This window comes from Clostridium sp. MCC353, assembly GCF_018785315.1.
Classification (GTDB): Bacteria; Bacillota; Clostridia; order Lachnospirales; family Lachnospiraceae; genus CHH4-2.
This window is the reverse complement of sequence record NZ_WQPN01000158.1, coordinates 1-57,671: the sequence shown is the minus strand read 5'-3', so window position 1 is coordinate 57,671 and position 57,671 is coordinate 1. Positions and strand designations below refer to the sequence as shown.

Genomic DNA, 57,671 nt, shown 5'->3' with positions numbered 1-57,671 from the left:
AGAATAATGCCTACGACATTGAACAGGAACTGAGAGCGGAATATCCAAAATTACATTTAAGCGTGCTGATTGGTTCCGTTCGGGACAGCAGAAGGATCAATCGTATTTTTGAGATTTATAAGCCGGATATTGTTTACCACGCGGCTGCGCATAAGCATGTGCCGTTGATGGAGACCAGCCCCTGTGAGGCGATTAAAAATAACGTGGCCGGTACTTATAAGACCGCATATGCCGCACTGAAGAATGGCTGCAGGAAATTCGTGCTGATCAGTACGGACAAGGCCGTAAATCCCACGAATATCATGGGAGCGAGCAAGAGGCTCTGTGAGATGGTGGTGCAGTCCATGGACCGGATCAGCAGGGAAGGAAGGGAGGATCTGCTTCCGCTGCTCAATGCACACGGTGAGGGAGAAGAAATTAAGTTTTGGAAAAAACGAAATGGTTTGAAACCTCTGACAGGCAGAACAGATTCTGCATGTAAACGGACGGAATTTGTGGCAGTCCGCTTTGGAAATGTGCTGGGCAGCAACGGTTCTGTTATTCCATTGTTTAAGAAGCAGATTGAAAAGGGCGGTCCGGTAACCGTAACCCATCCCGATATCATCCGGTATTTCATGACGATCCCGGAGGCAGTCAGCCTGGTGCTCCAGGCCGGGACCTATGCCAAAGGCGGTGAAATCTTCGTCCTTGACATGGGAGCCCCGGTAAAGATTGACACCCTGGCAAGAAATCTGATTAAACTTTCCGGCTACAAGCCGGATGAGGATATTAAAATCGTCTATACAGGTCTCCGCCCTGGAGAGAAGCTGTATGAAGAAAAGCTGATGGCGGAGGAAGGCCTTACCACGACGCCCAATAAACTGATACATATCGGCAAGCCGGTTGAGTTTGAGTTGGAAAAATTCCTGGGGCAGCTGGAGGAACTTGTGGAAGCCAGTTACAGCAATGTAAACGGTATTGAGGCTATGGTGGAGGAGATCGTGCCTACCTATCATGGGACGGATACAGATCGCGGTGTGCATGGGGAGATGTATAAGAAACTAGTGGAGGAAGTGGCGGCAGCGAAAGAAGCGTGAATTTAATCCTGCTGATATTCCATGCTGTACATGTCAGGACGTCGTCTCCGGGGGCGGAGGCGACTCGTGAGGGAATTCTGTTCAGGTAATATAAGAGTAAATGGAGTATATATGAGGGAGTAGGAAAGAAAATGTTGATTCGGAAAGAGCTTGAACCGTTTGAATCTAAAGTGTGGTTGAGCAGCCCTACGATGCATGGGGATGAGCTGAAATATATGATAGAAGCTTATGAAACCAACTGGATGAGTACCGTTGGCCAGAATTTAAATGTCTGCGAACAGCTTTTATCAGAAACTGTGGGATGCAAATATGCTGTAGCATTGTCGGCGGGAACCGCAGCGCTTCACCTGGCAGCAAAGCTGGCTGGGATTAAGCCGGGGCAGTTAATTTTTAGTTCCGATATGACCTTTGATGCCACGATTAATCCGATGGTTTATGAGGGTGCAGTCCCAATATTTATTGATACGGAGTATGACACATGGAATATGGATCCAGTGGCGCTGGAAAAGGCTTTTGGAATTTACCCGGAAGTGAAAGTTATTGTTGTGGCGCATCTTTATGGTACGCCGGGGAAAATTGATGAGATTAAGAGGATATGCGACGCCCATAATGCTGTCATTATAGAAGATGCTGCTGAATCCCTGGGGGCTGCTTACAAAGGCAGGCAGACCGGTACATTTGGTACATATAGCTGCATTAGCTTTAACGGCAACAAGATCATTACTGGATCGGCCGGAGGAGCACTTCTGACAAATGATCGGGAGACTGCAAACAAAGTAAGGAAATGGAGCACTCAGAGTCGGGAGAATGCCCCGTGGTATCAGCACGAGGAATTAGGTTACAACTATCGTATGAGTAATGTAATTGCTGGCGTTGTGAGAGGACAGATTCCTTATTTATGGGAACATATAAAAAAGAAGAAGAGGATTTATGAAAGATATAAGTCTGGGCTGAAAGGGCTGCCGGTAAATTTGAATCCTTATGATGAAGCAAATTCAGAACCTAACTTCTGGCTTAGCTGCATGATTATCGATCCGGACGCTATGTGCAGACAGGTTAGAGGAGAATATGAAGCGTTATACACGCCAGAACATGGTAAGAGCTGTCCGACTGAAATTTTAGATGCTATTGCATCCATCAACGCCGAAGGCAGGCCAATCTGGAAGCCAATGCATATGCAGCCCATCTATAGGATGAATGAGTTTATTACAAGAGAAGGCAGCGGTAGAGCGAAGACCAATGCCTATATCAGTGGAGACTCCATAGGGGCGGATGGAAAACCAATGGACGTAGGGGCGGATATCTTCCACAGAGGATTATGTCTGCCATCGGATAACAAGATGACAGATGAGCAGGTTGATAGAATTGTGGAGGTTATAAGGAGGTGTTTTGATTAGTAAAGATCAGGTTAGTAAGATCGAATTAGCGCTGTTTATTGCCTATTGCTTTTTTATTTTGTGGTATACAGTGTTATCAAGAGAGCCGACCGGCCGCAGGATAATTGTTTTTGAATTGTTCTGGTCTTACAAGAAATGGTTTTTAGGTGAGTATCATGGCCAGGCTGAAGCAATTCAAAATATTGAGAATATTCTGTTCTTTATCCCTTACGGCTTTTTGTTTCCGTCAAACCGTAAGAAATGGAGAAGAGTTGTTTTCTGTGCAGCATTGTTTTCAGTATTAATTGAACTTATACAGTATACATTCATGCTGGGCTGGTGCGAGGTTGATGATGTAATCAGCAATACGATAGGAGCGGGGATTGGCATGTGGCTGTTCCTGATTGCCCGAAATTTGCACCAGAAGAGAAATGTACAAGGAAAAGAGTCAGAACAAGGATGAAAAAATGAATACGAAGAAAAAGACAGCAATCATTACAGCAGCGGTTGTGGCTGCCACGGTAATCACCGTTCATGTGATTCAAAAGGAGACAAAGAAAACTACATATAAAGCTGAGAACGTGAACTCAGTGAATCTAAGAAAAATGAGCTTCTATGAGAAGTATATAAAGCGGGCTGTGGATGTTATCTGTGCCATAGGAGCAATCGTAGTGTTCTCTCCTCTCTACATAGTTATAGCTGTACTGATTCGCCTAAAACTTGGATCTCCGGTGTTATTCACCCAGGATAGGCCAGGGCTGATTGAGGATGGGAAAGAGACAATCTTTAAAATGTACAAATTCCGCACCATGACAGACGAGCGTGATGAGAACGGAGAGCTGCTGCCGGATAAAGTACGGCTGACCAAGTTTGGAAAGTGGCTTCGCAGCACGAGTCTCGATGAACTGCCGGAGGCAATTAATATTCTTAACGGTACGATGTCCGTGATAGGTCCCAGACCCCAACTTATACGGGATATGGTTTTCATGACAGATGTTCAGCGCACAAGGCATACGGCAAAACCCGGATTAAGTGGTCTGGCACAGATCAATGGCCGTAATGATATCGGCTGGGAGAACAAGCTGGAGTGGGATTTGAAGTATATAGAGAAAGTTACATTTCTAAAGGATATGAAAATCATTTTCGATACCATTGGCAAGGCTTTTATAAAGAAAGAAGGTATCACCGAGAGCGGTATGGCTACAGCAGAGGATTTCGGAGATTACCTGCTTAGCCGGGGAAAGATAAGCCAGGAAGAATATGACAGCAAACAGGCAGAGGCTAAAAAAATTTTAAGAAGGTAAGCTTTATGAGCATTAGCTGGAGATATTACAATTACGTGTTTATTCCGGTGAGTTGGAGATGAGGTGCAGAATTGAAAATAGCAAAATTTGCCTATGAGAAAATAAAAGGAAAACCGGCTCCGTATTATTATAACTATTCTTTGCTTACGATGATTGGAAAACCCATCAGAAAGTTTTTTGCCCAGGTGGTGGCCCCGAATATTGTGTTCAATAATCTGCGGGTGGCAATTTATCGTTCCTGCGGATTCAAAATAGGTAAAAATACATTTATCGGTATGAAGTGCTATTTGGATGATATGTGTTTTGATCTGATTGAGATAGGAGAGCATGTGACAATATCTTATGGTGTTTATTTTGCCTGTCATGGGAAGAACCAAGGTCATTATCCGATCAAAATAGAAGACGGGGCGTATATAGGAATGAGAGCAAATATCATATCCAAAAATTCTCAGGCAAAATCAGGTGGAGTAACTATTGGAAAGAACGCAGTGGTTGGAGCCTGTACTCTTGTAAACCGGGACATATCGGAAGGAGCCACAGCGGTAGGGATTCCGTGCAGAGTTATGGATAAAGAAAAAGCAGAAGATGCACTGCATGAGTAAGAGAGGCAAGAAAAATGCAGGTAGGAAACAAACAGGATGAATTGATCTCGATTATTATGCCTTCATATAACTCAGAGAAGTATATTGGAGCAGCAATTAGGTCAGTACTAGCCCAAACCTATTGTAATTGGGAACTTATTATAGTAGATGACTGCTCTACTGACAGTACCGTTGAGATTATAAAAAGATTTCAGGAACAACGTATAAGGCTGTTTAGAAAGAAGCATAACAGCGGAGCCGCTAAATCAAGAAATAAAGCCCTTCAAGAGGCAAAAGGAAGATGGGTAGCATTCCTAGACAGCGATGACATCTGGCATCCCAAGAAGCTGGAAAAACAGCTTTCCTTTATGAAAGAACACGGATATGCATTTACCTTTACCGATTACAGAATACAGATAAATGGAAAATGGATGCCTTATATCAATACTGGTCCAATGGTTGTGGATAAGCGAACAATGTTTAACTACTGCTATTTTTCCACAATCACAGTCATGTATGACCAGAGTGTGGTGGGGCTGATACAGATCGCAGATTTGAAAAAGAATAATGATTACGCCATGTGGCTCAAGGCAGTTGAAAAAGTTAAGTGCTTTAGATTGCCGGAGTGCCTGTCATATTATATTAAGCATGAGGGCTCTATATCAAGCGGTAGCAAGTGGAAATTGATAAAATGGCACTATCTGCTGTTCAGGATTGGGCTGAACAAGAGTGTTTTTATGTCAGCAGTGTTAACTGGTAATAACTTGGTTCATGGTGTGATTAAGAAATATAAATATAAGGAAATAACAGATGAGATTCCAATAATTGACTGGACAGAGGAGTGAAAAAAATGTCTTTATTTGAAAAAATTAGATCAGGAGAAGAAAGTTTATCATTGGTAGGTCTTGGGTATGTAGGTATGCCTATTGCTGTGGCTTTTGCAAATGAGGGGGTAAAAGTTATCGGATTTGATCTAAATGCAGTAAAGATTGATCTGTACAAATCTGGAATAGATCCCACCCATGAAGTGGGCGATGAAGCTATTGCCAGGACAACAGTACAGTTTACATCTGATGCTGCTGATCTTCAGAAGGCGAAGTTCCACATCATTGCAGTACCTACCCCAGTAAATCAGGATCATACACCAGACCTTACTCCGGTTATCGCGGCGAGTGAGATTCTTGGTAAAAATCTGGCTGCTGGATCCATAGTTGTATTTGAATCCACTGTCTATCCTGGTGTAACGGAAGATGTATGTGTACCGATTCTTGAAAAGGAATCCGGGCTGAAGTGTGGTGTGGATTTCAAGATTGGCTATTCACCGGAGCGTATTAACCCTGGCGATAAGGTACATAGGCTTGAGAATATCAAGAAGATTGTTTCCGGTATGGATGCTGAATCTTTGGAAGAAATAAAAAATGTATATGATCTCGTCATCAAGGTGGGAACATACCCTGTTTCAACTATCAAGACAGCAGAGGCAGTCAAGGTGGTAGAGAACAGCCAGCGTGATATTAATATTGCCTTTATGAACGAGCTTGCCATGGTATTTGACCGTATGGGCATTGACACAGCGGAGGTCGTTGATGGAATGAACACAAAGTGGAACGCACTCGGCTTCCGTCCCGGCTTGGTAGGTGGTCACTGCATCGGTGTGGATCCGTATTACTTTACCTATGAAGCTGAAAAGCTGGGGTATCACAGTCAGATTATCCTTTCTGGTCGAAAGGTAAACGATGGAATGGGGGCGTTCGTAGCTGATGCAGCTATTAAACAATTAATACTTGCAGGAAAAGCTCCTAAGAATAGTAATGTTGTTATTTTGGGCCTGACTTTTAAAGAGAACTGCCCAGATACCAGAAATAGCAAGGTAGAGGATATCATCAAACGACTAGCCGAATATGAAATTCAACCAATTGTGGTTGATCCCTGGGCGGGTGAGAGAGATGCAATGTATGAGTATGGTGTGACGCTTACAGCGTTAGAAGAGATAGCGGATGCCGACTGTATCATCTTGGCTGTAGCCCATAATGAGTTCAAGAATATGAGTTTAGAGGAATTAGATAAGTTGTATAAAGCTGGAACGAATGGAGAGAAAGTTCTTATCGATGTAAAGAGCATCCTGGATAAGGGAGAGATTGAAGCTGCTGGATATAGATATTGGAGATTGTAAGGATATTTGAAGGAATAGAGGGTGGATATAATGAAAGTGCTTCATATAAATAGAAATTACATAACATCACCTCTTCATCAGGTTATGATGAAGCACTTTGATCAGTGTGAGGATTTATGGAATACTGTATTCTCACCTACTGATCTTGAAGGGCAAGCTAGTTATACACCGCTATCTAAAACAAAAGTCTGCGTAAACAGATGCTTTAACAAGAGGGATCGTTTTATCTTCGATTTTAAGCAGTATAAGATTATTACTGCTCTTGAAAAAAAAATTGATGTTGGACATTTTGACTGTATTCATGCCTATACTTTGTTTACAGATGGAAACTGTGCAATGAAATTGTCCGAAAAATATGGATTGCCATATATTGTGGTGGTTCGAAATACAGATGTGAATGATTTTTTCAAAAAACTTCCGTTCTTGCGGAGACGTGGCATCCGCATTATGGAAACGGCTGATGCGATTTGCTTTTTATCTGAATCCTATAGGGAGAAAGTGTTTAATCTGTATGTACCAGATCGACTAAAAAAAAGGCTGTTAGACAAATCATATATTATTCCGAATGGGATAGACGACTTTTGGTTAAAGAATATATACAGTGAAAGGCATAAATTACATAGACCATTGAGACTGATCTATGCCGGAAGGATTGATGGTAATAAAAATATTGAAACAACGATAGAAGCTCTCAAAGAATTAAGAGACATGGGTGTAGAAGCAGAGATGGATGTAATAGGGGAAATCTATGATAAGAAGGTATATCGGAGAATACAACATCATGAATGTGTTCATTATCATAAAGCGGTTCCAAAGGAGACGCTGATTGAATTTTATAGAAACAGTGATCTGTTTATAATGCCTTCATTTACTGAGAGCTTTGGTCTGGTTTATGCAGAGGCAATGAGCCAGGGGCTTCCAGTTATCTATACACAAGGCGAAGGATTTGACAATCAGTTTCCAGAAGGCAAAGCAGGCTATCATGTAGATCCGAAAGACAGTAGGAATATTGCTTTAGCAATTAAGAAAATTATAGATAGATATCAGGAAATCTCAGAATCTGTGATTGAATGCGCACAGAAATTCAACTGGGGAGATATTACGAAGCAATATATCGAGATATATAGAAAAATTTGTTGAGTAAAGTGTATGAAAATTACAATTGATAGTTTCCTGATACTTTCTGCCCTAGACAATTAAGGAGAAGTTATTTCTCAAGAGGTAATAAAATCTGCTATGATATTGCGATGGCAGATTAGAAAGAGAGTAGGCTGGAAATCTCCGGTCAAGATAATTATGAAGTTTAAAATCAAGTTTAACAATGATGCTGTTTTTTCTATATGTATAGCAGCGTATTATGCACTTTCTGTATTAACCAGGGTATCGCTGACTTTATTTCAAGATTCTGCGGCATTAAAAATGCTTTTACGTATTGGAACATATATAGTGATTATAGTCCTATTGTTTAAAATGATACAAAAAATCCTTAACATAAAGGTGTTTATAGTTCTGGAATTAGTGGTGAGTATTCTGTTCATGATCAGCAATATTATGGGAAATATAGGTGATTTGGAATGGATGTCAGTCTATAAACAGATAGCCATAATCTATATTCCTTTATCTATAGCGGCATATAATATTGTGGATCGAAAAATACTTTTAAAGTCGCTGTACTTTGTTTCGTTAATTTCCATTCCTGTTCTATCCATAGTAGCCGTATTATCCTATGGAAACTGGGCATCATCGTATGACATGTCACTAGGGTATATCATGGTGTTTTCGACCCTGGTGCTGTTGGCTGATTTCACGATTCACTCCAGAGTTTATAATATTGTCTTAGCTGCATTTATGGGATTATTTATCCTATTTGTTGGTTCTAGGGGACCCTTTATTTGTATTTTGGCTTTTGTCATTATTGAACTTCTGTTATCAAGGCAATATAGCAAAGTAAAAAAAACAGCTATAATTTCAGTTATTACCATACTGTCCATTGTAGTTGTAATAAATATTAGCAGTATTCTTATGTTTGTTTATCAGACTTCAGTAAAATTGGGATTTAATAGCAGAAGTATTTATTTATTGATGCAGGGCGGAATTGTTTCGCATGATTCAGGAAGAAGAGAGCTTCTGGAATATTATTGGAATTTGATTAATCAAAATCCAGTATTGGGCCATGGTGTTATGGGAAATTGGATTTCTGACGGTATGTATCCTCATAATATTATATTGGAATTTTTGCTGTCATTCGGATATCCTATGGGCTTCGTAATATTAACGGCTGTTTTCTCAGTAATGCTGAAAGCCGTTAGGTGTGATACAAAATATAACAGCGCAATAACAATCCTATTTGTATCATACTGTACACATTTATTTGTATCAGGATCATACCTGAAGGTTTGGCAGTTTTTTGTAGGCATAGCGCTCTGCATACCGCATAATGCCAGATCAATGAAACGTCTGAAGAAATATAGCGGTCCAGATCTTCAAGTCCAGGGAGTAAGTAAAGTATTGGAATAGGAAATGCCTATCACTGTTTATGAAATACAAAGAATGGGAGGAGTGATATTTGCCATGAATGAAATTTTGTTTTCGATAATAGTTCCCTGCTATAATGTACAGGACTATTTAGAGGAATGTATAAAAAGCATACAGGCACAGACCTACCGCAACTATGAAGTCATTCTGATTGATGATGGCTCGACAGACTCAACTCCCCAGCTTTGTGACTGGTTTGGTGCATTTGACGGAAAGATTCACGTATATCATAAAGAGAATGGAGGCTTATCTGACGCAAGAAATTATGGAATGGATAGAGCCAAAGGAGACTACTTCTTATTCGTGGATGCTGACGACTTTATTGCCGAGAATGCTTTAAACAATTTCAAAGAATGCATTCAAAAAATATATCCAGATGTTCTGCTCACAAGATTGACAGAATATTATGGAGATGGCGATATTGTGGAGCAGGATGAGCAGATGGAGGCTTTTTTTAGAGATGGGGTTTCATTGGAAAAAGCCTTGCTATGGGAGCTGAAAAAATCAAAATCAACATGGCCTGCCCAAAAAAAAGTACTCTCAAGGATTTTTATTGAAAGTTATAATCTTCGATTTTTGAAGGGATTTTTACACGAAGATGTAGATTGGAGCAGCAGGGTCATGATGTATGCCGAAAAATTTGGGGAATGTTCTGTTCCGTGGTATTACCATAGGATGCAGAGAAAAGGATCTATTACCAATACCATATCATCTAAGCGGATCACGGATGTCATTGAAATGTCGGCTATGTTAATAAAAGACAAGGAAATGTGTTTAATCTCAGACGAGAGGCGGAAGTTAATTACAGACAGGCTCATGCGTTCAGTTTATCCGATGTTGTCATTCTATAAGCAGTTACCCCCTGATGGGAAAGAAAAAGTTGTGAATTGCTGCAAAGCTAATAGGAAATTATTTCGCCTTGCACCGAATGTGAAGTACAGGTTTTTTTCTTTGTCTGCAAGGATGTTTGGGTTTCGGGTATCGCTGAATTTAATGGAATTTGTTGGAGGTAATTTATGGAACCGTTTGTATCAGTAATTATACCGTCATTTGGGGGGAACCCGTCCTTGGAGAGTTCAGTAGATTCTGCATTGCTTCAAGAATATGAAAATTTTGAAATAATTGTAGTTGATGACAATGAGCCCGGTTCCATTGGAAGGCTTGCTACGGAATCCATAATGGAAAAGTATGGGAAAGAGACACGGGTTATGTATATTAAACACGATAAAAATAAAAATGGAGCAGCTGCCCGGAATACTGGAGTAAAGGCAGCTAAGGGAAAATATATTGCTTTTCTGGATGATGACGATAGGTTCCTGCCATATAAATTAAAGCGTCAGACGGATTACCTGGAATGCCATCCAGAGTATGGAGCTGTATATTGCTGGAGATACCAGGGAGGAGATATCGTCTCCAGTGACCTTGCAGGAAATTTATCACAAGAAATTCTTGAATTAACTTTTACACCGTGCACACCTTCGATTATGATGCGGACTTCTTGTTACCGTGAATTGAACGGATTTGATGAGGCTTTTTTTAGACATCAGGATTTTGAATTTCTTCTCCGCTTTTTTAGAAGATTTACGATCGGGGTAGTTAAAGAACCATTGGTAGAAATAGTTGGTAATACGGTTAACAATCAATTGCAGGGAAAAAGTGCGGTTGCTTTAAAGAAACAATTTCTTTCTGCCTTTCAAAATACTATAGAGGAAATTGACCAGGAATCAAAGGGATTTAAAAAACGTGTATGGGCGGCACACTATGGTGCTTTAGCAGTTAAACTTACACTTAATGGGCATTTTATATTACTGGTACAGACCTATATCCAAGATGGATATAAAGGTGGTATCCTTTTTTGGAAAAAATATATAGGAAGACTTGTTGAAATTTTTAAATATCAGTTTACAAAATGCCGGAAGCAAGTTTCAAGTAAGAGCGGGAGAATTGTCTGAATGAAAAATGCATACAAAAAATTGGGTGCCAATATGCTGCTGTTTGCTATCAGTTCCTTTGGCACTAAAATTATAGGTTTTCTCCTCGTTCCTTTATATACAAACTGTTTGTCAATGGAGGAATATGGGACAGTGGACATGCTGTATACCATTGTGCAGCTTGCCATTCCTATCTTTTCTGTAGACATAGCAGACGGAGTCATACGCTTTGTACTGGATAAACACAATAAAGATACTTCAATCTTATTGATTGCTATAAAAGTCATATCGTTTGGAAGCTTGGCTTTACTATTGTTGATGTTTGGTTTCAGAGCTATAAATTTGGTTGTGTTACAGGATAAGTTTTATGTTTTTATCTTTGTGAATTTTTTGTTGACAAGCTTATATAATACTTTTGTAAATTATTTAAAGGGAAAAGAAAGAATAAAGAATTTAGTTATCGCCGGTCTAATGTGTTCCTTGCTTAACGCAGGATGCAACATTTTATTCCTTATTAAGTTTGGCATGGGAGTTGACGGATATCTTATGGCCCATCTGATAGCTATTGCTGTGCCTATGCTCTATTTGTTCACAAGCACATGGTTTTACGGATATCTGAACTTTAAAGATGTTGGGGCAGATCGGGATTTGGAAAAAAGGATGCTGTTATACTCTGCTCCGCTAATCCTAAATGGACTGGCTTGGTGGGCTAACAACTCGCTGGATAGACTTTTTGTGATTTTCATTTGTGGAGTAAGTGCCAATGGACTACTGGCAGTTGCCTATAAAATACCTTCAATTATGTCAATGATACAGACAATTTTTAATCAGGCATGGTCATTATCAGCAATTCAAGAATTCGACCCAGAGGACAGAAATGGTTTTATGGGATATATATACTCTTATTATGGATGTGCCATGACGCTTTCAAGCAGTGCTATTTTATTGATTAATGTTCTACTGGCAAAACTGCTTTATGCAAATGACTTTTTTGCTGCATGGCAATATACTGGAATGCTGATTATTGCTCATTTATTTGGCGGGTTGAGCGTATGTCTTTCAGGTGTGTTTAACGCAGTCAAAGACACTAGAACATTGGCGGTGACTACTATGATAGGCGGATTAATCAATGCAATTTTGAATGCACTGTTTATTCCTGTCTTAGGTGTCCTCGGGGCAGTTATAGCTACAATGGTAAGCAATTTAGTAGTATGGATATGCAGGATGCGTAAAGTGCGCTCATATATAAAAATTAGAATCAATATCAAACGCGATGCTATTTCATATATCCTTATAGTTATCCAATGTCTTGTTGGATTATCTGCCAACCATATGTATGCTGTTCAACTGACGATTTGTGCATTAATAATCATTCTGTACAAAGAAGAAGAGATCCTTATATTAACACACGCAGTTAAAAAAATGAAGAGTTTGAGGAGGTCGTATTAATATCTCTTACACATACCTCACACCCCAATACTCTCCCTCCCCCTGTACTCCGACGGCGTCATCCCCATCCACTTCTTAAAACACCTGCTGAAATAATTCAAATCACTGAATCCCACATATGCCGATACATTCTGTATCGGCATTCTCGTAAAAGACAGCAGTTCCGCCGCCTTTTTAATCCTGGCCTCCGCAATATAATTCGAAATCGATTCCCCCACCTCTTCATTGAATAACTTGGAAAGATAGGAAGAGCTGACCTTAATCCCGTCCGCAATCTTTCCCAAAGTCAGAGGATCAGCCAGCCTGACATGAATATAGGTAATGGCCTTTCTCACCAGCGGAGAATACTGATCCAGCCTGTGTTTCTGCACAAAGCGGCAGTAGGCGCTGATCATCTGGTATTTAAACTCATCCAGTTCTTTTAAATTATTGGAATTTTCAATCAGCATCGCGAAATTTGAGGAAATGATATCCAGATAGACCGGATGGATTCCTGCCAGTTCCGCACTTTTCCGCAGCATGGTATTGAGGGAAAACCCCAGGTTTTTTGCGGTTCTTATAGGGTCTTCCGTCCGCACAATGGATCTGCTGAACTGGGAAAACAGGCGGTAGTATTTCAGCGCCATTTCTGAATTGCCCTGGCGGACTTCCTGAAGCATCAGTTTTTCCATGCGGTAACGCTGTTCCAACAGTTCCATCATCGCCTCATCATAACCTTCCGGTGACAGGTTGGAAACCTCTCTGCCATGCTGCGCCTGGGGCTGGTAATGCTGATAGGGAACGGCTTCCTCATGATGTGTGATCACCTTTAACGCGGTTCTGGCCGCCTCCAGCATTATGGAGTTAGTTGAGACCGGCATTTCCATGTAGAACTGGTGGAGGGGAATCAGAAGAGACAGGTTTAAATCATTTTCCTGAAGCATCTGTTCGCAATAGGAGGTGTCCGGAACATTTAACAGATAAGGGCCGATTAAAAACATCTGGCTGGTGTCTTCAACCAGAAAACAGGTGAAATTCAGGCCGATGAAATCCGTGATATGGTACAATGTGTGGGGACGAAAAGAATCCACCATATTGGCTGTGATGAAAAACGGAAAATTGTTTTTCAGAAAATCAGGTATATACTGTTTGATATGAAGTTCCAGAGTGTCCAGCCGTTTATCGCACAATGCGGCCGGAACCTGCGTTAAGGCCTCTATAAATTGTATTGATATCAGTGCTGTTTTCAATTCTCCCATTCTGAACCTGCCTTTCCGGAATCTGCTTTTTATTCCTGTATGCTGTTAAATTCCCATGATTTTTCTTCTCTTTAGTTAAATTGCAGCAGTTCAGACAGGTCCAAACTGTTACGCATCCAGCCCATTAAATTCGCCTTTTGCGAGGGTCTGGGTGCCTGCAGCCCCTATGTTTTCGTACGGTCTGTGCAGTAAATGCGCAGACCTATCTGAGCTGTTACGTTAAATTGCACAAAATCCCCTGCTAAAAACTATATAAATTCACTTTTTCATATAATAAAATATTGCTAATTATAATTATATAATCCTAACACTAAAAAGTCAATTTTGTTAAAATAAACATATCAATCAAGCCGGCGATTAAAAAAGTAATAACAAATTCCTCGCCCAAAAGCGATGGATTACATCAAACTGAAAAGGCAGGCCAAAAGTGCCTTTAAGGTGTAACAGTTCTGACCTGACTGAACAGTTACTTTAAGGTGAAAGAGAGGATAATATGGAAAATAACAGGGGAACAGCGAAACAGTATAACAACGCCAGAATCTGGCAGATCGGTTTCTTTTCATTAAACAACTGCGCGACCAATATCGCCATGTTTTTAATGATGCAGTATTCATACTTCACACAGAACGTGCTTGGCATGGCGGCGGCTATCATCGGAATCATCGCCACCAGCACCCGTATCTTCGACGCTATTACGGATCCTATCGTAGGATTTTTAGTGGACCGCACCAATGGAAAATTCGGCAAATTCAGGCCTTACATGCTGATCGGAAATGTGATCATCTGGGCCAGCCTGATCGTTATTTTCAATACCCCGCCTTCCTGGGGCCTGACGCAGAAGTATATATTCACCACCATTTTTTATGTGCTTTATGTTGTGGGATATACCTGCCAGACCGTGGTAACAAAAGCGGGCCAGGCGGTGCTGACCAACAACCCGAAACAGAGACCGATTTTTGCGGGATTTGACAGCGTACTGACCCAGATGGCCAGCGCCCTGGTCCCCATGCTGATCACCACCATCCTGGCTGAAAAATATTCCGTAGGTGAATTCATCGGTGAGAACGGAAAAGGCCTGGGCATGATCAATCCGGCCATGTGGAGAGAAGCCGTTCTGGTCCTGGCTATGATCTCCTTTGTATTCACCATTTTAGCGATTATCGGCATCAGCCAGAAAGACAGACCGGAGTTTTTCGGCGTAGCCGGTTCACAGCCGAAACTGAAATTCAAAGATTACACAGATATTATCGCACATAACCGCCCCATCCAGATGCTGATCATATCAGCGGCTACCGATAAATTAGGCCAGCTTCTGATGAGCGGAACCATGACTTATTTATTCGCCAACATGCTTCTCAATTCCAAACTCCAGGGAGTATTTTCCAGCCTTTTGATCGTTCCCCTGGTGGCTATTTCCATCGGAGGCGTGTTCGTATCCAGAAAATTCGGCCTGAAGAGGACCTTTTTAGTGGGAACCTGGGGTTCCATGATCATGCTCATCATCATGTTCATCGTCAAACCAAATCCGGAGATGCCAGCGGTCTTTTTAGGCATGTTCCTGGTGCAGAAATGTCTCGCCAGCATGGGAAATTCAGGAATCATCCCCATGATCGCCGACTGTACCGACTACGAAAGCTACAGAAGCGGCCGTTTTGTGCCCGGCATGATGGGAACCCTGTTCTCCTTCATTGACAAGATGATATCTTCCTTTTCCGCGTTAATCCAGGGATTTGCCCTGACCTTGGCGGGAGTGGGAAATGTGGTGATCAGGCCAAATGAACCGGTAAACGATACATTTAACATGGCAATCATGATCTGCTTCTGCATCGTGCCGATTCTCGGCCATCTGGCTACCATTATCGCCATGAAATGGTATAATCTGGATAAGGATAAGATGGCAGAAATCCAGGCGGAACTGGCATTGAGAAAAGCAGCTTAAATTCGGAAAGGAATGTGTGATTGATGGAGAGAAAAAAATATCTGGTTTGCGTGGATTCGGACGGCTGCGCCATGGATACCATGAATGTAAAACATAAAGTCTGTTTTGGCCCGGAACTTCTAAACGTCTGGGATTTGGAACCATGGAGAACACAAGTCCTGAACATATGGGATACCCTGAATTTATATTCCAGGACCCGGGGAATCAACCGGTTCCTCGGCCTGGAACTGGCCCTGAGCACCTATTCCGATATGGGAATGTTGAAGGAAGATATTTCAGACCTGACACAATGGGTGCATCAGAGCAGGGAACTTTCCAATCAGGCCCTGGAACAAAAAGCCGCGGAGACCAAAAGCCCGATCCTGTTAAAAGCCCTGGACTGGTCACGCCGTGTGAACCAGTCCATATCCAGGCTGCCTAAGGACGATAAACCATTTCCCGGAGTAAGGGAGGGGCTGGAGGAAATGAGCCGCGCGGCCGATATTGTGATCGTCTCTTCTGCCAACCGGGAAGCGGTGGAAGCGGAATGGAGCCGCCACGGGCTAACCGGCTTTGTGAAAGAAATCATGACCCAGGATATGGGAAGCAAGGCGCACTGCATTGGATTAAAACTGGAAGACGGTTATGACCGTACATGTGCCCTGATGGTGGGAGACGCGCCTGGAGATTTGCTGGCCGCCCAGGCAAATGACGCCGCCTTCTATCCCATTCTGCCCGGAAACGAAGAATTTTCCTGGAAACGGCTGAGGACAGAAGCATTTAAACGGCTGATGGAAGGAACTTATCAGGGAGAATACCAGAACCAGCGGATCGCTGAATTTGAGGATCGATTAAAATAGAGGGGAATGAATATTATGGTAAATTTGAGAGAAAAACCTTACTGTCTGACAGAAGAGGATATAAAATGGATCGAAACTACGATTGCTTCCATGAGCGATGAGGAAAAAGTGGGCCAGCTGTTTGTGAATATGGTCACAAGCCGGAAACCGGAAGATTTAAAATACGTGGTGGATCATTACCATGTGGGGGCGATCCGCTATCATAATGAAGCTCCTGAAGTGATCTATGAACAAAACCGGGTGCTTCAGGAAAACACGAAGATTCCTCTTTTAATCGCATCCAACTGCGAAGCGGGAGGAAATGGAGGCGTTGCCGGCGGAACTGCCGTCGCCACCGGGGCGGCCGTGGCTGCTTCCAACGATCCGTCCACAGCCTATGAATCCGCCAGGATCGGCGCGGCTGAAAGCGCGGCCGTGGGCTGTAACTGGAACTTCGCTCCTGTGGTGGATCTTTTGTACAATTGGAGAAATACCATCGTCCAGTGCAGAGCATTTAACGACGATCCTGACGATGTGACCGCCTATTCCAAAGAGTTTTTCCGCGGCATTAAAACTCAGAATATGGCCACCTGCTGTAAGCATTTTCCGGGAGACGGCACGGAAGAGAACGACCAGCACCTGATCATGGGCGTCAATGATATGAGCTGTGAGGAGTGGGACAAGACCTTTGGAAAGGTATATAAGGCCCTGATTGACGAAGGCGTGATGACCATCATGGCAGGGCACATCGCCCTTCCCCAGTACAGCAAAAAACTCTGTCCGGGCATGAAGGATGAAGAGATCCTTCCCGCCACCTTGTCGCCGGAACTGATAAATGGATTGTTAAAAGAACAACTGGGATTCAACGGCCTGGTGGTTACCGACGCCTCCCATATGATCGGAATGTTCGCGGCCATGCCCAGAAGAGAACAGGTGCCGGGGGCCATTGCGGCAGGCTGCGATATGTTCTTGTTTTTCAACGATATGGATGAAGATTTCGGATATATGATGGACGGATATAAAAATGGGATCATTTCAGAAGAGAGAATGCAGGACGCCCTCCGCCGGATTCTCGGCGTAAAGGCCAGCCTGAACCTTCACCGGCTCCAGGCGGAAGGAAAACTGATTCCTTCCAGAGACGGCCTGCAGGTGATCGGATGCGAAGAACACCGCCGGACCGCCGCTCAGATGGCCGACCGCTATATAACCCTGGTTAAAGACACCAGACACTATCTCCCCATCAGCCCGGAAAAGCACAAGAGGATTAAGCTGGTATTCATCGGCGGGGAAGGCACAGTAATTGCCGGAAAGTTAAAACCGGACGACAGCGCGGAAGTAAAAGCCCACCTGATTAAAATCCTGGAAGAAAAAGGGTTTCAGGTGGATGCCCAAAACCCAGATATAAAAGGAAAGATGGAAGAAGTTTCACGAAAATACGATCTCTGCCTGGTGGTGTTAAATGTAGCCGGATTTGCCCAGTTCAATACCATGAGAGTAAAATGGGCGGAGCCGGTGACCCAGCCCTGGTATGTCTCCCAGCTTCCAACCATTTTCCTGTCCCTGAACTTCACAAACCATTTGATCGACGTGCCCATGGCAAAGACTTATATCAATGCGTATCTGAATTCCGACGAGGCCATCGCCGCCGCCGTGGATAAGATGATGGGCAGGTCTGAGTTTAAAGGCCGATATAATGAAAATGTATTCTGCGGCAGGTGGGATACCAGGTGTTAGAGCGTGTTTGAAAATTCATTCCCGTCATCTGCACGCCCCACTTTCCCCGGCATCCTCCTGCGCAGATCCTTCATCACCCGGAAATAGGCGGGAATCAGAAACAGATCCGCCGCAATCCAGGCGATGGGGTTGGAATAACAGGTAGCAATATAACCGAACAACGGAACCAGGCAGAATCCCGCGAATGAACGGGCTGCCATTTCACATACCCCGGCCAGGATCGCCAGCTTGGAATACCCCAGTCCCTGAATCATGAATCTGACAATGTTCACCAGGGCCAGAGGGAAATAGAACAGGCTGTTGCCGATGAGGAAAAGCCGCGTGTTGTGCAGGATTTCCGTTTCGTCTGCATTTACGAACAAAAGGGCCACCGTATCGCTGAACAGATACAGGGCGGTAAAGCCGATGACCGAATAGACGGCTCCCAAAATAACACAGGATTTCAGCCCCTGGCTGATCCGGTCCAGCCGCCCTGCGCCCACATTCTGCCCGCCGTAAGTGGCCATGGTGGAGCCCATTGCGTCAAAGGGACAGCAGAAAAACATGCTGATTTTACTGCCCGCAGTTACCGAAGCTACGGCCACGGAACCCAGGGAATTGACTGCGGTCTGAAGAATCACGCTTCCAATTGCCGTAATCGAATACTGCAGCCCCATGGGGATTCCCATTCCGCAGAGGATCTTCATATATCCGGCGTCTGGTTTCCATTCATCACCCTCCATTTTCAGGAGGGTGAATTTTTTACTCATATAAAGGATACAGAGGATTCCCGAAACGCCCTGAGCGATGACCGTAGCCCATGCGGCCCCGGCAACTCCCATATGCAGCACGAGGATGGTGAACAAATCCAAAAGGATGTTGAGCACAGAGGAAATCAGCAGGAAAAATAACGGCGTGGTGCTGTCCCCCAGGGACCGGATGACGCCCGAAAGCATGTTATACAGGTAAATGGCCGGTATGCCGGAAAAGATGATGATTATGTAATCATAAGCTCCATCAATGATGTTCTCCGGCGTTTTCATCCAGACCAGAATATTGCGGCAGAGCAGGCATACAACCGAGGTCATGACAACTGAGAAAATCAAAGCCAGCCACCCGCTGTTGGCCACAAAACGGCGCAGGGCCGTATAATTTTTCTCGCCGAATTTCTGGGCCACGGGAATGGAAAAGCCGCTGCACACCCCGATACAGAAACCGATGACCATAAAATTGATGGAACCGGTTGATCCCACCGATGCCAGGGCGTCAACGCCCAGGTATTTACCTACAATAATGGTATCCATCATGTTATAAAACTGCTGGAATAAAAGTCCAAACAGCATGGGGATTAAAAATCCCAGTATTAATTTCATGGGCGAACCTGTGGTCATGTCTTTTGCCGCTTGTTTTGACATCGTTTTGTCCTCTTTCTTAGATAGATTCTAAGAACATAATTTACACCGAATGTGGGAATTGTGCAAGAGGAATTTTAATAAAAAAGGTGAGTAGATTAGAGATGTCAGGATAAAAAGGTTGTCAAAAGGGTTGAAGTGAAATAAAATTGATAAAACAACAAAAAAGTTGTATTATCAATACTGGATAAAGACAATAATGCAATGGGGGTGTTCATATGCCATTTGTTGAATTAAAGGTAAAAAAAGTTATTGAAAAAGAAAAGGCAGCCAGTCCGGAATTTGCACAGGCATGGGATGAAAGCAGAACAGAATATAAGCTGCTGTCAGAGCTGGTACAACTGCGTAAGGAACAGAAGCTTACACAGGGAGATTTAGCGAAGCTTACAGGAAACAAGCAGCAGGTCATTTCCAGAATAGAAAATAGAGAGAACAGCCCTACTCTAAAAACCTTTTGCAGTTTGCTGAATACGCTTGGATATGATTTGCAGATAGTTAAGAAAGCGGGTTTATAAGTAAATATTGTTGTGAAGCTAATGGCAGAATCTTAATCATATAAAAGATTCTGCCATTATATCTAGAGCAATTTTCAGACATGCTCTACGCCGGATAAAACCCCTGCTTATGCATCCGATACCACTCATCAACCTCTTTTTCCGTCTTATTCTTTAAAACCAGAAATATTTCTTTCGCAAATTCCAGAGCCGCGGAACCGTTGGCAGTGATGATACCAGAAGAGCTGACTGCCTGCCGTTCGGTAAAATACCTGTCTCCTTTATAGTGAGGTGCCTGCGATTTCATGAATTCCAGGGTGTTTCCCGTATGGGGAATCTGATCCAGGAATCCGTTTTCAGCCATGAAATTAACCGCATTGCAGATTGCGCCCACGGGAATCTGGCGATTCACTGCATATTCCGCCACCGGGAGCACGCCGTTGTTTTTCTGTTCGATCCAGGCGGTTCCTCCGGTTAGGACGAGCAGGCTGAAATCGCCCGGAACATCATGAACCGAATAGTCCGGGATCACTTGAAATCCCCCCATTGAGAACTTTGGATTTTTGTCTAAACTCATTGTTTTAACCACGTATTCTGATTCCATCGAATTTAGTTCCGAACACAGGAATGCGGGCTCCCAGTCGGCATAGCCGTCAAAAATAAAAATTATCACTTCTTTTTTCATAATTTCCTCCATTTGTGATGATTGTGGAATAAAATGTCCGCTGTCAGGAAAATGACTGAGCGTCCTGCTTTTATGTGGATGTTTACAGTGGATATTCTACAATAAAAAAGATGACAGCAGTATGTCATCCTTTATATAATAAATTTATTTTGTGCAGCCGTTCTTTTATTTCATTATAAAGCTCCGGCGGAGAGATCACCTGTACTTTATCCAGCAGTCCCATGACCAGATTGGCGGTAAAGGACAGGTCGGAAGTAAAAAAGCGGATTTCTCCCTGGCCCTGTAAAACCTCAGAACCGCTTTGGGATTCGGGAGAAGAGAAAAAAGAAGCGTCGATTTTCTGCGTCAATTCATATTCCTTTGATCGGTCATACCTGAGCACAACCTCATAAAATCCCTCCTGTTTTTGGAAAGAAAAAATTTCTCTGCCAAAGTCCACTTTAAATTCAGGATTTTTTATCTGCCGCAGTGGAAACTGCTCTTCTAATATTTCAAAAGAAGCGATCCTGTTCAGCCGGAACATTCTGAAATCTTCCCTTTCCCGGCAAAATGCGTATAAATACCAATAAGACTGCTTAAATACAAGTTTATAAGGCTCCACAGTTCTCTCGACGCGGGAAGTCCTGGAGATATAATCTAACCGCACCAGGCGCCGGCCTTCAATTGCATGATGGAATGCGGCCGCTTTTTTGGTGGTAATGCTGTCGCTGAACCAGGAGGACAGATTCAGTACATATGGGCTTGGAGACGGGAGATCCGGTTCCTGCCCCGGAGCCATTTTGGCGATCAGATTTGTTATGGAAGAATCGTTGTCAATGCTTTTTAAGCCGCTTAAAGCGGTGAACAGCTTGTCTGTATCCTCTATGGATAAAATCTTTTTATCCACTTTATAACCTCTTAAAATCGCTACGCCGCCGCCAACTCCCGGATAGGAGACGATTGGAATTCCGGCGCAGTTAAGCATCTCCAAGTCCCGGAAAATAGTCCGTTTTGAGACTTCAAACCGATTGGCTAGTTCCTGGACTGTGATTTTATCCACCTCTCCAAGAACGCAGAGCAGTCCCAGTAAGCGTTGAATTCTCATTTATATCCCTTCATAAGCCTTCAAACCTTGATAACGGGCTTTCCGGCGTTTTCTCATTTTTCGTGTTTTGCCCTGAACCTACGCTAATCTTTATAAATCTACGCAAATTAATGGGCAAATGGTGTAGTAAGTGGTGCAGTAGTTTTGGTCGTTTTCAACCTGATTTTCAGCGGACACCCTGTAGTACTTATTAGGGCGTGGCCATATCAATAACCGGTTTCTCTGTGAGATAGCGACAAACGATAATTTTGAGAAACTGATGACAGATACAGAGATTTACATAGACGGCCATGCAACCGCCCGCTTCCGGGATATGAATGAAGCGCTGGGAGATCAGCGACTCGCCCTCATTGGGAAACACCGCCATGCGGATGGGGATTTGTACTCGGTAACATTGTTGGCCGCACAGGTAGAAGAAGATTTTTTCTGCCACATCATCGCACTTCATATGTTACTTTAATAATTACATTATCTGAAGAAACTACAGGCATCTTAGTCAGTTTCTCCACCCCTCCATTTGTATTTATATATCCATTTTCTGCTCATCTACATATAGAACCGGATGCTGCATAGAAAAAATTTCTTTCTGTCGTTCAATCTCTGCTCTCAGTTGCTCTTTCGTAGGCAAATAAGTCAAATATTTTGACATAAACAATCGATCATTATCATGAAGTACCGAGTATCTGGCAATATCCTTATCAGTCTCTGAACACAATAGAATCCCAATGGTAGGATTATCACCCTGTCCTCGTTTTAAATCATCATACATGCGTACATACATATCAATTTGTCCTACGTCTTGATGGGTAATTCTGCCCATCTTCAAATCGATTAAAACATAGCATTTAAGTTCGATATTGTAAAAAACGAGATCTAAATAGTAGTCCGAAGTTTCCGTTACAATATGTTGCTGACGAGCCACAAACGCAAATCCTCTGCCCAATTCCATCAAAAAATCTCTAATATGAGAAAGAATGGCAGATTCTAAATCTCCCTCTAAGTAAGTATCCTCATTCTTAAATCCAAGGAATTCTGCAATCACCGGACTTTTGATTAGTTCGAATTGATTTTTTTGAAATTCTGCGGTTTTCTGCTTCATTTCTTCAATTATAGCCTCTTTTTTCGGTGCCTGAAGTAACCTATAATAATACTGCGTACTAATATTACGATCTAAGGTTCTTGAACTCCAGCTCTCGTCAACAGCCTCTTTCATATACCAATAGCGTGCATTTTCATCTGCAACACGAAGAAGGCTCCGAATATGTGTCCAGTTAAGATTGTGAACGCACGCGTTCACAATCTGCTCATCGGGAAAACACTGATAAAATTTGATGTAATAATGCAGATTTCTTTTAGAATAATTTTTGCCAAACTCCTTTGTCAAATCTTCTGCCAATGCAGAAATTAAACCTCTACCATACTCTGCACGTTCACTGCCACCCAGTTCCTGCTCTACAATTCGTTTGCCAATATTCCAATAGGTAAGCAACATCGCCTTACTGGAAGCATTATAGGCTGCTTTTTGACCAGAAGAAATAATACTTTTAATTTCTATAAGAACTGATTGATATGGCATCAAATGATTTTTCATCACGTCACCTCGATTTTCCATAATAATTATATTTTAACTTGCTTTTCCTGTCATATCAAGGCTCTTTCAAAAATGGTGTAGAAAACGCCTTTGTGTTTCGTACAACCATTGATTTTACTGGCTTTTCCGGAATTTATCAAGATGTTGCCGTGATTCAAGAGTTAACTTGCCTTCGTCAATCAGTTTAAAAAAAATCATGTCATACCTCCCTCCTCATCCATACCTTTACCCCATTTTCTTCAATATCCTCCGATAAAACACAACCGTCAAAACCGTAGCCGCCAGCCACCCAAAAGGCCACGCCATCCAAATCCCCGTACTTCCAAAAGCCGGAGAGAGCATCCAGGCGAAGCAGATCCGCAGGATCAGGTCCGGCACAGTAGCCATTACAAAATATGCCATTGCGGAGGAACCCCGGAGTATGCCGTCCGTCATCAGTTTAATGGAAATCATGAAATAAAATGGAGCCACAATTTTTAAAAACCTGCTTCCCGCCTCAATGGCGTCCACACTTTCCGCGTTCAAAAACAGCCTCATCATCTGGCTGCTGAACCCAAAATACAGCCCAAAGAAAGGAACCGCGGCCAGCAGCGAAAGCTTCACTCCCTTTTTAAATCCCAGCGGGATGCGGAACCCCTTTCCAGCCCCGATATTCTGTGCCGTAAAACTGGACAGGCAGCTTCCCAGGGACATGAATGAGGTGATGGCAAATGTATTCAATTTAATCGCAGCCGAATACCCTGCGATGGTCCCCGAGCCATACCGGTTTACAATCACCTGGATAAATAAATTGCCCACCGAAAGGACGCTCTGCTGCATAATGCTGGGCACTGCCACAGCTGAAATCTGGTTTAAGATATGCTGATCGAAAAATGGCGCTTTTTCATTTCCCGTCATCTTCTTCAAACGCCGCCATAATGTGGACAGGGCCAGCAGAGAGGAAATGCCCTGAGCGATAAAGGTGGCCCAGGCCACACCGGCCACCCCCATGTGAAGGCCGGCCACAAACCAGATATCTAATAAAATGTTTCCCAAAGAGGAGCCGATCAAAAACCAGAGCGGGGTCTTGGAATCCCCCACGGCGGTAAAAATTCCCGTACACACATTGTACAGAATTAAAAAGGCCATTCCCAGGGTATAGATTCTAAGATACATTGCCCCGTCGGCAAATATATTGCCAGGCGTTCTGATCAGCCTCATCATGGGCGCGCAGAATACCAGGCCAAATGCCGTCAGAAACAGGCTCAGAATCCCACAGGCAGTGAAAGCCGTGGTGACGGCCGTTTTCATCCTCTTATAATCTTTCGCCCCGAACAGCCGTGATACGATGACAGAGGCCCCTAAATTGCTTCCCGTGGCAAATGCCATGAAAATGACGGTAATAGGATAAGAAGCCCCCACCGCGGCCAGGGCGTCCTCCCCTGCAAATCTTCCCGCGATCATGCTGTCGGCAATGTTATAGAACTGCTGAAACATGACGCTTAACAGCATGGGCAGTAAAAAACGCCAGAGCTTGTTTTCGGAATGCTCGGCAGTCAGGTCTGTAATCATGTTAATTTCCCTTCCTCTCTGATCTGATCCACCCTGATGATCAGATTTTGACTGATAATCTTAATACAGAGCTTTTCCGGCGGAGAAAACTTCCTGCTTTTCAAAGACAGAATGCCGGACGCATCCTTAGCAGCCGGTGATCCGATGCAGAAAACCCGGACATTTTCCGGCCTGCTGATGTAGGAATAAAATGAATCCGATAAAAAACACAGACCGATGCCCTTTTCCACATATTGGATGGCCGTCGTGGAACTCTGAACGGTGGTGATGATATGGGACAGGGTGATGTGATTATCTTTTAAAATCTGGTTGATATGATGGCGGATGCGGCAGTCTAAGTTCTGCAGGATGAACCGTTCTCCTGCAATGTCATTTAAATCAATCCATGGAAATGGGAGGTCCGGAACCTGCCTGGCCGTCTTACAGACCGGGTTAGAGGCGGGGATCAGCACCAAAAAGTAATAATCATAGACCTTTTGAAACTTCACTACCGAGGTATCTTCCGGCGTGCAGGACACCGCAAATGTCAGGCGTTTGTCAACCAAAGCCTGTTCGATATCCCGGTTTAAGATTTCTGATATTTCGATCTGGTAATTGGGGTATTTTTTATAAAATTCCGCAAAATCCTCCCACAGATATAAAGTGCTGGAATTTAAGGAAAATCCGATTCGTATGATGTCTGTTTCCTGAGTTTTTAAGGTCTGGAGTTCCTGATAGAGCGCCTGTTTTTTGGAGGCGATTTCCTGGGAGTAACGGATGTAGATTTCCCCCGCCTGGGTGGGCGTGACCTCGCTTTTCTGCCGTTCAAAAAGGGTAACTCCAATCCGGGCTTCCAGATTGGACAGATAACGGCTGAGGGATGGCTGGGAGATGAACAGTTCCCTGGCGGCCTTTGAGATATTCCGGTTTCTGGCAATGGCCAGAACATATTCCGCATCTTTAATTTCCATAAAATTCCTCCATGCCAAAACGTTTTTTTGCACGAATTCTGCGCCGCACAAATCCTGCGCTGCGCAAATCCTGCGCCGCACAGTCAAGCGCCGAGTGAATCACCATAGCTTTGAGCTATAGTAACATACTTTATTAGTATTAGTCAATAAACCGTTGGGAAGTTATAATAAACCTATCTTAAATAATCAAACATAATTTGTGATTCTTGTACAGTAATATACAATGAATAGAAGTTATATTTGGATATTGTGTTGAAGTTTCCGGCCGGGGCGAATACATAAAGAAAAACAGGAGGGAATACAATTATGAGTTTATCAACGGTAGGGGCCGTAACAGCCTTTATAATTTTTGTTGCAGTGTTAGTAATTCCAAAACTTCCGAACTGGATGACTTTTGTGTGCATGGCGCCTGTGGTGGTGTTCTGCGGCACCATGAGTTCGTCCGACGTATTTGGAGTGTTAAATAACTCCGGCCTTCATTTGATGATCATTATCTGCATGTTCAGCGGCATGATAGCTGCCACTGGCCTGGATATCGTGATCGGAAATGTGGTGGACAAGGCCACCAGAGGGGTGAGCGGCCAGAAACGGGACATGGTGATTTTCGGAATTCTGTATCTGATTTCCGGCGCAGTTTCCTTTGTGCTTCAGAACAGCTACGTGGCCATGGCATTTCTTCCGGTCATTTTCAGCATCGCGAAGAAGACGAAGATCAGCCATTCGAAAATGATCCTGTTCATCATCTACGCCACAACCCTTGGCGGCGCCTGCACCCTGATCGGAACGCCCACCAACATCTACGCGAATACGGCTCTGGAAGAAGCCGGACTGGAGCTCTTCGGCATGTTTGACTTCATATGGGTGGGACTTCCGATCTTCATCATCGGCGGCCTCTATATGGTATTGATGAACCGCTGGTGCGCGTCTTACGATGAGGAAGTTCCGGGCAATGCGGATATGGAGATAGGCACTTTGACGGCGGCCCATAAGAAAAAACAGGCGGTGGTGGGAACCGGATTTGTGGTGTTCATCCTCGCCCTCGTCATCGACAGTTTAAAGCTGGCGGTTGTCAATCCGCTTTTCATCGGCTATGCCATGATCGCCCTCATCATCCTCACCGGGCTGGTGACGCCCAAAGAGGCCCTATCTTCCATGGGATCGGAAATGATCATTTTCTGCGCGGGAATTAACCTGATCATAGCGGTTATGAAAAACAGCGGTCTCGGAGATATTTTCGGAAATGCGGTGCTGAGTATTTTAGGGGATACCACCAATTTGTACCTGATCACAGCCGTGCTCTTCATTGGGGCAGCGCTGATGACCCAGCTTATGAACAACATGGCCACCGCCGGTGTGCTGGCCCCTATTGGCATTTCCATCGCTTCGGCCATGGGAGCCAATCCCCAGGCGATTGTGCTGGCCATCGCCATCGGAGCGGGCTGTTCCTACTTAACGCCCATTGCGTCGGGAACAAATCAGACTTTGATGATATTTACCAACCTGAAATTCACAGATTTTGCCAAATTCGGCTGGCCTTTAGTTATCATCAGCTTTATCTGCTGCGTCGGTATTTTGCCGCTGGTATTTCCATTTTTTTAAATGAAGGGAGAATGTTGTTATGAAAAAGGAACTGGTTCGTTCGTCGCCGGAGGAAGAAGGAATCGATTCCGGCCTGATCATAGATTTCCTGAATGAAATGGAAAAAGCAGGGGCGGAACTCCACGGAATTATGATCGCAGTCAATCAAAAGGTGGTTTTTGAAGCCTATAACGCTCCGTACCGGGCGGATATTCCTCATATTCTCCATTCCTATACGAAGACATTTACCAACACAGCCGCAGCCCTTGCTTATACCAACGGACTTATCAGGCTGGAAGATAAGGTATTGGACTATTTTCCCCAATATGCGGACGGGGCCAATGAATATCTGAAGGCGCTGACCCTCCGGGATCTGATAACCATGAGGAGCGGGCAGGAGAGGGGAATCGGAGGAAATGAATGGAGGCCTCTTTCCACAAGCTGGGTGGACGCGTATTTCCAGGTCCCCTGGGTGGAAATGCCGGGAAAGCGTTTTTTATATTCCAGCGGCAACAGCTATATCCTGTCTGCGGTAGTTCAGAAGGTCACCGGGAAGACCTGCTATGAATACCTCCAGGAACATCTTCTGCCGGAAATCGGGATAGGAGAGTTTACCTGGCAGACCAGCCCGGAAGGCATCTGCTCCGGCGGAAACGGCATTTCCCTCTGCGTGGAAGATATGACCCGTTTGGGAATGCTGTATCTGAATGGGGGGAAATGGAACGGGCGCAGGCTTTTGTCCCCGGAATGGGTGGATATGGCCCTGGGCATAAAAAACCCAGTTGAACTGTCGGAAGGAGAAACCGAGTATAACTTCCACTGGGAACATACCGGCGATATTTGGGCGGCCACCGGCATGTTCGGGCAGGGCAGCGTCATCATACCGAAATTGAATATGGTGATCGGAATGACTGCCGCGGACAGCCGGTATATGGCCACAAAAGGCGGGCTGATCCAGAAAAATCTGGTGTCTCCTATGCTGAAACGGAAAAATGAGGCGGATAACGGTAAATGGGAGATTTTGAAGAATAAAGGGTTCAGAATGACACTGGAAGGAAAATACCGTTCATTTCCTGAAGAGAAATTTTATGAAAGCGGAAGACATGTTTACCGGGTGCCGGATGAGACGGACGGGATAAAGAAAATTATTTTAGAATTTCATGAAAACCAGATTATTTTTTCCATGGAAGACCATAGAGGGCTCCATACAGTAACATGCGGCCTGGATCATTGGATCAGTTCCTCCACATCCATGACAGGCGCATACCTGCACCATCAGTATGAAATGGATGAGCTGAAAGTCTGCGCAGCCGCATATTGGGAGACAAAATATCTGCTGATGATGGAATGGAGATACCCGGAAATGGCATTCTGCGACCATGTGAAATTAGAGTTTTCTCATGAAGAAATACGGATGAAGCGATGGGTTAATATGAATTCGGAGGCAATGGAGAGGCCGGAAGTAAAAGGACGGAAGTAAAAGAGGTCGAAAAGGCCAAGAGTAAAAAAGGTCGATAGTAAAAAGGCCGGGAAACGCGCCTGAGGTTCGGTTTACAGATGAACCTCAGAGCGTTTCCCGGCTGTCTATTTTGCATAACACTTCCTTCCGGCGGTGCTTCGGCTGGCATAGGTAAAAAGAATTTATCATATTTTCTGAACAATAATTTTATTTGATGCATGCAGATGACGTGGAACATCGGGGTGCTCTTCTTCAAATACATAAGACTTAAATTCAATAATATCCCAATCCTTATATAATTCTTTGATTTCCCCATCCTCAGCAAGTCCAACCGCATAAGGAGCGATATCCGGTGTTGGAGGAACTTTATTTGTGAATAAATGAATGATATGAAAGCCACCCACAGCGGTATGTTCCTTCGCATTAATTATAAAGTCATTCCGGTTCTCTCTGTCAACAAAATGCAGAGTTCCAAATGACAGAATTAAATGATAAGATTTATCAAATTGGTAAGAACATAAATCACCAACCCATGCATTAATGGATAAAACATCTAATTGGGCCAGCCTTTTCAATTTCTTTATGGCATTTTCGGATAAATCGAAGGCATTTATATTAGAAAACCCCTGTCTCGCAAGATATAATGAATTGATACCATCACCGCAGCCGACATCAAGTATATTCCACGATTTGTTAAAGCGATGTTCATACTCGATGATGGACTTATTAGGTTTTGAACGAAAAGTGAAAATACTATCATTTTTATAGGTATCTTCCCAATAGGGTATATTCATCCGGTCCCTCCTAATATATTTTCTCCGTAAACAAAACGCTGCCGTCCATCCGGTTCAAAAAATCCACTGTTCCGTCATTACGTACCGGCCCGAACCCTTTCGCTCCGCCATAAAGACTTTGTTCCTCTTCCGTCTCCGCTGTATTTCCCGTCTTTTCACTGGGCTCCAAAACAAATTCCCCTTGTTTGTCGATAATTCCCCACTGCCCGCCTTGAACCAGGTGAAGGGTTACAGTTCCGCCTTCTTCCGTATAGGGCTGTAATTCCGCCCCCACCAAAACGCCGGCATACCCGTTGGAGAAATTAGTCACCGCATCATATAGGAACGGCAGAGCCAGAGTACCGTTTGTATCCAGATATCCGAATTTTCCCGTCTGCACTTCTTCCACAGGCAGGTAACCATCGGAAAACTGAGTGGTTTCCCCTTCACCCGATGCCCGGACGCCGTCTAACTGGCTGATTAAATTGAAGTCACGGTCATAGAAATGCAGGAACGCATTATGAAAGTTATCGACCATCAGGTTATCACCTGCGGTACGGATCTCACTGCCGTTTGCAAAACTCAGCAGCGGTTCATAAAGCTGATCCGACCTTGCTACATACAGAGTTCCGTCATACTCATAGATCAAATAATCCCCGCAGCTATATCTTAAATTATCCCATCTCCGGACGTCCAGTTTTTGTGATCCGTCCACGGTTTCATAATAGCGGGGTTCCACATCGTAATCCCTGTATTCTCCGCCGTATTTATCGTATTTAATATCCCCGGCTTCTACAACGGACTGCCATATATATTCTCCCGTAATCAGATCCGGGACTTTTTGAATTTCAAGGCCGTTTTCAAAGGAATATGCGTCCTCTTCTTCGGGGAATGGGGGTTCTGTTTCTGTCTCCGCTTCCTGGGCCTTCAGCATGTCCTCAATAATAGAAGAAGGCTGGGGGTAGGTTTCCGCTTCTGCCTGGGGAAGAGTCTCTTCCGGCCTTTTGGGGAGGCTGCAGGCGGACAGGGAAAGAAGGGCGGCGGCAGTTAATAATAAATGAGCGCTTCTCTTCATAGATTACCTTTCCTGATAACAAAATATTTTATAAATTATATCATATAGCCCCAGAACAATGCTTGAAGGAATTTTTAATTATTCTTAATGTTTCATTCATTTTTTAAAGTGCGTAATATTATGATAGATGAATGGCGGCAGAGGGGGATTAATTTTCTTTATTTTTAGTTTTACATCAAGTGTGAAGGCATTTTCAAAAATGCCTTCACGTTTGATGTAAAAAACTCATCATAATATGATATAATAGATTAGTTAATACATTTTAATCAAACACGGCAACTCACATCAATAAAGGAAATCATATATGAAGAAAAAAATAATCATACTGTCAATGATCATCACTCTGCTTACAGGCTCTTTGCTGGCAGGCACTCTGCTAACAGGCTGTTCAAAACAAGAAACCGCCTTACTGAACCCCAATGAGCCGGTTGTCATCACTTTATGGCATGCCTATAATGCATACGCAAAAGCCGTATTTGACAAACAAGTTCAGCTCTTTAACGAAACCGTTGGTTTGGAACAGGGAATTGTGGTGGACGCATATGGATACGGGACCAGTGAGGAACTGGACGAAGCGTTATACAATTCCGCCAATCGAATGATTGGCGCAAGCCCTATGCCGGATCTTTTCACCGCTTATCCGGACAGCGCTTACCGTCTGGATCAGATCACCCCACTGGCGGATTTAAGGGCTTATTTTAGTGAAGAGGAACTGTCCGCATACCGGCCGGAATTTCTGAAAGAGGGTATCTGGGGAGAGGATAATGCCATCAAGATGATCCCGATTGCGAAATCCACCGAACTGCTCTTTGTAAATGGAACGGACTGGGATGTTTTTAAGGAAGAAACCAATATCACTGACAACCATCTTTCCACATGGGAAGGGCTTGCAGAAGCGGCCCGGACTTATTACGCCTGGTCGGGCGGAAAGCCGCTTTTAGGGATGAACAGCTACAATGATTTCGCATTTTTAACGGCGGCCCAACTGGGCGTCGATCCCTATGAAATGGATCAGGGAAATGTATCCGGATTTAATTATCCGGAAGAAGCAGCAAAGCGAATCTGGGATGTTTACTATGTTCCCCATATCATGGGTTGGTACAAAAGCCAGATTTTCAATCAGGACGGCATTAAAAGCGGAAATCTGATCTGCTACATAGGATCGTCGGCGGGAGCCGGGTACTTTCCAAAACATGTGATCCTGAACGAGCAAAATGAATACGAGATCGAGTGCAGAGTGTTCCCTTACCCTGTCTTTAACGGCGGCCAGGAGTATATGACCCAGCGGGGGGCGAATATGGGCGTTTCCGCTTCTGACAAGGTCCGCGAATACGCGGCTGCCGAATTTTTAAAATGGTTTACAGCCTCCCAACAGAATATTGAGTTCACAGTTTCCACAGGATATATTCCGGTAAAAGAAGACGCGTTGTCTTCCGTTTCGGAACTCCTCCAGCATGTAAAAGAGGGGGATAACAGCGAGGCCGTCAAAAAAAGCGCTTCTGCCGCGCTGAACGCTATGAAAAAAGGGATATTTTACAGCAAAAAAGTATTTCCGGGGTCTTACCGCTGCGACGAGCTGTTTAAGGAATCTCTGGAAAAGAAGGTGGAAATTGATCTGTATGAACTGGAAGCGAGGACAGCCGCTGGAGAAACACGTGAGGCGGTTCAGGAAGAACTGGTTCGGGAAGACAATTTCAAAGAGTGGTATCAAAGTCTTTTAAACGAAATGGCTGGTAGTATGAATGAATAGGAAAAGAAGCGATACGATTGCATTTAAGCTGGCAATTGCATTTATCATCACGGCAGTTTTACAGAGCCTGCTGATCTCATATCTTCTGATATCGGGAGGCGTGATTGAGCGCTCTAAAAGCAATGAATATAAGATATTCTCTGAAAAGGTCAACGGACGCGCGGACAATCTGGAAAATGAGATGACCAATGTCTGGACGAATTTTGAACTGTATACGAACCAGATCCGCCAGTATTTTACAGAAATGAGCAGCCTGAACGGAGAAAATGTCAAATCTGCCGATGAGATTCTGGAAGATATGGCTCCGGTTGTGATGGATGCCCTGTACTATACGAAAACAACGGGCGCATTTCTGATCCTGGAAAATGAGGACGGTGGAGAAAATACCCATCCCGCCGTCTATATCAGAAATGTGAATCCCGACCGGGCGGATGAGAAAAATTCCAATCTATACCTCCTTTCCGGCCCATGGAGCGTTGCGGAAAAGATGAAGGTGGTGACGGATTCCAATTGGAGCCCCCGCCTTGCCCTCACGGAAAACAACAGGGATTTCTATGAAAAACCATTTCAGCACGTGGGAATTGCCCCTGTTGACCGTTGGCTGGGATATTGGAGCCCTCCATTTAAAGTGAAGCCGGACGGGGAAGACGTTATCACGTACTCGATTCCCCTGACGGACAAAAAAGGAAACCCTATCGGAGTATTCGGCGTGGAGATCGCGGTCAACTATCTGTATAAATTCCTTCCGCCCTCTGACCTGCAGCCTATGGATTCTTATGGATATTTCATCGGGTCCATCTCAGACGACGGGACGGAGGCCGGCGTGGTTGCGTCCTATGGAGCCATGCAGAACAGGTTATTCCATGTGGGCGGAACATTGAGGCTGGAGGAAGTGGACGGCCAGAATTCCGTTTATGCTTTGAACGGCCACAACAGCGCCAATAAGATTTATGCCTGCGTCAGTCCTATGAAGATGTATTATAATAATACGCCTTATGACGGGGAGGAATGGTGTCTGGTGGGCCTGATGGAGAAAAAAGTTTTGATGCAGCAGCCGGAAAGAATCCAGAAAGTGCTTTTAATGGCATTTTTCCTCTCCCTGTGTATTGGAACTGTGGTAGCAGTCGCAGCCGGAAAATGGTTTACAAAACTGGCCCGGGTGATCGAACTTTCTGAGGTGCAGGTAGGCGCGTTTGAGATAAAAATGCGGAGCAGCAAAGTGTTTATGACCAACCAGATCCCCAAACTTTTAAACCTGAGTAAAGAACAGCAGCGCGAATTCGCGAAAGATAAACATAAATTCTGGGATTTCTTACATGAGATCAGCCAATCCAGACAGGATGAGCCCAATTTGTACCGGATCATGATAGAAGGGGAAGAACATTGGCTGAGAATTACTCAAAAAGAGGAAGATGGAATCATCCGCGGCGTGGTTATGGATGTGACGGACGAGGTGCTTCAAACAAGGGCGCTGAAAGAGGAACGGGATTACGACGGCCTGACCGGTGTGAAAAACAGAAGGGCATTTGAGCACGTACAGGAAATCTGCAATGCCAAGTTGAACAAGGATTCCAATGTGGGAGCCATCATGTGCGACTTAAATGAACTGAAGCAGGTGAATGACCGTTTCGGCCATGATAAAGGGGATGAGTACATCCGTTTTGCGGCAGAGGCCATTTGTAAAGCATTTCCTTCCGGCGGCGTGTTCCGCGTGGGCGGCGATGAGTTTGTGGTGCTGATCGACAGTGTTTCTGAGGAAGAAGTGAAAAATGCATGTGGAAAGCTGTTAAAGCGTATGGAAGAATACCGGGAGAAAACGGGATTTAAGGCCGGAGTCGCAGTCGGATATTCATTTTATGATCCCGCTGAGGATCATAAGCTGGAAGACACCCTGTTGAGGGCTGACGCGGCCATGTACAGACAGAAGAATGAGATGAAATACAGATAAAAGGCGCCCTGGATTTGGCTGATCCAGGGCGTTTTGTTGTCCGTATTTCAATTTAATTCTTCCCGATGTGCCTCCATCGGCTGAAAGAATGTTTACATGCCGGCAAACTTATTCTTTACTTTCTGAATTTTCTGCTGTTCTGCCTGCTCTGTACTGTACCAGCCCTTCGCGGACATCTTTTGATAGATATCGTCCTGAATACACAGGCTGTCTTCTAACGCACGGTCAAAAACCTGATGCACGTTCTGGGTAGAAGATTCGATTGTGCCGTGAAGATATAAATCACAGACACCTTTGGTTGTCAGGAGAAGGTTCTCCATAATACATTTGTCATCCATGCCGGTTTCCTCCTTAGATCATGTTGTAAAAACTGTCAAAAATCTGCTGATGTTTCTGCTGAAGCTGTTCAACACAGTTTTTAAGCTCCATATCCTGAAGATTCTGTGCAGCTTCCTGGCACTGTGTTTTTAAGAATTTCTCATGGCCTAACGCGTCTTCGATATAACTTAATTCCTTTGGACTCATTTTTATCACCTCCGGTTTTAATATGTGCAGATGGAGGTGAAAATAACCATACTGTAAATAAATGATTAATAATGGACAAATACAGGAATCCTAATAGAAAGAGAGGGGGAATTTTATGCTTTCCATAAAAGAACGGCAAAAAATAGTACAGGATTATGCCGATTCGGTAAAAAAGGAATTTCCGGACTGGGGACAGTATAATGTCCTCATTTTCGGAAGTTTTTTGACGGAACGGTATACGGAAGATTCGGATATCGATATCGGCATCCTGTCTTTAAAACCGGGGCTTACGTTCAGGATATACGCTTATACAAAAGATTATTTTAAAAAGCTGGGAATTGACAATGATGTGGTCAGGATGCGGCTTGTGAAATCCCAGTACATCAACATTTCCATTGTCACAGGCCACACCTGCGCGGTGACGGATTATTGTCCTGATGAGCTGATCAGCTATATGAAACAGATGACAAAAGAGTATGGGGAGAACCCACAGGAGACAATCATAAAAGAGGCGCGGGAGGAGGCAGATCATGGGCGCATTCGGTGAGGCACTTAAAAAAGCGGGAATTACAGGCCCGGATTCCAGGGAATATGACAGGAAAAAGATTACGGCATTTACTCTGGAGATGAAATTATATGAGATGAAAGACCATATCGACTCCATGAAACGGATTTACCGGAAATATCTGAATGCGGAAGGCACGGACCGCCTGGACTACAGGGACAGCCTGGCTAACCGGTTCGGCTATATGGTGATCGCATTTCAGGATATCATGGAATCCGTGATGGAGGCGGAAGGGGAAATCCTGAAAAATGAGGATATTTCCATCCGCCGGGCCATCGGACGGTTTCAAAGCCTGTTTCCCGGGGAATGTGAAAATGAAGAGGTGGACAATGCGGTGACTTCCATGTCCGACCGGAATGAAATCGTGCACGCATATGAAAATTACAAGGGGAACATGGAAACCGTGATGGAAAATGTGGCCAATTACTCGGAAGGGTATGAAGCGATTTTTGACATGATATGGGAGTACTGCAGGCGGGAAAATCTTTTAAAGACCACCTGAGCGGCAGTTAAAATTGTGGAATATTGAGGCCGGCTGTGATATTATAACAGGAGCGAAGCCATTTTAGAAATGAAGAACAGAAGGAAGACAGATGTTATATCAGATTACGGACGGAACCGTGACCTTGGGCGGCGTGCCCATATTGTCACATATAGATTTTGAAATACGGGGAAATGAAAAGATTGCGGTGGTGGGAAGAAATGGAGCCGGGAAAACAACTCTGCTCCGCCTCATTGCCGGAGAGCTGGAGCTGGACCGGGATGATAAGAGAAACGGACCGGGAATCATCTGCTCCAGAAAGATCACGGCCGGGATGCTGAGCCAGCAGGTATTTTCCGACAGGGAGAAAACCGTGGAGGAGGAACTTTTGGCCTCCTGCCCGTGCAGGGATACCTATGCAAGAGAGCGTTTTGATTATGAACGGGAGTATGATATCCTGTTTACCGGGCTGGGCTTCACTAAAGGGGATAAACGCAGGAAGCTGTCCTCATTTTCAGGAGGCGAGCAGACCAAGATCGCGCTGATCCGCCTTCTGCTGGCGAAACCGGACGTCCTTTTGCTGGACGAGCCCACCAACCACCTGGATCTTGCCACGTCGGAGTGGCTGGAACAATATTTAAAACGCTACGAAAAGGCAGTGGTTATGGTATCCCATGACCGCTTTTTCCTGGATCAGACCACGGATGTGGTCTATGAGCTGGCAGGCGGGAAGATGACCCGCTATCCCGGCAATTACACCGCCTACCGCCAACAGAAATTAAAGAGCATACGGCTGCAGCAAAAAGCCTATGAACGCTATATAGAAGAGACAAAGCGCCTGGAAGAACTGGTGGAGCGCTTTAAGCATAAACCCAGGAAAGCGTCCTTTGCCCGGTCCAAGAAAAAGGCCATGGAGAGGATGACTGCGGTTTCAAAGCCGGAGGAAGATGACGTACATATTTTCACCGGCGAAATTGAGCCTCTGGTTTCAGGGAGCAAAACCGTATTCGAGGCGGAACATTTGAAAATCGGTTACAATACCCCGGTGCTGGAGATCACCATGCGGGTGCGCAAGGGACAGAAGATCGGGATACTGGGGGCAAATGGAGTGGGTAAAACCACATTTTTAAAGACGGCAGCAGGGCTGATTCCCCCGATAGACGGTACGTATTCCCTGGGAAATAACATCACCATCGGGTATTTTGACCAGCACTCCGCCCAGATCATGTCGGATAAAACGGTGGCGGATCATTTCCACGATCTGTTTCCGGCGCTGACGGAAAAAGAGGTGAGGAGCATTCTCGGGGCCTATCTGTTTGGCGGACGGGAGGCGGGAAAGCGGGTCAGTTCCCTTTCCGGTGGGGAGAAATCCAGGCTGGTGCTGGCGGAACTCTTGCAGAGCCGCCCTAATTTCCTGATTCTGGACGAGCCCACCAATCACATGGACATTCAGGCGAAAGAGACGCTGGAATCGGCATTTCAAGCTTATACGGGAACGGTCATATTCGTGTCCCATGACCGTTATTTTATCCGCCAGGTAGCGGATGCGGTGATGATTTTTGAGGATCAGTCGGTAATGTATTATCCCTTTGGTTATGAACATTATCTGGAGCGCTGCGCCAGGAAGGACACAGGGGAGAGCATGGCGGCCCAGGTGAAGGCGGAAGAACAGGCTCTGATTGCGGGGATGCGGGCTGTTCCTAAGGCGGAACGCCACAGGCTCAGGGAGATTCCGGAAGAGGAAGCCTATTTTGACTGGCAGCTCCGCCTGGCGGGAGAGAAGATGGAGGCTGCGGGAATGCGGACGGAGCGGCTGCAGGATGACTTGGCGGCCATGCGGGAAGCATGGGAACAGTCGGAAGGGTTCTGGAACGGGGGAAGCTGGGATCAGCAGGCGGAGTATGAACGGATGAAGGAACTGTTATTCCAGGCGTGGGAAGAGTGGAACGCATATTGTTTGGAGTGGTATCAGATTGGAGAGGAAGGAAAGTTGATATGAAGACATCATTAGATTTGAGAAAAGAGTTAACAGCCATAGACAGAAGGAGTTATCCGGCTTACAAATCGATCCAGGGCTGCTATGATTTTAAGGATTACAGGCTGTCCATCGATCATGTGCAGGGGGATCCATTTGCCGCCCCATCCAAGGTGAGCGTTCTCATCTCAGGCAGACAGGCCGGTTTCCCGGAACGCCTGTATGAGGAACGGATGAAGCGGATAACCCTGCAGGATTATCTGACGCGGATGTTCGGAAAGCAGATTGAAAAAATCAACTTCAAGGCCAAAGGTTCGGGAAAGAGCGGACTGATCGGCGTCAGCCGCTGCGGGCAGCAGGTGCTGGAGCGGAGCGCCTGTACCGTAGATCCGAAAAATGGCGATATTCTGGTGAGAATGGAGATCGGTTTCCCTGCCAATGGCAGAACCATCAATTCCGGCGAACTGATTAAAATACTATTTGACCTGCTTCCAGGCTGTGTCTGTTCCAGTTTCTTCTATAATAAGTTGAACCATGATCCGCTGGAAAAGGCGGTCCGCCTCTGCGTTGATCAGCAGTATATCAGGGGGAAACTGGATGAAATGGGCCTGGCGGCATTTATTGCCAACGGTTCTGTGCTGCCAAGGGAAAGCGGAGTATCGCAGAGGCCCATGAGACAGGCGGTCATATTCCAGTCCCCGGCTTCCATGGAGGTAACTCTTGACCTCCCCTATCACGGCCCTGTCACGGGAATGGGAATAAAAAAGGGGATCACACTCATTGTGGGCGGCGGTTTTCATGGAAAATCCACGGTTCTGGAAGCGTTGGAACTGGGCATTTACAATCACATTCCGGGAGACGGAAGGGAACTTGTGATAACCGACCAGTCGGCTGTTAAATTGAGGGCGGAGGATTCCAGAAGCATTCAGCAGGTTGATATATCACCCTTTATCAACAACCTGCCCAACGGGAAAGATACGGTACATTTTGATACCCCGGATGCCAGCGGCAGCACGTCCCAGGCGGCCAATACGGTGGAAGCGGTGGAGGCGGGGGCTTCCCTGTTCCTCATCGATGAGGATACATCCGCCACCAATTTCATGATCCGGGATGAACTGATGCAGCAGGTGGTGAGCCGGGACAAAGAACCTATCACCCCATTTGTGGAACGGGTGAGGGCTGTTTATGAACAGCTTGGAATCTCAACCATCATGGTGGCCGGCAGTTCCGGCGCTTACTTCCATGTGGCGGATACAGTGATCCAGATGGAGGACTATCTTCCCTATGATATCACGAAAACGGCGAAAGAGGCTGCGGGCCAGTACGCGGGAATCAGGATTTTAGAAGACCCCCTTGTCATCGCGGATTTCAATGAGCGGCGTCCCCGTACCAATTCCGCATTAAAGGATAACAACAGGATTAAATCCAAAGTGCTGGGCCGGGATTCTGTGTCTCTGGACAGGGAAGTGGTGGATCTGCGTTATGTGGAACAGCTTGTGGATCAGGAACAGCTCCAGGCTCTCGTATACCTTTTAAAATACGGAGAGATGAAAATGATGAACGGAAAGCGGAGCATGAGGGAAATTGTGGACGCGCTGGAAACCTTAATGGATCAGAAGGGGCTGGCAGCCCTGGCCGATGGTTTTTATCTTCCCGATTCCCTGGCAAGGCCCAGGCGGCAGGAGATATTCGCCTGCTTTAACCGCTACCGCGGCCTCCGCTTCTGATAAACCGCAATCGATTAGACGGCGGGAAACTTGGTTAGGAAAGCAACGCCAAGTTTGCTTGTAAGCAGCTTTCTTAACTGGTTTTTACATCGGATGGATATCTGATGTTTCTCGACCGGCTTTTTAGTCAAGAGGATGAGCCATCTGAATGGTTACTTATTATTGAATATCATAATTCCAGTAGAGGATACATATCAGTAATTATATACTGATATGTATCCTTTTATATTACTATTTTTACAGAATCATTGGTACAATAGTAACTGAGATTGATACAAAATTATCATAATTATACATATATGAAGGAGGATTTATTATGGCCAGATTCACATTACCAAGGGATTTATATCACGGAAAAGGCGCTATTGACGAGCTGAAAAACTTAAAAGGGAATAAAGCCATCGTTGTTGTTGGAGGCGGCTCCATGAAACGGTTTGGTTTTCTTGACAAAGTTGTAACAAACTTAACGGAAGCCGGAATGGAAGTGAAACTGTTTGAAGGCGTAGAGCCGGATCCCAGCGTGGAGACAGTGATGAAGGGCGCTGAGATGATGAAAGAATTCGGTCCTGACTGGATTGTTGCCATCGGAGGCGGTTCCCCCATCGACGCAGCAAAAGCGATGTGGGCATTTTATGAATACCCGGATACCACATTCGAAGAGCTGTGCATCCCATTTAATTTCCCGACTCTTCGTACAAAAGCCAGATTTTGTGCGATTCCGTCCACTTCCGGCACAGCTACGGAAGTGACCGCATTCAGCGTTATCACAGATTATCAGAAGGGAATTAAATATCCGCTGGCAGACTTTAACATCACTCCTGATGTTGCCATCGTAGACCCGGATTTAGCGGAGACCATGCCAGCGAAATTGACCGCCCATACCGGAATGGATGCCATGACCCATGCAATAGAGGCATATGTATCCACATTAAACAGCGATTATACGGATCCCCTGGCTCTGCACGCCATCAAAATGATCCACACATTCCTGATCGATTCCTATAACGGGGATATGAGCGCCAGAGACAGGATGCACAATGCGCAGTGTCTGGCGGGAATGGCATTTTCCAACGCATTATTAGGAATCGTCCATTCCATGGCCCATAAGACAGGCGCGGCTTACAGCGGCGGACACATCGTTCACGGCTGTGCCAATGCCATGTACCTTCCAAAAGTTATCAAATTCAATGCCAAAGACGACACAGCCGCCAAACGGTATGCGGATATTGCCAGATTCATCGATTTGAAGGGAGAAACGACAGAGGAGCTGGTAGACGCCCTGATCGCTGAAATCCGTTCCATGAACGAGAAGCTTAACATCCCGTCCTGCATCAAAGAATATGAAGGCGGAATCATCGATGAGGCGGAGTTTAACAGCAAACTGAAAACGGTTGCCGAGCTGGCAGTCGGAGACGCCTGCACCGGATCAAACCCGCGTCAGATCACACCGGCGGAGATGGAAAAACTGCTGACCTGCTGTTACTATGATACGGAAGTGGATTTTTAGAGATGGATTCTCAGCCAGCAGACCATTAGTCCGGCCGGCTGACTTGCTTGGTATGTCAGCCATACCTTCCCCGAATCCGGGCTTCAATCGTTCTGCATGAAAGCACCGGCATGAGACTGACCCCAGTTTCATGCCGGTGCGTTTTCATGGGCAGCCCGCTTTTTCCTTCCTCGTTTCTGTATGTTTTTCTTTTATTGGTATTAAAAGGTCTAGCTGCAGCTGTTCTAAATCCAAATCAGGCTGTTCTAAATGGCTGTAAAAATTCAAATGTTCTTCCAATAGTCCGCACATGTGCTCCTGGTCTTGTAAATCGCCTGCAAATTCATATCTTTCGTCTTTCATAACCCATTTAAGAAATGGGCCCCATTCATTAAAATTACCAAATTTAATCATATGGGCCGCGTATAAACCGCCGCAGAACCGCTTCTTTTCGAGTGGTTCTGGAACTTCCATATCATCAGGAATTGTCACCCATGCTTCATAACCATGAAATCCGGTTTCATCAACGGGATTAGGGTGATTAAAACCAAAATGTCTCAAATCCGGTTTTGCCTTTCTTAAAGAACTTTCTTTAATAAATTTTTCAATTAGGAAGTTTGCATGCAATTCAGGATCATCACCAATATAATGTGAAGCAGCTATTACTGCCGGAGGCAGATAGATAATTCGCACATCGTTGATCTTTGAAAGACGTTCGTCTGCTTTTTTTAATTTGTCCACGGTTTGTTCCTCCTTGAAATTAATGCTGATTAACTCTAGGGACTCAATTGTTGTTAATAGGGTATCATCTTGAGAGATAATATTTTTCAGCGGCAGTTCTGTGGCCTTGCTGAGTTCTTCAACTAAATGGTTCAGTATATTTCTTATGGTTGAAAGAGCTGTGATCTCTTCATCCAATTCATCAATATTTTGCTGAAAGATCTCAATAGCTCCAACCGCATTTGTATTGTTCAAGATAGTTTCAATTTGGCGGACAGGTATTCTCAGCTTCCGCAGAAGTAAAATTTGTTTAATCCGGGTAACTGTATTATCATCATATATCCGGTAGGAATATCCTTCCCGCCGGGAACTGCTGATTAATCCTGCCTTTTCGTAATAACGAAGCATTCTTGTTGATATTCCCAAACTTTGGGATACCTGGCTTATAGTCATTTCCTTCATGTTTTACCTCCATGCCGGAGCGTTTTGTGCGGTTCAAATTTGTGGCTCCGTCACAAATTTGGGTGTGAAACATAAGCCATCGGGATTAGGCTTCACTCTGCTTCTTATGTTTTTTAGTATAAACTACGACACGGTGTCAAAGTCAAGCAGAAAAGCCGCCCATTCCAGGCAAAAATGTCTGTAGAATGGCATTTTCTAAATGGTCAGAATAATTCAATATAAAAAAGAAGAATTCGATATAAAAAGGATTGACGTTTTTTAACAGAGACGTTACAATAACCAGGTAACCAGTGAAAAAGATCAGTATTCCGTTTGGAATCACAGGAAAGGAGGACAACACTATGAGACGCATGAATGGTTTGAACAATGAAAAAGGTAACAGGTGGAATCCGGGTTGTCCTGTCGGTGCCAGATAGATTTTAACCACAGGTATAAACAATAAACAGGTTTAAACGAATCTTTTCGTTTATCTCTTCCCGGTACTTCTGCCCGGTTATGACAACGGAGACAGGGTACTATTTTTGTACCCAAAATTGAGCAGAATAGTGAAAGAATGCCGTATATTTAACTGAAAACGGCAGATCAGAGGGTATATGAAAGAGATAAAAGGAGTCTATACATCAGCCGCGGTCTTTACGGACGACATCGAAGACTATGCGGCCGCGCAGATTAAGAATATCTGCGACAATCCCATTTTTAAAGACAGCAGAATTAGAATTATGCCGGATGTCCATCCGGGAAAATACTGTACCATCGGAACGGCTATGACCATAAAAGATAAGGTAATCCCCTATCTTGTGGGAGTGGATATCGGATGCGGAATGACCTGTGTCCATTTAAAGGCCCGGAATATGGAATTTCAGAAACTGGATTCCGTGATTGCAAAGCGGGTGCCTTCCGGCATGAAAATAAGGAGTGAAATCCATCGTTTTGCAGAAGAAGCGGAACTTGACCGGCTTCACTGCCGGAAGGCGGTGAGGAAGGAAAAAGCTCTGTTAAGCTTGGGGACCCTGGGCGGAGGCAATCATTTCATCGAATTGGACCGGGCAGAAGACGGTTCCTATTACCTGGTGATTCATTCTGGGAGCCGCCATTTGGGGGTGGAGGCCGCAGAGTATTATCAGAAGGCCGCCTTCGCGCAGTGCAGGGAGAATCAGATTGAAGTCCCATTTGCTCTGGCTTATGCGGAAGGAGAATTATTTGAGAATTATGTCCGCGATATGGAGATCATCCGGGAGTTTGCGGCTCTGAACCGCCGGTGCATTGCGGATGAGATCATGAAAGGAATGAAATGGAAGGAACTGGACCGGTTTGACACCGTGCATAATTATATTTCCTCAGAGGACGGGGAATACATGCTGAGAAAAGGGGCGGTTTCAGCGAAAAAGGGAGAGAAAATCCTGATACCGGTCAACATGAAGGAAGGGGCCCTCCTCTGTGTGGGCAAAGGCAGCCGGGAATGGAACCAGTCGGCCCCTCACGGTTCCGGCCGGATTGCCAGCCGCAGCGAAGCGCTGAACGCCCATACGGTATCCGAGTTTAAAAAGGAGATGAAGGGGATTTACTGTTCTTCCATCGGGAAAGAAACCCTGGATGAAGCTCCTTTTGCCTACCGGACAATGGAGGCGGTTCAAAGCCGGATCGGGGACACGGCGGATGTGGTTCAGATTATACGGCCGGTTTACAATTTCAAAGCTGGAAATGAATAGGGGGGAAATGCAATGATCATACAATTGAGTTCAGGCCAGGGCCCTGCGGAATGCGAGCTGGCGGTGAGTAAGCTGTTTCAGGCTTTGAAACGGGAATACCCGGGCTTAAAAGCCCTCAGCATGAAGGAAGGCAGCAGGCCGGACACCTATTCTTCCATCATCGCTGAAACAGACCAGGATTTGTCCTGGCTGGAGGGCAGCGTGCAGTGGATCTGCCGCAGCCCTTACCGGCCGGAGCATAAGAGAAAGAATTGGTTTGTGGACGTCAGTGTATTGCCCGAATTTGAATATACTCCCAAAGAGGCTAATATCCGCTTTGAACGGTTTCACTGCGGCGGAAAAGGCGGCCAGAATGTGAACAAAGTGGAAACCGGCGTCCGCCTGATCCACATTCCCACTGGAATTACGGTGACGGCCACAGAAGAGAGAAGCCAGTATATGAATAAGAAGCGGGCCATGGAAAAACTGGAACTGGAATTATATAAGCTGGATGAAAAAGCCAGGGAAGACCGGGAAAACAGCGCCTGGAAAGAGCATAACCGGCTGGTTCGGGGGCAGGCGGTCAGGGTGTATGAAGGGATGAAATTTACGCTGAAAAAGCGGTAAAAGACAGGCTGTGGCGGAGTGGGTGTGATATAATTGTCTTACAGAGCATGGATACAGGAGGTAAGGGTATGAAGAACGATGTATTTGCAGATCATTTGCCGGAAACAGGCTGTTGGAAGATGATTGGAAAAAAGCTGGCATATGTTCTGATGCTGTGCTGTCTTTTATTTGGAATCCAGGCGTGCACAACAGCGGAGACGAATGCAGCAAAACAACTGGAACTCGGATATCGGTATTTGGACGAAATGAAATATGAAGAGGCATTAATAGCGTTCAGTAAAGTGATTGAAATTGATGCAAAAACATGGGATGCATATTCCGGCTCAGCAGACGCTTATATAGGGCTGGGTGAGAATGAAAAAGCCGCAGAGATTTTAGAGGCAGCCCTCATTTTGCTGGAAAATGATGAAGTGAAAGAAAGTACGGACTATGATACCATCCGGTCCGGTTTCCTTTTGCGTATTACACAACTGTATCTGGCTATGGCTGATGAAGCCGTCGGACATGATCAGGAAAAAGCGCTTCAATATTACAGAAAACTGTTGGAAATCAATCCGGAAAGTGTGGAGGCAGAAAAGTCCGTTGAACGGCTGACTGCAAAACGATATCCGGATGATTATCTGGATTATGGAGAAAACCATGGCTATACTGAGGCGCAGTTTGAAGAATGCCGTTCGATACTCATGGCTCTGCATGATGCATTTATGGAATCAGGGATAGAAGGCGCTGAAACATACATTGCTGATTTGACACAACCCCCGGGACATACAACGGATGTTAGCTGCCTTATAGAGACTGATTTTTATCATGGCAGAAAAGCTTATTATGGTGAAACAGATGAACTCGGACGGCCGGAAGGATTTGGCGCGGCTTTGTGTGACGATGGATTTAATGCCCAATATTTTGTTGGTGAGTGGGAAAATGGGCAGAGGGTGTCAGGAACCTTATTTTCGTCCAGTACAACAGGGAAAATCGGATATTATAGAGGCGGATGGAAAAATGATCTGCCTAATGGACATGGAACTATGTATGATTTCTTTCTGGATCAATACTATGATGGAGAATTTACCGACGGATACTTTAATGGAGATTTTGAAATAACCTGGTACACGCATGAGCCGGTTACATATTCCATTCATTTTGATATGGGAGAAGGAGAACATCTGCAAGAGTATGAAAATGGAAGTTGGCAAATCGAAGGTAAAATCGAATTTAGCGACGGCGGATGGATTAATGGTATAAATCAGAATCCCGGCTCTTATTATACAGCTTGGGGATTTCCTGTGGATGAACCGCCAAAATCAGAGGTACAAGGAACTCCATAGATATGGTTTAGAAAAAAATACAGGCAGAAGGCGGTTGCCAGGCCGTATATTGCCCGGGTAACCGCCTTTTGCATTTTTATCTTTATATTCGAATACGCATATCACATCAAATTCCCATCATACTGTCAAATGCCAATTTAAACGTAGCCTTTTTCGATTCCTCCAAATGAAACAGCATCCGCTCCGAGGCCGCGGCCCAGTCCTTTTGCAGGCAGGCCGTGATGATCTCATTGTGTTCCCTAAACGTATCTTCCAGCCGGTTATTGGAGATATTCCCGGTCATAAAGCGGAATCGTTCGCTCTGGGTCTGAATCAAATCGTAATTCTGCCTCATATAGATGTTGGGACAGATATCGATGACCATCTGATGGAATGCGGAGTCCAGTTCATAATAATAGTCATTGTTCTGGAACTGTTCGCTTTCCGCATTGGGATGGGAAAAAATCCTGTAAAATTCCGCCAGCCTTTCATCGTTCAGCGCGGTTCCGTAGTGTTCGATGATATATGGTTCATACATGCACCTGATTTCGAAGATCATGTTGATATCTTTCATGGTGAGCGGCGTCACGGTGATTCCCCGTTTGGCTTTGATTTCAACCAGCCCCTCCTGTTCCAGACGGCCTAATGCGTCCCGGATGGGGGTGCGGCTGATATTCAGCTCATCAGTAAGGGCCTCTTCATTTAAGAAGGTGCCGGGGGCGTACTCACAGGTGATAATTTTATTTTTGATGCTGTTATATGCGAGTGTTTTTAAATTGACTTTGCTCATGTATACATAACAACCTTTCTTTATCTGCATTTCATTTATCTTACCATATTCATAAACAGGAATCAAGCGTCATCTGAAGGATACCCCATGGTCATGATTGTCATTAATAAACAAAAAAATGGATTTAAAATCAGTATTTTACACAAAAAATGAAAAAATAGCTAAAATACTATTGACTATAGCGTTGGATAAACTTATACTCTAATGTATACAACAAAGAATACAAGGTAACAGAGAAAGGCGGTCACTATGAAATCTGTTTATATTAACGCGCCGGGCGAAGTGGAGATTAAAGAGATCGATATGCCGGTGAGAAAAGAAGGGGAAGCACTTTTAAAGGTTCTGTACGGAGGAATTTGCGGAAGCGATTTGGGCTCTTATAAAGGAACGTTCGCATATTTTGACTATCCAAGAATTCCGGGCCACGAGTTTTCTGCGGAGATCGTTGAGATCGGTGAAAACAGCCAGGGATTAAAGCCAGGCATGGTTGTAACCTGTAATCCTTATTTTAACTGCGGACACTGCTATTCCTGCAGCCACGGCATTGTGAACGCATGTATGGACAATCAGACCATGGGATGCCAGAGGGACGGAGCTTTCTGCGAATATATCACCATGCCGGTTGAGCGGATCTATGACGGCAAAGGTCTGGACGCGAAGGTGCTGGCAGCCATCGAACCTTTCTGCATCAGCTACCACGGTGTGAGCAGAGCCGATGTAAAAGAAGGCGATAAAGTGCTGGTCGTTGGCGCCGGAACCATTGGGGTTTTGGCTGCAATCGCGGCAAAGGCCAAAGGCGCTGAAGTTTACATGTCCGATGTTGCCCAGGGCAAACTGGATATGGCTATGGAGTTTGGCATTGACGGCATCATCCTGAATTCATCACCGGAAGAATTTGACGCAAAAGTTGCTGAAATAACCGGAGGAAATGGTTTCGACGTTACCATTGAAGCGGTAGGTCTGCCTTCCACCTTCCAGAACTGTATCGACGCGGCCTGTTTCGGCGGAAGAATGGTGCTGATCGGCGTGGGCAAGAAAAACCTGGACTTCAATTTCACACTGATTCAGAAAAAAGAACTGAATGTATACGGTTCCAGAAATGCTTTAAAGAAAGATTTTATCGAACTGATCGACCTTGTAAAAGCAGGAAAAGCGCCTCTCGATAAAATTATTACCAATACATATAAATTTGCAGATGTTGCGGATGCATTTAAGGATTTTGCAAATAATCCTGGAAATATGCTGAAAGTCTGCATAGATTTCAGCGAAATTTAAAAACTTAAATGTAACAGTTCAGACGGCGGAAAAATTGACAAAAAAAGCAATGTCAAGCTTGCTTGTAAGCTGCTTTCTTTATTTCATAGGAAAGTGCGTCCTATGAAATAAAAAAGCCCTCCGGGCAGGATCGCACTGCGTATCGCATATAATGCGGCGGTAGGGAATTATGTCGCTGAAGCGACCCGCCGCAGGCGGAGAATCCCGCAAGCGGGATTCTTTCTTGTCAATTTTTACATCGGATGGACATCCGATGCTTCTTGACCGGTTTTTCCGGTCAAGAAGATAAGCCGTCTGAACTGTTACACTTAAATTATATGAAATGCCATAACAAGGCGGAATGGAGAAAATGATGAAAGAAACAGTAATTCAGTTTGGTGAAGGCGGATTTTTACGTGGATTTGTAGACTACTTCTTTATGAAATTAAAAGAAAAAGAATTATTTGACGGTTCTGTAGTGATCGTACAGCCGATTGAAAAAGGCATGTGCGAGATGTTAGAGAAGCAGAACTGTGAATACAACCTGTTTTTAAGAGGAATTGACAACGGGGAAGTCATTGACGAGCACACACACATCGATGTCATTTCCAGATGTGTGAACCCATACAGCGATTTCGAAAGCTACATGAAACTGGCTGAGAACCCTGATTTCCGCTTTATCGTTTCCAATACTACAGAAGCCGGCATCGAATTTGTTCCTTCTAATAAATTCGAGGACGCTCCAGCAAAATCCTTCCCTGGAAAATTAACACAGTTATTATATAAGAGATTTCAATTGGGATTAAAAGGCTTTATCGTGCTTTCCTGCGAATTGATCGACCACAACGGCGAAGAGCTGGAAAAATGCTGTTTACAGTATGCCGATTTATGGAATTTAGGCGAAGACTTCAAAACATGGCTGAAATCTGAAAATGATTTCTGCTCCACACTGGTTGACCGTATCGTTACCGGTTTCCCAAGAGACGAACATGCTGCTCTCTGCGAAAGAATCGGTGAACAGGACAATATGATGGATACCGCTGAAATCTTCCATCTCTGGGTAATCCAGGGAGATCACGAAGACGAACTTCCTCTTCAGAAAGCCGGCTTCAATGTAATCTGGACCGACAATGTGGATCCGTACAAGAAGAGAAAAGTGAGAATCTTAAACGGCGCTCATACCTCTATGGTTTTAGGCGCTCACCTGTACGGCCTGGAAACAGTGGGCGAATGCCTGAAGGACGAAAAAGTTTCCGCTCTTCTTAAAAAATGCATTTTTGAAGAAATCATCCCGACCATCGGCGATACGGAAGACAACCGCAAATTCGGCGCTGCAGTGTTAGAGCGTTTCTCTAACCCATTTATTAAGCACCTGCTGCTTTCCATCGCTTTAAACTCCGTATCCAAGTTCAAAGCCAGAGTTCTTCCCACAATTCTGGAATACAAAGAGCAGTACGGAACCTATCCACAGGCTCTCACCTTCTCATTGGCAGCCCTGATCGCGTTCTACAGAACCGATGCGGCAAATGACGGAGAGGACATCATGGCATTTATGAAGACCGCTTCCGTTGCCGACATTCTGGCGAAAGAAGAGTACTGGGGAGAAGATTTAAGCGATATGCTTCCTGATGTGCAGAAATGGTATGACTGCATCGAAACAGAAGGTATGTCTAAAGCATACGATGCAATTTTAGCAGTATAATAGTGAAGATCATAGGGAAAGGCCGCAATGCGGCCTTTTCGGTTATAAATATGCGGATTAGTGGATAATGGATTTTAGAGTATAGCTATATAATTAAGGAACAATAACAATCAATAGACCGCTCATATATATTACGCCACATATGGCGTCATTTATATGACAGTCCCCGGAAATCCGGAGAAATGAGGAAAATATGCAGGATTTTATTAAAATCAACACAGAAGACAAGGTAGCAGTGGCCTTAAAACCATTGGAAAAAGGCAGATGCGTAAATGTAGACGGACAGGACATCACCCTCTTAGAGGACATTCCCCAGGGGCATAAATTCGCTCTCTGCAACATAAAAACAGGAGAACCGGTCATTAAATACGGCGCGTGTATCGGCAATGCGAAGGAGGATATTCCGGCAGGCGGCTGGATTCATGTGCATAATATCAAAACATCTCTGGGAGATGTGCTGGATTATGAGTATAAACCGGTTGAATTCAGGCCGTTAAGTGGAAAACCGGCCACATTTAAGGGATACAAAAGGCCGGATGGAACGGTGGGAGTGCGCAACGAACTGTGGATTCTTCCCACAGTGGGCTGTGTGAATTCCGTTGCCAAAGCCATTGAACAGGAAGCGAAGAAGAGATTTCCGATAGGAAATGTGGAAGATATCGTGGCATTTGCCCATCCATACGGCTGCTCCCAGATGGGAGACGACCAGGAAAATACCAGAAAGGTATTTGCAGACATCATCCATCATCCCAATGCAGGGGGAGTGCTGGTCCTTGGCCTGGGATGCGAAAACTGCAATATTCCGGTTCTTATGGACTATATCGGAGAATATGATGAAAGCCGTGTGAAATTCCTTCAGTGCCAGGAATTTGAAGATGAGGTGGAAGAGGCCTTAAAGCTGCTGGAAGAGCTCTATGACCAGGCGGATCAGTGCCGGAGAGAGGACTGCGACGCGTCCGAACTGATCATCGGCATGAAATGCGGCGGTTCCGACGGCCTGTCCGGGATTACGGCGAATCCGGTGGTGGGCGCATTTTCCGACCTTTTAATCTCCAAAGGCGGCACCACCATCCTGACCGAAGTTCCGGAGATGTTCGGCGCTGAGACGATCTTAATGAACCGCTGCAAAAATCAGGAGATTTTTGAAAAAACCGTCCATCTGATCAATGACTTTAAAAATTATTTTACCAGCCATAACCAGACCATCTATGAAAACCCCTCACCGGGAAATAAAAAGGGCGGTATCTCCACGCTGGAAGATAAATCCCTGGGATGTACCCAGAAGTCCGGTTCTGCTCCTGTGGTGGGCGTGCTGGAATACGCGCAGCGGGTAGAAGAAAAAGGCTTAAACCTGCTTTACGCTCCCGGAAATGACCTGGTAGCGGCCACCGGCCTGGCGGTTTCAGGCGCCCAGATCGTGCTGTTCACCACTGGAAGGGGAACGCCGTTCGCCTCTCTGGTTCCGACGGTAAAAATATCTTCCAATTCCAAACTGTCAAAATTCAAAGCGGACTGGATTGATTTCAATGCGGGAGAAATGGTGGAGACCAAGACGAAAGAGGAAATGGCGCAGGAATTGTTCGACTATGTGATTAAGGTTGCTTCCGGCGAAAAGGTGAAGTCAGAGGTGGCGGGGTATCATGATATCGCGATCTTTAAGCAAGGGGTGACTTTATAGATTTAGGCTGCAATGGTTTTTATTGGCGGGGGTGACGCCGGGAATCCAGGGAATGCGGGGCGGGCGGCAGGCCTTGCTGGGGCGTTGGCTTCTCACCGGATGTGGTTTCAGGCCCGCAGAAGGCCGGGGCGCTGTTCCCGGTTTTGGCTCATGGTTCTGGGCCGGGGCAGCTCTAGAGTGTGTTTGAAAATTGCTTTCCGCCAGATGTGCGTCACAGTTTGTGGGAGATTTGTCCCGAATGAAGGGCGCATAGCGGGCTATGTAACCTGAATTCGGGGCAAATATACCATAAAGTGGGATGCGCAGGTGGCGGAAATGAATTTTCAAACACACTCTAAGGCTGGACGGAAGGGAAATGAAGGGTACCGAGCGCATTCATCGAGAATTTCTGAAGAAATTCTCGATTCAGGCACTCTAAATCGCTGACTTTGAAGGTCAGCGATTCCCCCTCCATTTCCCTTCCGTCCAGCCTAAGAGCTGCCGACGGCCAGAACAAATCGCCAAAACCGGGAACAGCGCCCCGGCCTTCTGCGGGCCTGAAACCGCATCCGGTGAGAAGCCAACGCCCCAGCAAGGCCTGCCGCCCGCCCCGCATTCCCTGGATTCCCGGCTGTGTATGGGAGGGCCAAGGAAACAAGTGGCTATTGCCGGTATAATGTGCTTGGACGGTAGATTCGGTTCAGATGTTATATGGTGGCTGTATGATGGTGAATCGTCGGTGGCATGGCAGTGAATCGTCGGTGGCATGATGGTGAATCGTCGGTGGCATGGCAGTGAATCGTCGGCTGCATGGTGGTGAATCGTCGATGGTATGGCAGTGATCCGCTGGTGGTATGGCCGTAATCCATCGGTGGTATGGCCGTAATCCATCGGTGGTATGGCCGTAATCCATCGGTGGTATGGCCGTAATCTATCGATGATATGGCAGTAATCCATCGATGGTATGGCAGTAATCCATTGGTGGTATGGCAGTAATCTATCGATGGTATGGAAGTAATCCATCGATGGTATGGAAGTAATCCATCGATGGTATGGCGGATATCCGCAGTTTATGGTTCTATAGGCGTGAAATTAGTTCGTTTCAGGCCTTTTTTCTTCGGGTTTGAATAGAACATAGCGGCTGGATTCTGCGTCGAATAGTGTAAAGCCACAGGATAACAGCGCCCCTTCAGATGCCTTATTTTCCTTGTCTATATCAGCGGTGATACGCTGGGCATCGGGGAAAGAGAATATTTTGTTTGTGAGTAATGTGATCATTTCTTTACCCAGGCCTTTTCCCAGACAGGCTTCTTCTCCTATGAGGTAGTCGATTCCGTAGGAACCGGCTATTGGCAGGGAGCCAAAATCTTCTTCTCCGCTGTCTTCGCATTTATAGTATTGGCAATATCCTATCGGGCGCCCATGGTGAAGCACGATGAGATGCGTCAGCCAATTGAATTCTCCGCCGCGCTCTTTCAGTTCATAGATCCAATCATTGATGGAAACGTCAAGATGAGGGATTTCGTACCACTTTTTCACATGTTCCTTATTCAGCCACATCTCAGCTAATGGTATATCGTCATCATTTAATAATCTCAGTTCTAACATCAGCCTTTCCTCCCGTCTTCTTCGCGCACGGTATCCAAATAGGAGTACAGTGTAAATTTGGATATCTCCAGCGCTTTGCATATCTTTTCGCCTGCTTTGGTGATTAAAAATGCCCCTTTTTCATCTAAATAACGGATAAAATCCAGTTTATCCTGTTTGCTCATCATATTCGGCATCTTGCCTGCCGTCAACTGGGCCTGCTGGATCATGTGGTCCAGAAGTTCCCCTACATTGTTGGCGAAAACCTCTTTGTCGTCCACCAGTTCGTAGCGGTTGTATCTGTGAAGATATTCTTCAAACCGGACGGTATCGGTAATGTCGGTGTTGATGCAGATGGAGCCCACCACCTTTCCTTTGTCATCTTTGATATAAAGGGAAGAGGTGCGCAGGATTTTGCCTTCTTTGGTGTGGGTGACATAGTTGTAGCGGTCCCCGTCTTTTACGGTGCCTCTCAGCACCTCCAATCCCATATTACTGCCGCAGTCGCCGATTTTCCGGTTGGTGATGTGGCCGTTTCGTATATCTACAATTGTATGGTCATAATCGCCTGTCAGATCGTGCAGGACAATTTCCGTGGTATCAGGCATGTGGTTGGACAGCATATTCAAAAGCTGAGTCAGAAACGTCTTTTCCTCAGAAATGTGATTCATAATAACCCTCCGTTTTCTATTCCATATTCACAAGAGTGTGTCTGAAAAATATGAATTTTAAGATTTATTCTAGTATATAACAAAAAGTTTTATAATTCAATATTTTTATAAAAACAAATAATTTGAAAAGTGATTAAAAATATAAAAAAAAGTATTGTAATTTAACAGGGAATATGTTAGTTTTAAATTACACCGGAGAAAAAATAGCTATTTGTTTCTTGGAAACCAAACGATATAGAGTAACCGTTTCGAAGCTTCCTTACAGTTTTTTTCGGTCAGGAAGAGGAACTGTCCGAACGGTTGCAGCATGGAAAAAATAAGGAGGGGAACATGAAAGTAAAGGGGTTGCAGTGTGTTGTCTGCGGCCGTCTGCATACAGGCGGCATTTATCCGCCGGACCTGTATGAGTGTGCGGAATGCGGCGGGCTTCTGCAGGCAGTGTATGAGGATACCGGGAAGACGGTGGGGGATATCCGGGAATTGACGGATCCGTCGCTGCCCGGAATTTGGAAGTATAAGAAGATGCTTCCGTTGGAACATGGGGAGAATATTGTATCCCTTGGAGAGGGGAATACCGCCCTGGTTCAGGCAAAACGAATTTATGAGGGCCTGGGAATGAAGAATCTGTTCATTAAAAATGAGTTTTCCAATCCCACGGCATCCTTTAAAGACCGTCCCACCGCCGTCGGCATATCCGTGGCAAAAGAGAGGGGCGCCGATGTTGTGGCAGTGGCCTCTTCCGGAAATGCGGGAGTTTCCGTGGCCGCCTATGCGGCCAAAGCAGGAATGCGGTGTCTGGCCTGCGTTCCAAAGAAAACCTCACCGGGGAAGGTGAAGCAATTGATGGCATATGGGGCATCGGTTACATTTGCCCGGGGAGGATACAGCGAATGTTTTGGAATTGTGAGGGAAGCCTGCAAGAAATATGGCTACGCCAATCTGACGTCCACCTACGTGAATCCCTATACAGTGGAGGGCGACAAGACGGTGGCATACGAAATTTATGAACAGACAGGCAAAATGGTGCCGGACTGGATAACCGTGCCCATCGGAACCGGGCCCCTGCTTTCAGGGGTATACCGAGGATTTCAAGAGCTGAAACAAATGGGCCTGGTATCAAAGCTGCCCCGTATGCTGGGCGTCCAGGCGGAAAATTGTTCCCCGATTGTCCGGGGATACATAAGGCCTGACGGAAAGGTAGAGGCATGGGACGGCGTATTGGATACCATGGCAGGAGGGATCGCAGATCAGCTTGTGGGATATGAGGGGGACGGAGAATACACCATCCGTCTGGTCAGGGAATCCGGCGGCTGCATGACGTCCCTGACTGAAGAGGAGATCCGGGAAGTATGGCAGGAACTCAGCAGAAAAGAAGGAGTGTTTGCAGAACCTACAGGAGCGGCAGCCGTGGGGGCGGTGAAGAAAATGAGACTGCAGGGGGTGATCGGGCCTTCCGATCTGATAGTTGCATTGGTTACAGGCCATGGATTGAAAGCAGCACATTACATTGAGGCGGATACCAGTCAGATTCCGGTTATATCAAGGCCGGAAGAATTGATCTGACGGAAATGGAGAAAAGGTATGGAAAAAAACGAAAAGAAAAAACTGGAATTTTGGATCGGGCCTGTGGGGAGCCTGGTTCCGTTTGGTGTATTTTTGATCGGCACTATTTATATCTGCGTTAAAGGAGCGCCTACGGAAACAGGCATGGCACTGTTTGCACTGATCGGCCTCCTGGCCGGAGTATTTTTTGCAAAAGACCGCTGGGAATACAGCGAAGAAATATTTGTTGGCATGGCTGATCCCATTGCGGTAGTCCCGGTTCTGTGCTGGCTGATCGCCGGATTTTTTGGAGCGGTGCTAAAATCTTCCGGATTGGTGGGCGGGCTTGTTTGGGCGGCTTCTAAGGTAGATTTATCGGGAGGGGCGTTCTGCATCGTTGCATTTATTGTCTGCGCCATTTACGCATCGGCTACGGGAACCAGCATGGGAACCATCATTCCGTGCATGGCTGTCATCTATCCGGCCGGCGTTATCATTGGGGCAAACCCTGCGGTGTTAGCCGGAGCTATTGTATCCGGCGGCTGTTTTGGGGACAACGTGGCTCCGATTTCCGACACTACGATCACATCAGCGAAGATCAACAATGCCGCCATTGGCGATGTGGTGCGGTCACGCATCAAATATGCGGTGGTTACAGCCCTGATTTCCTGCGTCCTGTTCCTGATATTCGGCGGAGGCCAGATACAGTCGCCGGAAGAGAGCGCGAAAATCATGTCCGAATTCGCATCTCCTGAAACCCTGCCCATGATCCTTCCGGCAATTTTAGTGATTTTCCTGGCAATGAGAGGCCGCCATCTGCTGGAATCCATTGCCTGGGGCAGTTTGTTCGCGGTGGCGGAAGCATTGATATTGGGCCTTTTAAAGGTGAGCGATCTCATTTATGTGGCGGACGGCGCACCTCAGGGAATCTTGGTAAATGGAGTCAGCGGCATGTTCGGCCTCTGCATATTGGCAGTATTGCTGGCGCCCATGGCCCATCTGTTTGACTGTTCCGGCCTGCTGGCCGTACTGAGGGAAAAGCTGATCGAACGGCTGATCACCACCAGAAAAAAGGCGGAAGTTTCGGTGCTGTTTATTATGGGTATTTTTGATGCCATGATTAATTTCAGCACAGTGGCCATGCTGGCCGCAGGCCCGTCCCTGATAAAGGAAATTGGAAAAAAATTCGATATCAGCGGTGTCCGTCTGGCAAATCTGATGGACTGCAGCGCCTGTACAGTGTCCTACCTTCTCCCATATATGGTGCCGCTTGTGGCCGTGATGACCGTATCAGGGGAGGTTGCGGCTCAGTACCCGGGACTGGTTCCGCAGGTGACTGCCAACCAGGCCATGTTCACTTCCTTCTATCCCCTGGTAATGGTTGGAACCGTATTATTTGCCGCCCTGACAGGATGGGGAAGCAATGATGGAAAAAATAAGAAAAGTTGAGGAATGAAATTATGGATTACATCAAAGAAATACCAAAAGATGCAAGTCAGCATGTGACAGCAGGGCCCTACTCCCCGGTATTGGAGATCACATGCAGCAAACTGGTTGTGATCTCAGGCCAGACTTCCACACGCATGGATGGCATTGTGGAAGGGGAGACGCTGGAAGAACAGGCAGTCCTTGTTCTGGATAACTGCCAAAAACAGCTTCAGACAGCAGGATGTACCTTTGACAATGTATTTAAGGTAAATGTATACATGAAGGATTTAAACGACTGGGATGCATTCAACAAAATTTACAGAGAACTGTTCCCCGAACCCAAGCCAGTGCGCACTGCGGTTCAGGCCGGGCTGCTGCCGGGAATACTGGTGGAAGTGGAGATGTGGGCCGCTAAATAAATATGGAGAAAATATTTATTTAGTTGATTCGTAAAAGTAACGCCATGAATCCTGGGAATGGGGACGGGCGGGGGCGGAGGCCTGCTTGGAGGTGTGACGCCGGGCGGAGCGGAATCCGTTGGCGATGAAAACCGGCTTCCAACCGTAAGTGAAACTAATTACCGTTCAGTGGGCATCTCAGAAACTGATTTGGTTTTCAGTTTCTGCCCGTCTTTTTCCATCCCTGGAGCCTAAGTTTCACTAACGGTTTCCAGACGGCTTTCATCGCCAACGGATTCCGCTCCGCCCGGCGTCACACCTCCAAGCAGGCCTCCGCCCCCGCCCGTCCCCATTCCCAGGATTCATGGCTGTGTACTGGGCTGATAAAGGATAAATAAAGATTTGGGGAAGGGAAGTAGAAAAGGCAGGAAAGCGTTTGATTGAGATATTGTTTGGTATTTCGTGTAGATTATGCACATAGACATTTCAAGTAACTGACGTGGGGATTAACAGTAAAAGGTCAAGGCATTTTTGAAAATGCCTTCAGGGTTGATGTTAAATGGTGTGGGGATTTACATTAAAGGGTGAAGCCATTTTCG

The 57,671-nt window shown here is 45.4% G+C and carries 52 protein-coding genes and 2 pseudogenes (1 of these 54 running past the window's edge); 37 read left to right on the top strand and 17 right to left on the bottom strand.

The features are described from left to right. From GPL15_RS23760 to GPL15_RS23705, 12 genes are all read left to right on the top strand, one after another. On the top strand, positions 1-1,076 hold the 3' portion of the coding sequence (locus tag GPL15_RS23760) for a nucleoside-diphosphate sugar epimerase/dehydratase (protein ID WP_215701183.1). It extends 937 nt beyond the left edge of the window; 1,076 of the gene's 2,013 nt are visible here — the last part of the coding sequence; its start codon lies beyond the left edge, outside the window; the stop codon is at positions 1,074-1,076. Positions 1,077-1,207: 131 nt separating this feature from the next. Continuing rightward, the gene (locus GPL15_RS23755) at positions 1,208-2,473 is read left to right on the top strand and encodes an aminotransferase class I/II-fold pyridoxal phosphate-dependent enzyme (RefSeq protein ID WP_215701165.1); all 1,266 of its coding nucleotides are present in this window, start codon (positions 1,208-1,210) and stop codon (positions 2,471-2,473) included. Then, positions 2,466-2,915, top strand: a complete 450-nt coding sequence (locus GPL15_RS23750; RefSeq protein ID WP_215701164.1) for a VanZ family protein — start codon at positions 2,466-2,468, stop codon at positions 2,913-2,915. Before GPL15_RS23755 ends, GPL15_RS23750 begins: the two co-directional genes overlap by 8 nt. A 4-nt stretch (positions 2,916-2,919) precedes the next feature. Next, positions 2,920-3,756: a sugar transferase gene (locus tag GPL15_RS23745; RefSeq protein WP_215701163.1), complete on the top strand. Its 837-nt coding sequence runs from the start codon at positions 2,920-2,922 to the stop codon at positions 3,754-3,756. A 71-nt stretch (positions 3,757-3,827) separates the two neighbouring features. Further along, the gene (locus tag GPL15_RS23740; RefSeq protein WP_215701162.1) at positions 3,828-4,358 is read left to right on the top strand and encodes an acyltransferase; all 531 of its coding nucleotides are present in this window, start codon (positions 3,828-3,830) and stop codon (positions 4,356-4,358) included. Between the two features lie 14 nt (positions 4,359-4,372). Then, entirely contained in the window at positions 4,373-5,182 is an 810-nt protein-coding gene (locus GPL15_RS23735) for a glycosyltransferase family 2 protein (RefSeq protein ID WP_215701161.1), read from the top strand. A gap of 5 nt (positions 5,183-5,187) precedes the next feature. Further along, positions 5,188-6,510, top strand: coding sequence for a nucleotide sugar dehydrogenase (locus GPL15_RS23730; RefSeq protein WP_215701160.1), 1,323 nt, complete (start codon positions 5,188-5,190; stop codon positions 6,508-6,510). A gap of 30 nt (positions 6,511-6,540) precedes the next feature. Continuing rightward, positions 6,541-7,650 (top strand): glycosyltransferase family 4 protein, encoded by a 1,110-nt coding sequence (locus GPL15_RS23725; protein ID WP_215701159.1) that lies wholly within the window; start codon positions 6,541-6,543, stop codon positions 7,648-7,650. Between the two features lie 96 nt (positions 7,651-7,746). Beyond that, a complete protein-coding gene (locus GPL15_RS23720) occupies positions 7,747-9,027 on the top strand; it encodes an O-antigen ligase family protein (RefSeq protein WP_215701158.1) in 1,281 nt (426 codons plus the stop codon). Positions 9,028-9,081: 54 nt separating this feature from the next. Then, on the top strand, positions 9,082-10,083 hold the full coding sequence (locus tag GPL15_RS23715; RefSeq protein WP_215701157.1) for a glycosyltransferase family A protein: 1,002 nt from the start codon (positions 9,082-9,084) through the stop codon (positions 10,081-10,083). After that, complete coding sequence (locus GPL15_RS23710) at positions 10,062-10,997, top strand: glycosyltransferase family A protein (protein WP_215701156.1); 936 nt, start codon at positions 10,062-10,064, stop codon at positions 10,995-10,997. Before GPL15_RS23715 ends, GPL15_RS23710 begins: the two co-directional genes overlap by 22 nt. Further along, positions 10,998-12,425, top strand: coding sequence for a polysaccharide biosynthesis C-terminal domain-containing protein (locus GPL15_RS23705; RefSeq protein WP_215701155.1), 1,428 nt, complete (start codon positions 10,998-11,000; stop codon positions 12,423-12,425). A gap of 17 nt (positions 12,426-12,442) precedes the next feature. Here GPL15_RS23705 and GPL15_RS23700 read toward each other — a convergent pair whose 3' ends face one another. Then, positions 12,443-13,663 carry a helix-turn-helix domain-containing protein gene (locus tag GPL15_RS23700; protein ID WP_215701154.1) on the bottom strand — a complete coding sequence of 407 codons (1,221 nt, stop codon included), beginning with the start codon at positions 13,661-13,663 and terminating at the stop codon, positions 12,443-12,445. Positions 13,664-14,156: 493 nt separating this feature from the next. Here GPL15_RS23700 and GPL15_RS23695 point away from each other — a divergent pair, with 493 nt between their 5' ends. Genes GPL15_RS23695 through GPL15_RS23685 form a run of 3 tightly spaced genes read left to right on the top strand, consistent with a single transcriptional unit; the run spans position 14,157 to position 18,154 of the window. Continuing rightward, entirely contained in the window at positions 14,157-15,602 is a 1,446-nt protein-coding gene (locus tag GPL15_RS23695; protein ID WP_215701153.1) for an MFS transporter, read from the top strand. 23 nt (positions 15,603-15,625) lie between these two features. Next, on the top strand, positions 15,626-16,441 hold the full coding sequence (locus GPL15_RS23690) for an HAD hydrolase-like protein (protein ID WP_215701152.1): 816 nt from the start codon (positions 15,626-15,628) through the stop codon (positions 16,439-16,441). 15 nt (positions 16,442-16,456) lie between these two features. After that, the gene (locus tag GPL15_RS23685) at positions 16,457-18,154 is read left to right on the top strand and encodes a glycoside hydrolase family 3 N-terminal domain-containing protein (RefSeq protein WP_215701151.1); all 1,698 of its coding nucleotides are present in this window, start codon (positions 16,457-16,459) and stop codon (positions 18,152-18,154) included. On the opposite strand, the gene GPL15_RS23680 is transcribed toward GPL15_RS23685, so the two are convergent. Beyond that, positions 18,151-19,548: an MATE family efflux transporter gene (locus GPL15_RS23680; protein WP_215701150.1), complete on the bottom strand. Its 1,398-nt coding sequence runs from the start codon at positions 19,546-19,548 to the stop codon at positions 18,151-18,153. The two genes, GPL15_RS23685 and GPL15_RS23680, sit on opposite strands and share 4 nt — an antisense overlap. A gap of 215 nt (positions 19,549-19,763) precedes the next feature. Between GPL15_RS23680 and GPL15_RS23675 the strand changes: the two genes are divergently transcribed. After that, positions 19,764-20,060 (top strand): helix-turn-helix transcriptional regulator, encoded by a 297-nt coding sequence (locus GPL15_RS23675; protein WP_215701149.1) that lies wholly within the window; start codon positions 19,764-19,766, stop codon positions 20,058-20,060. A gap of 85 nt (positions 20,061-20,145) precedes the next feature. Here GPL15_RS23675 and GPL15_RS23670 read toward each other — a convergent pair whose 3' ends face one another. Beyond that, on the bottom strand, positions 20,146-20,724 hold the full coding sequence (locus GPL15_RS23670; RefSeq protein WP_215701148.1) for a type 1 glutamine amidotransferase family protein: 579 nt from the start codon (positions 20,722-20,724) through the stop codon (positions 20,146-20,148). A 124-nt stretch (positions 20,725-20,848) separates the two neighbouring features. Further along, positions 20,849-21,808 carry a YafY family protein gene (locus GPL15_RS23665; protein WP_215701147.1) on the bottom strand — a complete coding sequence of 320 codons (960 nt, stop codon included), beginning with the start codon at positions 21,806-21,808 and terminating at the stop codon, positions 20,849-20,851. 259 nt (positions 21,809-22,067) lie between these two features. On the opposite strand from GPL15_RS23665, the gene GPL15_RS23660 reads away from it, so the two are divergent. Continuing rightward, complete coding sequence (locus GPL15_RS23660) at positions 22,068-22,268, top strand: hypothetical protein (protein WP_252198593.1); 201 nt, start codon at positions 22,068-22,070, stop codon at positions 22,266-22,268. A gap of 63 nt (positions 22,269-22,331) precedes the next feature. On the opposite strand, the gene GPL15_RS23655 is transcribed toward GPL15_RS23660, so the two are convergent. The 3 genes from GPL15_RS23655 to GPL15_RS23645 form a co-directional block, all read right to left on the bottom strand. Beyond that, positions 22,332-23,399: a PDDEXK nuclease domain-containing protein gene (locus GPL15_RS23655; RefSeq protein WP_215701146.1), complete on the bottom strand. Its 1,068-nt coding sequence runs from the start codon at positions 23,397-23,399 to the stop codon at positions 22,332-22,334. 225 nt (positions 23,400-23,624) lie between these two features. Next, positions 23,625-24,950: an MATE family efflux transporter gene (locus GPL15_RS23650; protein WP_215701145.1), complete on the bottom strand. Its 1,326-nt coding sequence runs from the start codon at positions 24,948-24,950 to the stop codon at positions 23,625-23,627. Then, complete coding sequence (locus GPL15_RS23645; RefSeq protein WP_215701144.1) at positions 24,947-25,900, bottom strand: LysR family transcriptional regulator; 954 nt, start codon at positions 25,898-25,900, stop codon at positions 24,947-24,949. The genes GPL15_RS23650 and GPL15_RS23645 overlap by 4 nt, the downstream gene beginning before the upstream one ends. A 306-nt stretch (positions 25,901-26,206) precedes the next feature. Between GPL15_RS23645 and GPL15_RS23640 the strand changes: the two genes are divergently transcribed. Next, complete coding sequence (locus GPL15_RS23640; RefSeq protein WP_215701143.1) at positions 26,207-27,499, top strand: SLC13 family permease; 1,293 nt, start codon at positions 26,207-26,209, stop codon at positions 27,497-27,499. Positions 27,500-27,518: 19 nt separating this feature from the next. Beyond that, the gene (locus GPL15_RS23635; protein WP_215701142.1) at positions 27,519-28,958 is read left to right on the top strand and encodes a serine hydrolase; all 1,440 of its coding nucleotides are present in this window, start codon (positions 27,519-27,521) and stop codon (positions 28,956-28,958) included. Between the two features lie 164 nt (positions 28,959-29,122). On the opposite strand, the gene GPL15_RS23630 is transcribed toward GPL15_RS23635, so the two are convergent. Together GPL15_RS23630 and GPL15_RS23625 are read right to left on the bottom strand one after the other, a co-directional pair. Beyond that, positions 29,123-29,731: a methyltransferase domain-containing protein gene (locus tag GPL15_RS23630; RefSeq protein ID WP_215701141.1), complete on the bottom strand. Its 609-nt coding sequence runs from the start codon at positions 29,729-29,731 to the stop codon at positions 29,123-29,125. Between the two features lie 10 nt (positions 29,732-29,741). Beyond that, positions 29,742-30,785 carry a WG repeat-containing protein gene (locus GPL15_RS23625; protein ID WP_215701140.1) on the bottom strand — a complete coding sequence of 348 codons (1,044 nt, stop codon included), beginning with the start codon at positions 30,783-30,785 and terminating at the stop codon, positions 29,742-29,744. Between the two features lie 304 nt (positions 30,786-31,089). Here GPL15_RS23625 and GPL15_RS23620 point away from each other — a divergent pair, with 304 nt between their 5' ends. Beyond that, positions 31,090-32,535, top strand: a complete 1,446-nt coding sequence (locus GPL15_RS23620) for an extracellular solute-binding protein (protein ID WP_215701139.1) — start codon at positions 31,090-31,092, stop codon at positions 32,533-32,535. After that, the gene (locus tag GPL15_RS23615; RefSeq protein WP_215701138.1) at positions 32,528-34,483 is read left to right on the top strand and encodes a diguanylate cyclase; all 1,956 of its coding nucleotides are present in this window, start codon (positions 32,528-32,530) and stop codon (positions 34,481-34,483) included. The genes GPL15_RS23620 and GPL15_RS23615 overlap by 8 nt, the downstream gene beginning before the upstream one ends. A gap of 92 nt (positions 34,484-34,575) precedes the next feature. Here GPL15_RS23615 and GPL15_RS23610 read toward each other — a convergent pair whose 3' ends face one another. Both GPL15_RS23610 and GPL15_RS23605 read right to left on the bottom strand, forming a co-directional pair. Beyond that, the gene (locus tag GPL15_RS23610) at positions 34,576-34,821 is read right to left on the bottom strand and encodes a spore coat protein (RefSeq protein WP_215701137.1); all 246 of its coding nucleotides are present in this window, start codon (positions 34,819-34,821) and stop codon (positions 34,576-34,578) included. A 13-nt stretch (positions 34,822-34,834) separates the two neighbouring features. Further along, positions 34,835-35,008: a hypothetical protein gene (locus GPL15_RS23605; RefSeq protein ID WP_215701136.1), complete on the bottom strand. Its 174-nt coding sequence runs from the start codon at positions 35,006-35,008 to the stop codon at positions 34,835-34,837. A gap of 115 nt (positions 35,009-35,123) precedes the next feature. On the opposite strand from GPL15_RS23605, the gene GPL15_RS23600 reads away from it, so the two are divergent. From GPL15_RS23600 to GPL15_RS23580, 5 genes are all read left to right on the top strand, one after another. Further along, positions 35,124-35,555 (top strand): nucleotidyltransferase domain-containing protein, encoded by a 432-nt coding sequence (locus GPL15_RS23600; RefSeq protein WP_215701135.1) that lies wholly within the window; start codon positions 35,124-35,126, stop codon positions 35,553-35,555. Next, positions 35,539-36,075 (top strand): hypothetical protein, encoded by a 537-nt coding sequence (locus GPL15_RS23595; RefSeq protein WP_215701134.1) that lies wholly within the window; start codon positions 35,539-35,541, stop codon positions 36,073-36,075. Before GPL15_RS23600 ends, GPL15_RS23595 begins: the two co-directional genes overlap by 17 nt. A gap of 91 nt (positions 36,076-36,166) precedes the next feature. Further along, the gene (locus GPL15_RS23590; protein WP_215701133.1) at positions 36,167-38,053 is read left to right on the top strand and encodes an ABC-F family ATP-binding cassette domain-containing protein; all 1,887 of its coding nucleotides are present in this window, start codon (positions 36,167-36,169) and stop codon (positions 38,051-38,053) included. Continuing rightward, positions 38,050-39,756 (top strand): ABC-ATPase domain-containing protein, encoded by a 1,707-nt coding sequence (locus GPL15_RS23585; RefSeq protein ID WP_215701132.1) that lies wholly within the window; start codon positions 38,050-38,052, stop codon positions 39,754-39,756. Before GPL15_RS23590 ends, GPL15_RS23585 begins: the two co-directional genes overlap by 4 nt. A 316-nt stretch (positions 39,757-40,072) precedes the next feature. Next, the gene (locus GPL15_RS23580; protein WP_215701131.1) at positions 40,073-41,263 is read left to right on the top strand and encodes an iron-containing alcohol dehydrogenase; all 1,191 of its coding nucleotides are present in this window, start codon (positions 40,073-40,075) and stop codon (positions 41,261-41,263) included. Positions 41,264-41,407: 144 nt separating this feature from the next. Here GPL15_RS23580 and GPL15_RS23575 read toward each other — a convergent pair whose 3' ends face one another. Then, positions 41,408-42,424, bottom strand: a complete 1,017-nt coding sequence (locus tag GPL15_RS23575) for an effector binding domain-containing protein (protein WP_215701130.1) — start codon at positions 42,422-42,424, stop codon at positions 41,408-41,410. Positions 42,425-43,017: 593 nt separating this feature from the next. On the opposite strand from GPL15_RS23575, the gene GPL15_RS23570 reads away from it, so the two are divergent. From GPL15_RS23570 to GPL15_RS23560, 3 genes are all read left to right on the top strand, one after another. After that, the gene (locus GPL15_RS23570) at positions 43,018-44,133 is read left to right on the top strand and encodes an RtcB family protein (RefSeq protein WP_215701129.1); all 1,116 of its coding nucleotides are present in this window, start codon (positions 43,018-43,020) and stop codon (positions 44,131-44,133) included. A 12-nt stretch (positions 44,134-44,145) separates the two neighbouring features. Beyond that, the gene (gene prfH / locus GPL15_RS23565) at positions 44,146-44,739 is read left to right on the top strand and encodes a peptide chain release factor H (RefSeq protein ID WP_215701128.1); all 594 of its coding nucleotides are present in this window, start codon (positions 44,146-44,148) and stop codon (positions 44,737-44,739) included. 68 nt (positions 44,740-44,807) lie between these two features. Further along, positions 44,808-46,064, top strand: a complete 1,257-nt coding sequence (locus tag GPL15_RS23560; RefSeq protein ID WP_215701127.1) for a hypothetical protein — start codon at positions 44,808-44,810, stop codon at positions 46,062-46,064. 106 nt (positions 46,065-46,170) lie between these two features. Here GPL15_RS23560 and GPL15_RS23555 read toward each other — a convergent pair whose 3' ends face one another. Beyond that, positions 46,171-46,863 carry a GntR family transcriptional regulator gene (locus tag GPL15_RS23555; protein WP_252198592.1) on the bottom strand — a complete coding sequence of 231 codons (693 nt, stop codon included), beginning with the start codon at positions 46,861-46,863 and terminating at the stop codon, positions 46,171-46,173. Between the two features lie 219 nt (positions 46,864-47,082). Here GPL15_RS23555 and GPL15_RS23550 point away from each other — a divergent pair, with 219 nt between their 5' ends. The 3 genes from GPL15_RS23550 to GPL15_RS23540 all read left to right on the top strand — a co-directional run bounded on the left by GPL15_RS23550 (position 47,083) and on the right by GPL15_RS23540 (position 51,467). Beyond that, the gene (locus GPL15_RS23550) at positions 47,083-48,108 is read left to right on the top strand and encodes a zinc-binding alcohol dehydrogenase family protein (protein WP_215701126.1); all 1,026 of its coding nucleotides are present in this window, start codon (positions 47,083-47,085) and stop codon (positions 48,106-48,108) included. Positions 48,109-48,460: 352 nt separating this feature from the next. Next, entirely contained in the window at positions 48,461-49,789 is a 1,329-nt protein-coding gene (locus tag GPL15_RS23545) for a tagaturonate reductase (protein WP_346345032.1), read from the top strand. A gap of 193 nt (positions 49,790-49,982) precedes the next feature. Further along, entirely contained in the window at positions 49,983-51,467 is a 1,485-nt protein-coding gene (locus tag GPL15_RS23540; RefSeq protein ID WP_215701124.1) for an altronate dehydratase family protein, read from the top strand. Here GPL15_RS23540 and GPL15_RS28225 read toward each other — a convergent pair. Then, positions 51,462-51,734 (bottom strand): annotated as a pseudogene (locus GPL15_RS28225) (DUF6783 domain-containing protein); the annotation flags it as partial. The gene GPL15_RS23540 and the pseudogene GPL15_RS28225 overlap by 6 nt on opposite strands. On the opposite strand from GPL15_RS28225, the pseudogene GPL15_RS28220 reads away from it, so the two are divergent. Further along, positions 51,618-51,893 (top strand): annotated as a pseudogene (locus GPL15_RS28220) (DUF6783 domain-containing protein). The pseudogenes GPL15_RS28225 and GPL15_RS28220 overlap by 117 nt on opposite strands. Here the strand turns inward: GPL15_RS28220 and GPL15_RS23535 are convergent. From GPL15_RS23535 to GPL15_RS23525, 3 genes are all read right to left on the bottom strand, one after another. After that, complete coding sequence (locus tag GPL15_RS23535; protein ID WP_215701123.1) at positions 51,802-52,041, bottom strand: hypothetical protein; 240 nt, start codon at positions 52,039-52,041, stop codon at positions 51,802-51,804. The pseudogene GPL15_RS28220 and the gene GPL15_RS23535 overlap by 92 nt on opposite strands. A gap of 497 nt (positions 52,042-52,538) precedes the next feature. Beyond that, positions 52,539-53,054, bottom strand: a complete 516-nt coding sequence (locus GPL15_RS23530) for a GNAT family N-acetyltransferase (protein WP_215701122.1) — start codon at positions 53,052-53,054, stop codon at positions 52,539-52,541. Further along, the gene (locus GPL15_RS23525; RefSeq protein WP_215701121.1) at positions 53,054-53,704 is read right to left on the bottom strand and encodes a helix-turn-helix transcriptional regulator; all 651 of its coding nucleotides are present in this window, start codon (positions 53,702-53,704) and stop codon (positions 53,054-53,056) included. Before GPL15_RS23525 ends, GPL15_RS23530 begins: the two co-directional genes overlap by 1 nt. A 330-nt stretch (positions 53,705-54,034) precedes the next feature. On the opposite strand from GPL15_RS23525, the gene thrC reads away from it, so the two are divergent. From thrC to GPL15_RS23505, 4 genes are read left to right on the top strand one after another with little or no spacing between them, the layout of a single operon-like run. Then, the gene (gene thrC, locus GPL15_RS23520) at positions 54,035-55,267 is read left to right on the top strand and encodes a threonine synthase (RefSeq protein WP_215701120.1); all 1,233 of its coding nucleotides are present in this window, start codon (positions 54,035-54,037) and stop codon (positions 55,265-55,267) included. 18 nt (positions 55,268-55,285) lie between these two features. After that, the gene (locus GPL15_RS23515) at positions 55,286-56,695 is read left to right on the top strand and encodes a Na+/H+ antiporter NhaC family protein (protein WP_215701119.1); all 1,410 of its coding nucleotides are present in this window, start codon (positions 55,286-55,288) and stop codon (positions 56,693-56,695) included. An 11-nt stretch (positions 56,696-56,706) separates the two neighbouring features. After that, positions 56,707-57,093 carry a RidA family protein gene (locus GPL15_RS23510; protein ID WP_215701118.1) on the top strand — a complete coding sequence of 129 codons (387 nt, stop codon included), beginning with the start codon at positions 56,707-56,709 and terminating at the stop codon, positions 57,091-57,093. 57 nt (positions 57,094-57,150) lie between these two features. After that, on the top strand, positions 57,151-57,327 hold the full coding sequence (locus GPL15_RS23505; protein ID WP_215701117.1) for a hypothetical protein: 177 nt from the start codon (positions 57,151-57,153) through the stop codon (positions 57,325-57,327). The last annotated feature ends 344 nt before the right edge of the window (positions 57,328-57,671 follow it).

What these genes read in the sequence shown, in the direction of transcription:
- GPL15_RS23755 (WP_215701165.1), top strand. Translation starts at nt 1,208, where the DNA reads ATGTTGATTCGGAAAGAGCTTGAACCGTTTGAATCTAAAGTGTGGTTG.
- GPL15_RS23745 (WP_215701163.1), top strand. Translation starts at nt 2,920, where the DNA reads ATGAATACGAAGAAAAAGACAGCAATCATTACAGCAGCGGTTGTGGCT.
- GPL15_RS23735 (WP_215701161.1), top strand. Translation starts at nt 4,373, where the DNA reads ATGCAGGTAGGAAACAAACAGGATGAATTGATCTCGATTATTATGCCT.
- GPL15_RS23730 (WP_215701160.1), top strand. Translation starts at nt 5,188, where the DNA reads ATGTCTTTATTTGAAAAAATTAGATCAGGAGAAGAAAGTTTATCATTG.
- GPL15_RS23725 (WP_215701159.1), top strand. Translation starts at nt 6,541, where the DNA reads ATGAAAGTGCTTCATATAAATAGAAATTACATAACATCACCTCTTCAT.
- GPL15_RS23720 (WP_215701158.1), top strand. Translation starts at nt 7,747, where the DNA reads ATGATATTGCGATGGCAGATTAGAAAGAGAGTAGGCTGGAAATCTCCG.
- GPL15_RS23715 (WP_215701157.1), top strand. Translation starts at nt 9,082, where the DNA reads ATGAATGAAATTTTGTTTTCGATAATAGTTCCCTGCTATAATGTACAG.
- GPL15_RS23710 (WP_215701156.1), top strand. Translation starts at nt 10,062, where the DNA reads ATGGAACCGTTTGTATCAGTAATTATACCGTCATTTGGGGGGAACCCG.
- GPL15_RS23705 (WP_215701155.1), top strand. Translation starts at nt 10,998, where the DNA reads ATGAAAAATGCATACAAAAAATTGGGTGCCAATATGCTGCTGTTTGCT.
- GPL15_RS23700 (WP_215701154.1), bottom strand. Translation starts at nt 13,663, where the DNA reads ATGGGAGAATTGAAAACAGCACTGATATCAATACAATTTATAGAGGCC.
- GPL15_RS23695 (WP_215701153.1), top strand. Translation starts at nt 14,157, where the DNA reads ATGGAAAATAACAGGGGAACAGCGAAACAGTATAACAACGCCAGAATC.
- GPL15_RS23690 (WP_215701152.1), top strand. Translation starts at nt 15,626, where the DNA reads ATGGAGAGAAAAAAATATCTGGTTTGCGTGGATTCGGACGGCTGCGCC.
- GPL15_RS23685 (WP_215701151.1), top strand. Translation starts at nt 16,457, where the DNA reads ATGGTAAATTTGAGAGAAAAACCTTACTGTCTGACAGAAGAGGATATA.
- GPL15_RS23680 (WP_215701150.1), bottom strand. Translation starts at nt 19,548, where the DNA reads ATGTCAAAACAAGCGGCAAAAGACATGACCACAGGTTCGCCCATGAAA.
- GPL15_RS23675 (WP_215701149.1), top strand. Translation starts at nt 19,764, where the DNA reads ATGCCATTTGTTGAATTAAAGGTAAAAAAAGTTATTGAAAAAGAAAAG.
- GPL15_RS23670 (WP_215701148.1), bottom strand. Translation starts at nt 20,724, where the DNA reads ATGAAAAAAGAAGTGATAATTTTTATTTTTGACGGCTATGCCGACTGG.
- GPL15_RS23665 (WP_215701147.1), bottom strand. Translation starts at nt 21,808, where the DNA reads ATGAGAATTCAACGCTTACTGGGACTGCTCTGCGTTCTTGGAGAGGTG.
- GPL15_RS23660 (WP_252198593.1), top strand. Translation starts at nt 22,068, where the DNA reads ATGACAGATACAGAGATTTACATAGACGGCCATGCAACCGCCCGCTTC.
- GPL15_RS23655 (WP_215701146.1), bottom strand. Translation starts at nt 23,399, where the DNA reads ATGAAAAATCATTTGATGCCATATCAATCAGTTCTTATAGAAATTAAA.
- GPL15_RS23650 (WP_215701145.1), bottom strand. Translation starts at nt 24,950, where the DNA reads ATGATTACAGACCTGACTGCCGAGCATTCCGAAAACAAGCTCTGGCGT.
- GPL15_RS23645 (WP_215701144.1), bottom strand. Translation starts at nt 25,900, where the DNA reads ATGGAAATTAAAGATGCGGAATATGTTCTGGCCATTGCCAGAAACCGG.
- GPL15_RS23640 (WP_215701143.1), top strand. Translation starts at nt 26,207, where the DNA reads ATGAGTTTATCAACGGTAGGGGCCGTAACAGCCTTTATAATTTTTGTT.
- GPL15_RS23635 (WP_215701142.1), top strand. Translation starts at nt 27,519, where the DNA reads ATGAAAAAGGAACTGGTTCGTTCGTCGCCGGAGGAAGAAGGAATCGAT.
- GPL15_RS23630 (WP_215701141.1), bottom strand. Translation starts at nt 29,731, where the DNA reads ATGAATATACCCTATTGGGAAGATACCTATAAAAATGATAGTATTTTC.
- GPL15_RS23625 (WP_215701140.1), bottom strand. Translation starts at nt 30,785, where the DNA reads ATGAAGAGAAGCGCTCATTTATTATTAACTGCCGCCGCCCTTCTTTCC.
- GPL15_RS23620 (WP_215701139.1), top strand. Translation starts at nt 31,090, where the DNA reads ATGAAGAAAAAAATAATCATACTGTCAATGATCATCACTCTGCTTACA.
- GPL15_RS23615 (WP_215701138.1), top strand. Translation starts at nt 32,528, where the DNA reads ATGAATAGGAAAAGAAGCGATACGATTGCATTTAAGCTGGCAATTGCA.
- GPL15_RS23610 (WP_215701137.1), bottom strand. Translation starts at nt 34,821, where the DNA reads ATGGATGACAAATGTATTATGGAGAACCTTCTCCTGACAACCAAAGGT.
- GPL15_RS23605 (WP_215701136.1), bottom strand. Translation starts at nt 35,008, where the DNA reads ATGAGTCCAAAGGAATTAAGTTATATCGAAGACGCGTTAGGCCATGAG.
- GPL15_RS23600 (WP_215701135.1), top strand. Translation starts at nt 35,124, where the DNA reads ATGCTTTCCATAAAAGAACGGCAAAAAATAGTACAGGATTATGCCGAT.
- GPL15_RS23595 (WP_215701134.1), top strand. Translation starts at nt 35,539, where the DNA reads ATGGGCGCATTCGGTGAGGCACTTAAAAAAGCGGGAATTACAGGCCCG.
- GPL15_RS23590 (WP_215701133.1), top strand. Translation starts at nt 36,167, where the DNA reads ATGTTATATCAGATTACGGACGGAACCGTGACCTTGGGCGGCGTGCCC.
- GPL15_RS23585 (WP_215701132.1), top strand. Translation starts at nt 38,050, where the DNA reads ATGAAGACATCATTAGATTTGAGAAAAGAGTTAACAGCCATAGACAGA.
- GPL15_RS23580 (WP_215701131.1), top strand. Translation starts at nt 40,073, where the DNA reads ATGGCCAGATTCACATTACCAAGGGATTTATATCACGGAAAAGGCGCT.
- GPL15_RS23575 (WP_215701130.1), bottom strand. Translation starts at nt 42,424, where the DNA reads ATGAAGGAAATGACTATAAGCCAGGTATCCCAAAGTTTGGGAATATCA.
- GPL15_RS23570 (WP_215701129.1), top strand. Translation starts at nt 43,018, where the DNA reads ATGAAAGAGATAAAAGGAGTCTATACATCAGCCGCGGTCTTTACGGAC.
- prfH (WP_215701128.1), top strand. Translation starts at nt 44,146, where the DNA reads ATGATCATACAATTGAGTTCAGGCCAGGGCCCTGCGGAATGCGAGCTG.
- GPL15_RS23560 (WP_215701127.1), top strand. Translation starts at nt 44,808, where the DNA reads ATGAAGAACGATGTATTTGCAGATCATTTGCCGGAAACAGGCTGTTGG.
- GPL15_RS23555 (WP_252198592.1), bottom strand. Translation starts at nt 46,863, where the DNA reads ATGCAGATAAAGAAAGGTTGTTATGTATACATGAGCAAAGTCAATTTA.
- GPL15_RS23550 (WP_215701126.1), top strand. Translation starts at nt 47,083, where the DNA reads ATGAAATCTGTTTATATTAACGCGCCGGGCGAAGTGGAGATTAAAGAG.
- GPL15_RS23545 (WP_346345032.1), top strand. Translation starts at nt 48,461, where the DNA reads ATGAAAGAAACAGTAATTCAGTTTGGTGAAGGCGGATTTTTACGTGGA.
- GPL15_RS23540 (WP_215701124.1), top strand. Translation starts at nt 49,983, where the DNA reads ATGCAGGATTTTATTAAAATCAACACAGAAGACAAGGTAGCAGTGGCC.
- GPL15_RS23530 (WP_215701122.1), bottom strand. Translation starts at nt 53,054, where the DNA reads ATGTTAGAACTGAGATTATTAAATGATGACGATATACCATTAGCTGAG.
- GPL15_RS23525 (WP_215701121.1), bottom strand. Translation starts at nt 53,704, where the DNA reads ATGAATCACATTTCTGAGGAAAAGACGTTTCTGACTCAGCTTTTGAAT.
- thrC (WP_215701120.1), top strand. Translation starts at nt 54,035, where the DNA reads ATGAAAGTAAAGGGGTTGCAGTGTGTTGTCTGCGGCCGTCTGCATACA.
- GPL15_RS23515 (WP_215701119.1), top strand. Translation starts at nt 55,286, where the DNA reads ATGGAAAAAAACGAAAAGAAAAAACTGGAATTTTGGATCGGGCCTGTG.
- GPL15_RS23510 (WP_215701118.1), top strand. Translation starts at nt 56,707, where the DNA reads ATGGATTACATCAAAGAAATACCAAAAGATGCAAGTCAGCATGTGACA.
- GPL15_RS23505 (WP_215701117.1), top strand. Translation starts at nt 57,151, where the DNA reads ATGGGGACGGGCGGGGGCGGAGGCCTGCTTGGAGGTGTGACGCCGGGC.